General features: G+C 51.3%; 29 protein-coding genes (1 of these 29 running past the window's edge). 22 read left to right on the top strand and 7 right to left on the bottom strand.

Annotated features, from left to right (window positions below):
- Both JIN87_RS04230 and JIN87_RS28720 read left to right on the top strand, forming a co-directional pair.
- On the top strand, window positions 1-837 hold the 3' portion of the coding sequence (locus tag JIN87_RS04230; RefSeq protein ID WP_200354280.1) for a LacI family DNA-binding transcriptional regulator. The gene continues 243 nt to the left of window position 1, outside the view; 837 of the gene's 1080 nt are visible here — the last part of the coding sequence; the start codon falls outside the window, past its left edge; its stop codon occupies window positions 835-837.
- A gap of 213 nt (window positions 838-1050) precedes the next feature.
- On the top strand, window positions 1051-4878 hold the full coding sequence (locus tag JIN87_RS28720) for an ATP-binding protein (protein WP_200354279.1): 3828 nt from the start codon (window positions 1051-1053) through the stop codon (window positions 4876-4878).
- Between the two features lie 142 nt (window positions 4879-5020).
- Here JIN87_RS28720 and JIN87_RS04220 read toward each other — a convergent pair whose 3' ends face one another.
- Both JIN87_RS04220 and JIN87_RS04215 read right to left on the bottom strand, forming a co-directional pair.
- The gene (locus JIN87_RS04220) at window positions 5021-5866 is read right to left on the bottom strand and encodes an endonuclease/exonuclease/phosphatase family protein (RefSeq protein WP_200354278.1); all 846 of its coding nucleotides are present in this window, start codon (window positions 5864-5866) and stop codon (window positions 5021-5023) included.
- 159 nt (window positions 5867-6025) lie between these two features.
- Window positions 6026-9586, bottom strand: coding sequence for a TonB-dependent receptor plug domain-containing protein (locus JIN87_RS04215; RefSeq protein ID WP_200354277.1), 3561 nt, complete (start codon window positions 9584-9586; stop codon window positions 6026-6028).
- A 402-nt stretch (window positions 9587-9988) separates the two neighbouring features.
- Here JIN87_RS04215 and JIN87_RS04210 point away from each other — a divergent pair, with 402 nt between their 5' ends.
- Window positions 9989-13669 carry a hybrid sensor histidine kinase/response regulator gene (locus JIN87_RS04210; protein WP_200354276.1) on the top strand — a complete coding sequence of 1227 codons (3681 nt, stop codon included), beginning with the start codon at window positions 9989-9991 and terminating at the stop codon, window positions 13667-13669.
- 58 nt (window positions 13670-13727) lie between these two features.
- Here the strand turns inward: JIN87_RS04210 and JIN87_RS04205 are convergent, their stop codons facing one another.
- The 4 genes from JIN87_RS04205 to JIN87_RS04190 form a co-directional block, all read right to left on the bottom strand.
- Window positions 13728-15311, bottom strand: coding sequence for a sulfatase family protein (locus JIN87_RS04205; protein WP_200354275.1), 1584 nt, complete (start codon window positions 15309-15311; stop codon window positions 13728-13730).
- A gap of 16 nt (window positions 15312-15327) precedes the next feature.
- Entirely contained in the window at window positions 15328-16770 is a 1443-nt protein-coding gene (locus tag JIN87_RS04200; protein ID WP_200354274.1) for a sulfatase-like hydrolase/transferase, read from the bottom strand.
- Between the two features lie 316 nt (window positions 16771-17086).
- A complete protein-coding gene (locus JIN87_RS04195) occupies window positions 17087-18745 on the bottom strand; it encodes a LamG-like jellyroll fold domain-containing protein (protein ID WP_200354273.1) in 1659 nt (552 codons plus the stop codon).
- Window positions 18738-19271, bottom strand: a complete 534-nt coding sequence (locus JIN87_RS04190) for a sigma-70 family RNA polymerase sigma factor (RefSeq protein WP_200354272.1) — start codon at window positions 19269-19271, stop codon at window positions 18738-18740. The genes JIN87_RS04195 and JIN87_RS04190 overlap by 8 nt, the downstream gene beginning before the upstream one ends.
- 162 nt (window positions 19272-19433) lie before the next feature.
- Here JIN87_RS04190 and JIN87_RS04185 point away from each other — a divergent pair, with 162 nt between their 5' ends.
- The 15 genes from JIN87_RS04185 (at window position 19434) to JIN87_RS04115 (ending at window position 47006) form a co-directional block, all read left to right on the top strand.
- Window positions 19434-20996, top strand: coding sequence for an alpha-L-fucosidase (locus JIN87_RS04185; RefSeq protein ID WP_200354271.1), 1563 nt, complete (start codon window positions 19434-19436; stop codon window positions 20994-20996).
- Between the two features lie 27 nt (window positions 20997-21023).
- Window positions 21024-23291: a right-handed parallel beta-helix repeat-containing protein gene (locus JIN87_RS04180; protein WP_200354270.1), complete on the top strand. Its 2268-nt coding sequence runs from the start codon at window positions 21024-21026 to the stop codon at window positions 23289-23291.
- Window positions 23292-23304: 13 nt separating this feature from the next.
- A complete protein-coding gene (locus tag JIN87_RS04175; RefSeq protein WP_200354269.1) occupies window positions 23305-25011 on the top strand; it encodes a sulfatase family protein in 1707 nt (568 codons plus the stop codon).
- Between the two features lie 28 nt (window positions 25012-25039).
- Window positions 25040-27598 (top strand): right-handed parallel beta-helix repeat-containing protein, encoded by a 2559-nt coding sequence (locus JIN87_RS04170; protein ID WP_200354268.1) that lies wholly within the window; start codon window positions 25040-25042, stop codon window positions 27596-27598.
- A gap of 87 nt (window positions 27599-27685) precedes the next feature.
- Window positions 27686-29329 carry a sulfatase family protein gene (locus JIN87_RS04165; protein ID WP_200354267.1) on the top strand — a complete coding sequence of 548 codons (1644 nt, stop codon included), beginning with the start codon at window positions 27686-27688 and terminating at the stop codon, window positions 29327-29329.
- Window positions 29330-29370: 41 nt separating this feature from the next.
- Complete coding sequence (locus JIN87_RS04160; RefSeq protein ID WP_200354266.1) at window positions 29371-30639, top strand: glycoside hydrolase family 117 protein; 1269 nt, start codon at window positions 29371-29373, stop codon at window positions 30637-30639.
- A gap of 326 nt (window positions 30640-30965) precedes the next feature.
- Complete coding sequence (locus JIN87_RS04155; protein WP_200354265.1) at window positions 30966-34586, top strand: TonB-dependent receptor plug domain-containing protein; 3621 nt, start codon at window positions 30966-30968, stop codon at window positions 34584-34586.
- Window positions 34587-34785: 199 nt separating this feature from the next.
- Window positions 34786-36024, top strand: a complete 1239-nt coding sequence (locus JIN87_RS04150; protein ID WP_200354264.1) for a glycoside hydrolase family 117 protein — start codon at window positions 34786-34788, stop codon at window positions 36022-36024.
- A 12-nt stretch (window positions 36025-36036) separates the two neighbouring features.
- A complete protein-coding gene (locus JIN87_RS04145) occupies window positions 36037-37362 on the top strand; it encodes a glycoside hydrolase family 117 protein (protein ID WP_200354263.1) in 1326 nt (441 codons plus the stop codon).
- A gap of 92 nt (window positions 37363-37454) precedes the next feature.
- On the top strand, window positions 37455-39032 hold the full coding sequence (locus tag JIN87_RS04140; protein WP_200354262.1) for an alpha-L-fucosidase: 1578 nt from the start codon (window positions 37455-37457) through the stop codon (window positions 39030-39032).
- 40 nt (window positions 39033-39072) lie between these two features.
- Window positions 39073-40605, top strand: coding sequence for an alpha-L-fucosidase (locus JIN87_RS04135; RefSeq protein ID WP_200354261.1), 1533 nt, complete (start codon window positions 39073-39075; stop codon window positions 40603-40605).
- A gap of 33 nt (window positions 40606-40638) precedes the next feature.
- Window positions 40639-42120, top strand: coding sequence for an arylsulfatase (locus tag JIN87_RS04130; RefSeq protein ID WP_200354260.1), 1482 nt, complete (start codon window positions 40639-40641; stop codon window positions 42118-42120).
- A gap of 27 nt (window positions 42121-42147) precedes the next feature.
- The gene (locus tag JIN87_RS04125; protein ID WP_200354259.1) at window positions 42148-43638 is read left to right on the top strand and encodes a sulfatase family protein; all 1491 of its coding nucleotides are present in this window, start codon (window positions 42148-42150) and stop codon (window positions 43636-43638) included.
- 60 nt (window positions 43639-43698) lie between these two features.
- A complete protein-coding gene (locus tag JIN87_RS04120) occupies window positions 43699-45450 on the top strand; it encodes an arylsulfatase (protein ID WP_325176364.1) in 1752 nt (583 codons plus the stop codon).
- A 2-nt stretch (window positions 45451-45452) separates the two neighbouring features.
- Window positions 45453-47006 carry a sulfatase family protein gene (locus JIN87_RS04115; protein WP_200354257.1) on the top strand — a complete coding sequence of 518 codons (1554 nt, stop codon included), beginning with the start codon at window positions 45453-45455 and terminating at the stop codon, window positions 47004-47006.
- 37 nt (window positions 47007-47043) lie between these two features.
- Here the strand turns inward: JIN87_RS04115 and JIN87_RS04110 are convergent, their stop codons facing one another.
- Complete coding sequence (locus tag JIN87_RS04110; RefSeq protein WP_200354256.1) at window positions 47044-51030, bottom strand: hybrid sensor histidine kinase/response regulator transcription factor; 3987 nt, start codon at window positions 51028-51030, stop codon at window positions 47044-47046.
- Window positions 51031-51513: 483 nt separating this feature from the next.
- On the opposite strand from JIN87_RS04110, the gene JIN87_RS04105 reads away from it, so the two are divergent.
- From JIN87_RS04105 to JIN87_RS04090, 4 genes are all read left to right on the top strand, one after another.
- Entirely contained in the window at window positions 51514-51687 is a 174-nt protein-coding gene (locus JIN87_RS04105) for a hypothetical protein (RefSeq protein ID WP_200354255.1), read from the top strand.
- 97 nt (window positions 51688-51784) lie between these two features.
- Window positions 51785-54097: a right-handed parallel beta-helix repeat-containing protein gene (locus tag JIN87_RS04100; RefSeq protein WP_200354254.1), complete on the top strand. Its 2313-nt coding sequence runs from the start codon at window positions 51785-51787 to the stop codon at window positions 54095-54097.
- A 61-nt stretch (window positions 54098-54158) separates the two neighbouring features.
- Window positions 54159-55664 carry an alpha-L-fucosidase gene (locus tag JIN87_RS04095; protein ID WP_200354253.1) on the top strand — a complete coding sequence of 502 codons (1506 nt, stop codon included), beginning with the start codon at window positions 54159-54161 and terminating at the stop codon, window positions 55662-55664.
- 143 nt (window positions 55665-55807) lie between these two features.
- The gene (locus JIN87_RS04090; RefSeq protein ID WP_200354252.1) at window positions 55808-57598 is read left to right on the top strand and encodes an alpha-L-fucosidase; all 1791 of its coding nucleotides are present in this window, start codon (window positions 55808-55810) and stop codon (window positions 57596-57598) included.
- Window positions 57599-57671 lie beyond the last annotated feature (73 nt).

Genomic DNA, 57671 nt, shown 5'->3' with positions numbered 1-57671 from the left:
TTGTTTCCGGCTTCGATTTCTCCCTATCCGGATCAGCAATCGGGAAGCGTTCGAGCCTTGTTTCAAAGCATAAAGGAGGAAGCGAAGCGGTCAGGTTATGTAGTGGACCCGATCTACTTGGCAAAGGACGCGTTTTCGGCCTCTCGTCTTAAGCAAATTTTGCTGGCCCGAGGAATCAGGGGAGTGGTCCTTATGCCGCCTTCTGGTGATGACGAAACGATTTTCGCTCTTGATTACGCTGATTTGTCAGCGGTTGCCTTGGGCTACGATTTGCGCGAGCTCGAAGTGAATCGCGTTTGTCCAGACTACCTCAAGATGTTGGATGAACTCGTTGAGGGACTGTTAGCGAAGGGGTATCGAAGGATTGGCGTTTGCTTAGGAGGGGAGGCTGACTCCGCTTCCAATCGTCGGTTGATGCATGCTTTGGACTTGGTGCTTCGAGGCTCTCCTGCTGTCGAGCTTGTACCTTTTCTTCCTGCAAGTTCGGACCGGGAGGAGGACCTGAAGAGTTGGATGAGCGCTTACGCACCTGAGGTAGTCGTTGGCGGTTGCGAGGCTTTTGCCAGGTACGAGGCGATGCCTTCAGAAATCCTAGGGGACAGTATCTTTGTTTCAATGGATTCGTCTGAGGCTTCCGATTCTGTCGATCTCGGATTGAACCATCGCCACGATCTTGCGGGTGTTTATGCAGTCAAGGCGGTCGTTGCGGGAATCAATCAGCGTGAGTGTGGACTGCCGCAGCATCCCTTCATAACGATGGTTGATAGCTGCGTCGATGGTATCGACGAATTGGAGACTCTGTCGCGAGAAGGGGAAGCCTTAGCGGTAAATGTCTAGTTGCATTAAGGCGTCGATTTCAATGCTAATGCGGGTTGCTGTTTGGTGATGGATTGGCTTTAGTGATGCTGCGTGCGTGATTGTATACGAATAGAAAAGAGGTGGAGCATTGTTCCGCCGCGACTTTGCTTCTACTTGGTATTGTTTTCGTGGCTTTGCTGGGGGCCACGTGTAAGTGCGGTCGATTATTATGAGCCTAGTTTCGCGAATCCGGTGAGCGAATCGTGGGCTTGGGAATCAATCGAGGGCGCTGATGGGGCTCAGATGCAGTGTTTAGATATCGCAGCGGACGGCACGCTGTGGATTGGCTTGAGAGATGGAGTGGCTCGCTATGACGGGACACGCCTCGAGAAGATGTCTATTCCGGGTACAGCTGGAGACTCCGCGATCGTAATTTCGATCGTAGCTATCGATGAAAATCATGCCTATTCGATCCATCGAAGGGCGGTGTATTGGTTTGATGGGGAGAGGTGGTTAGAAGTTTACCAAGGGCTTGTTAACTCGGAAGTAATGAACGTCCATGCCAAGGGAGATGAGGGGGCTGTTTGGGTCTCAACCGCGGAGGGTGTACTTCATCTAAAAGATGGCCAAAGTTTCTTTCGGCCATTGCCGGAAGAGGGTTCTGCATTGTCTACCTTGTGTTTGGATCACATGGGGAATGTTTGGACTGTGGAAATGAATGGCGGGCGGGTATATCGCTGTCCGGTACGTGATGGCTTGCTTGCCCCGTCTGACGAGTGGGAGGTCATGCGACCAGCGTACTCGAAAGAAAGGACTCCACGCTATTCGATGCTCCAGACTCGCGATGGGCGTATCTGGGTTGCTAATACGGCGATCAATGATCTCACGCAATTCTATGACTATAGTAGTGGCGAGTGGGAGAGCGTAGATTTCGACGTGTTTGGTGGATACAATATGGTTCAGATGCTTGCTAAAACCCGGGATGGAATGCTGTGGGTGTGCGCGAATGGATATCTTCACGGATTAATGGATGGCGAGTGGCAGCTGACGGAACGCCTTTCTCGCAGACAATTGCGTTCAAGCCTACTGGAAGCTCATGATGGCTATCTTTGGCTGTTGCAGAATGGAATCAGTCTCTCTCGCATAGACTATCAGCAAAAGCGGTGGAGCACTTTAAACGATTTGCTCTTTCAGTGTGAAACGGAGGTAGGGGATCAATGGTTTCTTGACGAAGAAGGGAGTGTCATCCGACACCGAAAACGAGAGGGGGGAGTGTGGTGGATCTTTGATGTGGACGATGGAGTAATCGACACGCCTTACGTCATAAAGTGTGCCCGCGACGGAAAGATTTGGGTGGCGGGAGCGCATGAAGGTGTGGCGGCTGTTTCGGTGTTTGATGCGACTGGGTGGAGGCGAGTAGAGTATCCACAGTTTGGGGACGCTTTGCGGCATGAATCTCTGCTCGAGCTAGAGGATGGAAGGATCGTTGTCTTGAGGATGAACTATCAGGACTGGTTGTACCGAGGAACAGCCGGACTGGCCCTGTTGAGCAAGAACGGTGACTTGATTGAAGACTCTTTAAAGCCTTCGAGTGAAGTGAGCTTCGTGGTTCGAAATGCAGGGCTAAAGTCAGACGGCTCTATGTATTTGGCTCGTACCTTCAGGATGACGGAACTGCGTGATGGAATCGAATACGCGGTTGCTTATGATGATGGGATTGGCGGGTTCGAGATTGAGGACCTTGCGGTCGATAGTTCGGATGCGGCATGGCTTGCCAATTGGGGACAGGGGGTCTATCGACGTACGTTTGATGGCGCGTGGAGTCGGTTCGGATTGGAGGATGGCCTACCGAGCCTCTTGGTTAGCGATATTAAGATCTTGGAGGACGACTCGATATTTGCGGTGACGAGTGAAGGTGTAGCTCGGTTTGATGGAGATCGTTGGTTCCCGGTATTGAAGGAATACGCGAGCTCCAGCTTTAAGAGTCGATTGGGAGCGAGTCTTGTGAATGGGAAGCAGGGGGCTCTTTGGATCAATGAGCACAACGAGTTTTGGTTGATGCGAGGTACGTTAGAGAACGCTTACCGACAAGGAGAAGGTGGGCTCTTTAGGACGACACGTTATCTGCCTGAGCGGATCGCTCCTGATACGCAACTGTCGGTGATCCATGAACCGAATACGCGTGACCGCAGTTTGTATGTGAAACTACACGGAACTGAATCGGGAGGGGGAACCCAATCTTCCCGGCTATATTTTTCCTATCGTTTGGATGGAGGAGAGTGGTCGGAGTATTCTCAAGAGCGTAGCCGGATATTTCAGCAGCTTGACGATGGTGAACACATGCTCGAGGTTCGGGCTCGGGATTTGGACTTCAACGTCGATCCGAGTCCGGCAACCTATCGCTTTACTATCCCGCCACCGTTTTGGAAAACCGGATGGTTCTTTGCGTTGAATACGGTCGTGATTTGTACGATAGCTGGCTTGGTTTTTGCGATATTTCGTCAGCGTTATTTGCATCTGATCGAGTACGATGAGCAGCGTATCCATTTCTTCACTAACATTTCCCACGAGTTGCGGACGCCTTTGGCCTTGATCTTAACGCCCCTCGAAAAGTTCACTCGACTTAGAAAGGATGTGGGTGAAGAGGGAGATAAGGATGTCAATATGGCCCTCAAGAGCGCTCGTCGCTTGCATCAGCTGGTTGACGAACTTCTGGACTTTAGGCGTATCGAAGAGGGACGGGCGCAGTGGAGGAAGGTATCAGGGGATCTGGTTGCGGAGATGCGTGAACTTGTGAACAGTTTCAAGCCGTTAGCGGAGATGAAGAGTCAGCTCTTGGAGTTTCGTTGCCACGAGTCCCGATTGGTTTGCGAATTTGATTCGGATAAGTTGCAGAAAATATTGGGGAATCTCCTTTCAAACGCGATTAAGTACACTCCTAAGGGAGGCGGTATTCGCATGACGCTCGAAATTGAGAGGTGGGATCGTTCCAACAATGCGGTTCTTCGGGTTGAAGATAGTGGTCGAGGGATATCTAAAGAACGCCAGAAATATATCTTCGAGCCATTTTACCGTGGAAACTCGAAGGCAGCTCGTGAAGCGACGGGTACGGGACTCGGATTGAGCCTTGTGAAGCAACTCGTGGGCTTGGCTGAAGGTGAGATCTCTGTCAGCAGCCCGATACTGTCCAATAACGATGAATACGGTGGGACGGAGTTCAAAGTATCGATTCCCGTTGGAGAAGTAAGAGAGGATAGGGAGCTGCCAGGAGGAGAGCCACATTCAGAGTCTGACCTTCTCAAAGGGAAGGAGCTTAGTATCCTGCTAGTCGAGGATAGTGATGATTTGAGGCGATACCTTGCGGAGGATTTGTCGCAGGAGTTCGATGTGCTCTTGGCGCGTGATGGCGAGGAAGGCCTAAGAAAGGCGGGCGAGCAGATCCCCGACCTGATCATAACCGATGTTATGATGCCGAAGATGGATGGGATTGAGTTGTGCCGCGAACTGAAGTCCCGTCGTGATACAAATCACATTCCTGTCATTATGTTGACAGCACGTTCTTCGAGCGAGTTCGAGGAGCTGGGCTTGGAATCAGGGGCGGAGGAGTATTTGCCTAAACCGGTTTCTATGTTGAAACTCCAGTTGAGGATTCGGAACCTGCTTGAATCGAGAAGCAGGCTGCAAAGCCGTTTGAAGCATGAGTTTTTGATGCAACCTAACCTTCCGGAGCCTGAGAACAAGGAGGAGAGTTTTTTGAAATCGGTGGTGGATTATTTGGATGAGAATCTAACAAATTCAACATTTGGTGTCGACGAGCTCGCCGAGCGATTGGAGCTGAGCCGGAGTTCTTTCTACCGAAAGCTCAAGGCAGTTGCGAACATGACGCCGCAGGAATTTATCAAAAACTACAAGATGAAGCGAGCAGGTCAGCTTTTACTGGATACAGATTTGAGCGTGATCGAAATTGTGAATGAAGTAGGGTATTCGGAAACGAGATACTTTGGGAAACTCTTTAAAGGGCACTTTGGATGTTCGCCTTCAGAGTATCGTACACGAAATGCATCTGGTATGGAGAACTAGGCAGGCTTTTCTGGGTTCATCGGCAAACGCGGTGGAAGAGAGCCCAACCGTTGGAGTCCGGGCTTTAGGCGGCAACCGCTAAGCAGCGGAAACACCAACAGTTCGCCTAAATCAGAAATCCACTGAAATTGGTGATGAACCTTTAATCGAGAGGTGCGGTGAGTTCGACGACAATTGGGTAGTGATCAGATATTTCGCCTAGTTCATCTGAGGTCAGGATTGTTCCTGATCTCGAGAAATTGGCTAGGGAGTTGTCGGCGAAAACAAAGTCGATTCGTTGTCGTTTGGATTCGACCTCGGACATCGTTTTTGCCCACCGGGGCATGATTTTGGGCGAAGGGTGGGAGTACTTTGCATGTTTGTCATGTTTATGGACAAGATCGACAAAGCCTTTGGATTCGAAGGCCTTGACCACTTCATATATGGGTTCGACGCTATCCCTTCCTGCAAGGTATTCTGCATCTTTCTCCGAGTTCGTATTGAAATCACCCATCACGACTACGCTTTCTCCTTGGTTTAGGAGGGAACGAGCTTTTTTTAGGATGATGTCTGCTTCGTGATCTTTATGCGGCCAGAAGTGTACGACGAAGAAGTGGATACCGTTTGATTTGCAATGCAAGTAGCCATGGTGAAATCCTTCGACCCGTCGCTCGATCACTTCGATAGGCTTTTTTGAGGTGAGTCCGACAGGGAATCCCTTTTGCTTTAGAATCGCTGAGTAGTTGTGACCCCATTTCTTGGATATGCTTCGTAATGATTCTGAAGTGAGTCCGTTGAGTTCCTGAAGGCCAACGATGTCAGGTTCTTGAGTTGTCAGCCAATGTGCCCCTTGCTCGATCGATTCTCTGTGGTTGAAGCCATATTGGACATTCCAATTAACGACTTTCAGGCTTTTGTGGTCCTTTGCTTCGCTCAACGCTAGGTTCGCAAAAAGTGAGACTAGTAATGTAGATACCAAGATCGGAAAATGAGTGGTGGGGAGTTTCATATCTTTGGTGCTGGTTTCAAACAGACGTTGTGCCTGATTGTGGTGTTCATAGGCCTTTTGCTTTTTTGAGCCAATGAGATTTTGGATACGTTAAAGGGCAGCGGTTCCCCGCTGCCCTTGTTGCCTTTTTGCTACAACTTAGTTCTAGGTCTCAATTTTCTAGAACTTGAAAGAATTGGAGAGGAATACCTGGAACGGTGGATCGAAGCGAACACGTGCTGCGGAGCCGTCTGGCTGTACGCTAACTGTGGTTACTTCGTCGCTATCAAGATTTGTCAAGTTCTTGAAGTTAAGGGTCATGCTCCAATTAACCTTATCGTTGAAGAGCTTGCGCTTGTAACCCATATGAGCATCGAGCGAGAAGATCGCATCGCTGTAGTAGGGGTTGTCGATATCAAGCAAGACCGCTGGTGTGAGGCCCTCTCCCGTGTCGACTGGCGTTTCGATCAAGGGATACCCCAAGGCCGCTTCGTCTTGCCAGCGTGTCGCGGCCCCGATGGAGAATCCTTTTAGCTTACCATCGGTGAAGCTATAGTTGGTGACGAAGTTGAAACGCCATTCTCTGACTTCGTTGCGGGGTAGCCCTTCTTGTCCCTTCGTCGCGTAGTAATCCACCAGACGGTTGGTGACTCTGCCTTCTATTGAGTTGCCGGAAACTGTTTGGCCTTCTGAAGGAACAGGAGTAGGTCCTGCTGGGCCGACTAGGCTGAGAGAGCCGTGGTCCTCGAGAAACGGTAACCATTCTTCTTCTAGCATGGCGGTTAGGTTTGGCGCAATGTTGTCGAGGCGAGTCTCTTGTCTCGCGGCGCTGAAGATCATGCGCCAGTTTTTGGTGGGGTTGTAGGTGATCTTCGCTTCAAAGCCCTTTGCTCGGATATCTTGTGTATCGGTGATCCCTTGTAGCCAAAGATTGCTGACGGAACCATCAGGATTGACGGTCAAACGACCGGCTTCCTCTTTCGCTTGCCAGTACCCTGTTTGCAGTAGGTCGTACATGTCATCTCGGGCGTCTCCAGCGGCAGCGAAATTTGGATACAAGCGCTCGATCGCTTGTTCAATTGTTTCGTCTTCGCCGAGTTCGATCTCGTCGAGTATTGTCTGGTCGATCGCTCCATCCGAATCCGCGTCGAGGAAGAAAAGCTGCTCATTCGCCTCTGAATACACCTTGAACATGTTGGTGATGTTCTGATTGAACAGTGCGTTCAAACTGCTCGTTTCGCCAATCATAGCGGACTCGTACCAGTTAAAACGGGCATTGAGTTTACGATCGAAGAGGGAGAGCCTTACGCCGTAGTCTTTGCTGTACCCTTCGGGGGGTGCAATGGACGTGCCGTATTGGTCGGAGCGGCTGGTGTCTGGAACGAAATTATCCGACTGGTTGTAGTGGAAACTTACGTCAGAGTTTTCACCGAACGGGTTGAACCTGCTAGGAAGGTGTAGGACGACTCCGCCGCCAAATACTCCGTCATTTGAAGGGCTCTTCTCGATTTCAGTGAACATGCCGTTTTCAGGAATGAATGCTTCTGGTGATACATCCGGCAGTTCGTCAGGCCCAGACTTTGGTGGTGATGTGTTCAGCCAATTGTCGATGTAGTCTTCACGATAACCGAGGTTAAGAACGAGATGTTTGTCGAAAAAGAAAGACTGACTGTTTAGTGCGTATGAGCGTGCTTCGGTGCGTCGTACGAGTGAGCCGCCTCGCGGAGAGCCGGAGATGTATTTTGAAACGAGTGTCGCTTCCTGCCACGATTCGTCGCCTTCGGCCTTCGTTTTTGCTCCAACGTTCCAGTAGTTGATTGGCATGGAGAATCCGTCGGGAAGGTTTATCAGGGCGTTTGCTTGTTGAAACTCGAAGTCTCCGATCGAGAAGTCTGAGTTCGTATCCCAAGCTGCGGCAGGGATTGGATCGCCGAGGTAGATGATGCTAGGCAACATACGCTTGTTCGATCCAAGCGTTGGGGCTCCAAGGTGAAGTCCGGGATCGAAACCTTCGCCGAAACTGTTTCGGCTGAGCAAAAACTTGCTGGCTTCTTCCTGATAGTCGTCGACGAGGAAACTGACCGTGTGATTTCCGAGCCATTTGGTCCAGTTGTCGTTCTGTTCCAGGTCGATCTTTACGAAACTGGTGAGACGGATGGTATCCTTCTCGTTGTGTTCCGGCTTGCGACCTGTCTCGCCCTTAGAGACGAACATTGGACGCCCGAAATTTGGGTTAGGAGTCAATTGTGGGTTCCCGTCGTCGTTAAGTATGTATTCACCATTTGAATCCAGGTAGGGAATGTTGAGGGTCTCATTGATGTCGATGGTGACGAGACCGCTGTTTTCATTCATACCAGCGATATTGTCCTTGTCCATTGTCTGCTTGTCGTAAGCGAGTTCGAAACCGGCTCTCCCATCCCAGAGCAGTTTTTCGAAGGCGAAATTGTAGGCATCGAAGTCCCGGGTGTAGAAGTCACCTTCGCCGCCTAGGAGGTATTTGCTAAAGTCGAATGTATCCAGATTTGTGAAACCTTGATTCCTCCAGCCTTTGCGACCAAGCCGGGCGTTTTGATAGGTGAGCATAACGGGCGCGCCGTTGGTGGTGCCATCGGGATCCCAGAATGGATCTCCGGGTGTTTTGATCTGCCCGTTCTTTTTCTTTTTTGCCCGAAGGTAATAGCTCTTAACGATGTTTGGCTGATAGGCGAAGCTCGGCATGTTGCCGTTGACGCCGTCGTAGACAAAGGCGTAGCCATTGGCCGTGCCGGTCATGCCTATCTGATCGGAACCTGCGAGCACTCCTTTCTCGTTGCCGTACTCCTGCATGTTTTCGAGAACATTCATGGAGAGGCGGTTGTTAAGGAAAGTGTCGAGCGAGTGCTGCGGTAGGACGGTGTCAGGGGCGTTGCCTATTATTTCACCTGTTTCGAAGTTTGCTCTCAGAACCGTTTTGCTGTCTCCAAAAGGTTGGTACGTTATGGCCGCAAATAAACGATCATCGTCCTTGAAGGTTGGGCGTTGACGGTATTCGGTACGGTTGACAAGGCTGGCCACGCGGACTGCGAGCTTGTTTTCAAGGACGACTCGGTTGAAGTTTACGCTGGCGCGCCACGAAGGATTTTCGCCACCCGAACCTATGCGGAACTTGACTTCGTTGTCGTTGTTGAAGGTCGCACGTTTTGTAGTGCTATTTACAAGACCGGCTGGCGATCCTAGGCCAAAGAGGAAGGAGTTCGATCCACGATTAATATCGATACGACCCGTGATATAGGAATCGAAGGGAATATCTGTCTTGAAGTAATCCCGAGTACGATCTGCAGATCCGATACCGCGAATACGGCTGGTAGCGTCAGGGTTCCTACGAGCGGAGTCGGTGTTGAAACCGCCTTCGATATCTGACTCGGCACCTGTGAAATTTCCCAGAATACCACCCACTTCGGTGTTGGTCGTGTATTGGAGAAGTTCCTCGATGTCAGTGATTCCCAAGTCGTCCATGAACTCTTGGGTAACTGCTTCAACAGAGGAGCCTGTGTTCTTGAGTTCTTGGGATAAGCGTCCTCCTGCGAGTGAACTAGAGGAGTAGTATCCTTGGTCTTCGGAGCCATCTACCGTAAACGGAGAGAGCTCGAAAATTTCGTCTTCCTCGTCGCTTTGCGCTTGGGCAAGCGCAAAGGGTGAGGCCGAGAGGAAAGCGCAAAGCAGATGAGATGCCTTTCGGTCGATTCGTCGATGAATGTACATAGTCGGTATTTTTTGACCTGGGTTGTAGTCGTTCAGCTTTGACCGGTTAGCAGGAGTCCAAGCGAGTCCGACGGGACGGGGAATTGGGGGCTAGTTGCTTGTCTGGTCGAAGCGGGGTATTTGTAGGTGCTTTGTCCTCAAGGTTGGGTGTGTTTCAGGAAATCTGATGTTTAGTGGCTTTTTTTGAGGTACGTGCGTTCGAGTGTGTTTAGCGCCTGCTTGGGCGCTAACTTGTTTCAAGCTTTGTGCTGAGGAGAAGAGCTGATCGGATATGTATCCATTTAACGCTTAACATATTGGATCTTGCATTAGGCTGCCTGGTGGCCCGTTAGAGGTCTATTTTTACCTGGGGTTTGACCGAGTTAGTAGCTCGGTTAAAGTTGTGGGCGATTTGTGAGCTTAATGATCAAGTATCCCAGAGTCCTCATTGTAGTGCTGCTTTCCTTTTGGGGAAGTTCGCTCATGGCTCAGTTGACCTTCAATCATCTCGAAACCGATATCGGGATCGCGTTGATTCGCGACATGCATCGAGATCGTGATGGAAATCTCTGGATTGCGACGCGAGGTGGCGGTGCGATGAAATTTGATGGATACGCGATCAAGCAATATCAGAACGAAGAGGAGAATCCCGGTTCGCTGTCGGACAATTTCGTGACAGAGATTCATCGGGACCTCGAAGGCAATATTTGGATAGGAACCCGCAGGGGGGTGAACCGTTACGACGAAGAGACCGACTCGTTTGAGCATTACTACGTAGGCTCAAAAGAAGGAAGCTCAACGAGTGGTGAGTTCATAGTAAGGATTTCCGAAAATAAATCGGAAGGTCTCTTGGTCCTGACCCATCGTCAGTTGAGCTATTATGATTCTAACACTGATACGTTCCGATCTATCTCTCCCGAAGTTAATGAAAACGAATCCGTTTTTTTTACAGATTTCCAATATCGTGACACTTCCCGGCTTTGGTTGTTGACGAGTCAGAATGACATTTGGGAGGTAGATCTGAGGACTGACTCGGTAAAGAAGACGCCTCTTTTCGATCATCAGACGAGTTCGGAAAAAATCTTCTTTAAAGACAGTTTTGGGACCTTGTGGATCGCTAGTCAAAGGTATGGTCTTTATGAGTTCTTCCCTGATTCGTTGAGTGTCCGGTCTTTCCCTACAGCGCAGGATGGAACGGGACCGAATGGTACCAATATTGCGGATCTTCTCGAGTACCCTAGGGGGACTCTGATGGTTGCCGTCGATCAAGGGGGACTAAACCTCATGGATCTTGAGACTCGTCGCTTTAGTTACCAGTCGAAGGCTTTGAAAACAGGGAGAGGACTCTCTTCCGACGGAGTGCTTTCACTCTACGCCGATGAAGAAGGAATTCTCTGGCTGGGAACCTCGCGAAGCGGAGTAGACTTCTTCAACCCGAAGATGTCGCGTTTTCGGACGTATCGCAGTGATCCCTATCTCCCTATGAACTCCCTGGCGGACAACGTCGTTGGATGCGTGTACGAAGGTCTGTCTGGCCGAATATTTATAGGCACTGACGGCGGCGGAGTTAGTGTCTATGACCCTCGGAAAGACACTTTCCAGAATATAAAGGTCGATCCGGAGGATCGGAATTACTTACCGACCAAAACGATTCGGAAGATCGACCAGAAAACCGACGGAAGCATCTGGGTAGCTACTTGGGATAAGGGGATTTGTGCCCTGATCGAGGAAGAGGGAGAGTTTCTTGTGGATACTGCGCAAACTGAGAAACTCTCAAGGTTTCAGAATACCACGATCTGGGATATGGAAATCGATGAAAAGGACCGTATTTGGATAGCGGCTACATCGAACCATGTCTATCTCGTTGATCGGAATTTGGATCAGGTTCGATCTTTCTCTGAACCGAGGAAACAACAGCTTCCGCATTCTCCCATTGTCTATGAACTGTCAGGAGAGATCTTTATGACAGGGCTGTATGGGTTGTATAAGTACAATGAGGAAATAGAGGATTTTGAATTGTTCATTGAGCTGGAGCGACCAAGTACGGTCGTGCAAGACCCGAATTCGAAAGGCTATTTCGTCGGGTCCTTCTTTCACGGGGTAGGGAAGTATAATGAGGACGGAGAGCTTTTGAAGGAATATAAGACAGAAGCAGGTCTCCCTGATAACCTTGTGCGATCGATCCAGGTTACCGACGACGACGAATTATGGGTTGGGACGGAAGAGGGATTATGCCGTATCATGCTCGGCAGCGGAATTTCGTTCACTTACTATGAGAAGGATGGCTTGCAAGGTAACCAGTACTTTATTGATGCCTCTTGTAAGGCCCGGGATGGCACGCTCTATTTCGGCGGGACGAATGGATTGAGCGCCTTTGACCCGAAAGACCTTGTTCCCAATCCTGTGCTACCGAATGTTCGAATTGATCGAATTTCTCTTTCCGGTCAGGAGTTGAGGCATGTAGGGGAAAATCGGCTCATTTCCAAGCATCCGCAGGCTTTGGACCAATTGAATTTGGATTGGGAACAAAACTTTCTAAGTTTCGGTTTCACTGGAATCTCAATGACGTACCCGTTTCAGAACAAGTATGCCTATATGTTGGAGGGGTTCGATGATGTCTGGAACTATACTGATGCGTACCAAAGGAATGCAACCTACACTAATCTCGATCCAGGGACTTACATCTTCAGGGTGAAAGCTTCCAATAATGATGAGGTTTGGAATGAAAAGGAGGCTCGTATCAGGATTGAGATTACGCCGCCTTTTTGGATGCGTGTTTGGTTTTATGTTCTCGTAGTGGGACTACTTCTTGTCTGTATCTATGGTGTCTTCCGCTACCGTGAACGGCGCTTGAGACGTGATCGGGAGAAGCTTTCAGTGCTCGTGACAGAGAAAACGGCGGAGCTACAAGCATATCAAGATCACCTGGAAGATCTCGTTGAGAATCGTACGAGTGAGCTCTCTACTGCGAAAGACAGGGCGGAGGAATCGGACCGTTTGAAATCTCAATTTCTTGCGAACCTCTCGCATGAAATTCGAACGCCGCTCAACGCGGTGATTGGGTTTTCTAGCTTGTTGCAAGAAAAGGACCTAGATGAATCCTCAAGAGATGGATACATCGAGGTTATCGGAGAGAACTCGTTCCAATTGCTTCATCTGATAGAGGATATCTTGGATTTCTCTATCCTATCTGCGAATCAAATGAAGATCTCTTCGAGTGGCTTTTCGCTAAACGAGTTCTGTGATCAGCTTTATCGAACGCATCGGCTAAAGTTTGAGGCGAAATCGATTGCTTTTGACTATCGAAACTCATTGAAGTCCGAAAATGTGACGATTGTTTCAGACAGGACTCGCATCAAGCAGGTTGTCGACAACCTGTTGAGCAATGCCTGCAAGTTTACTGATCACGGGAAAGTTGAGCTTTCGATTGGTCGTAAAGAAGATATGCTGGTTTTTTCTGTAAAGGATAGTGGGCACGGCATACCAGCAGATGAGGTCGACATCATTTTCGAACGGTTTGTCAAATTGAAGGAAGACGAGAGCGCCGCACGTAGGGGCGTAGGTCTTGGTCTGGCCATTTCCAAGCAACTTGCTGAGCTGATGGGAGGTTTTCTTGAAGTGGAATCTGAATACGGCGTTGGGTCGGTTTTCTCTTTTTCGACCCCTTTGGAATACGACAGACCTGTAGGTACGTTCATGCCGGAGCCTGTAGATATCTTTAGCTCAAGGCAGGCTGATCTCGCAGGAACAGATATCCTCGTGATAGAGGACGAACGTAATAACTACCTCTATATCGAAGCAGCCCTGAAACGTATCGGCATACGGACTACGTGGGCGTCTAGTGGGGAAAAAGGAATTGAGATACTCGGTTCTGAAAACTCGTTTGGTCTGGTCTTGCTTGATATCAAAATGCCAGGGATGGATGGCTTTCAGGCATTGGAGATTATTCGGAAGCAGAATCCGGAAATCAATGTTGTCGCCCAAACGGCCTATGCGAGAGAGGATGATAAAAGGCGCATTCGCAACGCTGGCTTTGATGGCTATCTTTCAAAGCCGATCGACCAGAAAAAGCTCGTGGCTATGATTCAAGCGAGTATGGGCTGAGAGAGGGGGAGGTGAAGTTTTCCTGACTTTTCCGCCCGAAGGTTAGCAGCGAAGAGGTTTATTTGTCTTTGCCCTTTTTCTTCTTTTTCTTGGGAGCGGAGAGCTTTTTGTCAGCGGCTCGCCAATCAACGTACATTCTTCGTGTCCGGTCATCCATCGCTTCTAGCTTATCCTGCCAGCTAAGTGAGCGGTCGTAGATCTTTGCGAAGAGCGGGTAGTTGCCGGTTTCGACTGATTCTGCTTTCCATTTTTCTAGAGAGGAATCGTAGCGTTTCCGCATCTGGTCGAGGGCGTTCTTGAACTCGGGATTGTCTGCTTGATTTCGCATTTCTAGTCGATCCGTAGTCAAGTGGTACAGTTCCTCGTGCGATTCCATTCCTTCTGAAAACGGCCAGTTGATATATTTGTAGTTTTCTGTCACTACAGCCAGTGAGTGGGTGGGCGCATTGCCCCAGGCTTGGATTAAGAGAATGGAATCATGTACACTTCCATTGGGATCATCGAGCAAGGGGAGTAGGCTTTTGCCATCCATGTTCGAGGGGACGGGGAGTCCAGCGAGTTCAAAAATGGTGGGTGCCATGTCGATGTTTCCTGTCACGCTATTAACTCGGTGTCTTTGTCCAGCATTAGGGTGGCGGGGGTCGTAAATGAACATGGGCGAGCGGCTTGGCTCTTCGTAGGGCAGTACTTTTCCGCCCATGCCGTGAGCTCCTAGACTGTATCCATTGTCGGTTAGGAAGAGAACTACCGTTTCGCGTTCGATGCCTTGTCTCTCAAGCTCGTCCGCGATCATACCGACGGCATAGTCGATTCCATAGATGAGCTGATTGTACTTCCGCATTGTCTTCTGGTAGTTTTGAGGCTCGAAGTCATTTATATGCAGGTACTGGCGACCGCTTTTGGCTTGTTCGGGAATGTGGGCTGCTCCGTTCTTGTCGTAGTTGTCCGGTTGGGCCCAGACCGTGTCGGCATAGATTTCGTCGAACATGGGATCCGGCGACATCGGCCCATGAGGCGCTTTGAAGCTGACGGAAAGAAGAAATGGCTTATCCTTCTTTGCTGCGTTCTTGATGAAGTCTTGCGATACGGCCCCAACGGCGCGCGTGACATGTGGATACTTCTCTGCGTATTGGGCTACGAATTCGTTCTCGGCAGTTTCGTATTTCCCTTGGGCAGGCCAGCCGTACCATTCATCGAAGGAGTCAATAGGGAGGGCGTCGTTGTCGTGGTAGCTCGAGTTGCTTGCTTCCTCACGCACTGCGAATCCGAACTTGCCGACGAAACCGGTGTAGTATCCGTTTTTTCTGAGTACTACTGGATAGGATTTTTCCCACTTGTCGCGGGTGAGCGGGCCATGGCTGAAGTTACAACCTGTTTTGTACTCATACATTCCGGTCATGACCTGCGCTCGACTGGCCATGCAAATTGAAGTGGTAGTGTATCCACTTTCGAAGATGGTTCCCTTGTTTGCGAGCCGATCGATATTTGGCGTTTTGACCTGGGGATTGCCTGAATATCCGACGGAACGGAAGTTTTGGTCGTCGGTGAGAAGGAGGATAATGTTCGGGCGGTCATCCGAGTAGAGGGAGCTTGTGAAGGCGAAGGCGACCAAAAGGATGGCAAAAATAGGGGTATGCTTCATTGTATTAGAAATTAAATTACTTCTTTTTGTTTTTTTTGCTCTCTAGCCAATTGCCTAAAGGCGTGTAATTCGGGTCATCGTAGTCTCCTCCTTGAAAACTTGATTTTGCTGATCGCATGAAACGGCGTGCGTTGAGCTTGATGCTTTTGAGGAGTTCCGGGTTTTGAGCGGCGATATTGGTGGTTTCGAAACGATCGTTTCTTATGTTGTATAGCTCGTCGGATGCGTTGACCCTTTCGTCTTTCATCTGAGTGATGAGTTTGTACTCGTTGCCAATCCAAGCGAGCTTACCCTTGGAAAGAAAGGGGAATTCTGTAGGGCGTTTGCTCGTTTCCTGCTTAAGGATTGGAAGCAAACTCGCCCCGTCGAGTGGGCGTTGGTCGGGGCGTTCGATCGAAAGGTAATCGACCAGTGTCGGGAGGTAGTCGAGACTGGAGCAAGGCGTTTCAATCAGCGAATCAGGTTCGATGAGACCTGGCCAAACCATGAAGGCTGGAACGCATCCGCCACCTGAATACAGACTGCGCTTTCGGCCTCGGAGCCCTCCCGTCTCTCCGGGACCTTCTTTGTGCTCGGGGCCGTTGTCGGAGCTGAAGGCGATGATCGTGTTTTGGGAGATCCCGAGTTTGCCGAGTTCCTCAACGAGGCGGCCGATTTGGTCGTCAAACGCAGTGATGGTTCCGTAATAGTGTTTGGCTTTGCCCTCCGCCTCGGGATAGAGGGCTTGGTATTCAGTTCCGGCGACTACCTTTTCATGTGGCGTGTGTGGCCAGATTACGGCAAGGAAGGGCGTTTTCTGTTCGCTATTTTTTTGTATGAAGGGAATCGCTCGGTCCATTATGATGCGTGTATCGTCTCCCAGAAGATTTTCGGTGACACGCTTCCCGTTGTGGAAATAGGGATTGCCGGTGGTGGCGGCGTTACCGGCTTTGGGTCCATAGGGATCCCAGGTCGGGACGGAGTGGTGGGTGACGAAGTGCTCGTCATAGGAAAACCATTGAGGAAGGGCGAAGTGAGTGTCGGTACCATCTCCTCCACCTTTTCCTCTGTATTCAGGATTGGGTACACCGAGATGCCATTTCCCAAAATGCCCGGTGGCGTATCCTTTGGATTTGAGAGCTTCGGGTATCGTGTATTCTTGACGGGCAAGACGACCTACGTTCGCGCTCCAGATTCCGTGGCGATAGGGGCTGCGTCCGGTCATGAATGCTGAACGGGAAGGGGAGCAGACGGAGGCTCCTGAAAAGAAGTTCTCGAAACGAGCTCCTTTGGCGCAAAGGGCATCGAGATGAGGGGTGCGGATCGTAGTGTTGCCGTTGAAACCGACATCTCCCCATCCCATATCATCTACCATGATGAGGATAACGTTAGGAGTCTCTTGGTTTTGAGCGGCGTCAGCAACGGAAAGGCCGATAATGACTAGGACTGCGGATAGAAGACGTCTGAGCAGGGGGTGCATAAGGGGACTATTTGGGGTATGAGGCGTTTTCGGAACGGCCTCCTTGCACTCTGATCTTGTCGCTACTTAGGCAGTTGTTTCAGGCTTGGTGTCATTTTTGAGGAGACCAACTCTCTTCTTTAGATGTAGGGCTAGCGCCATGTCCGCCGTAGCTTGAAAAGCGAAGGCTGGGTTGTCGCTATGCCGCGTTGCAGGGGTGATGCGGCGTGCCGTGAACGGCAGCCCTACACTATCAAGGCAATGACGGTAATAAGGAATGGAATGACGACACTCGAGCGAAGCGAAGACACATAGCCCTCCTGGGAGGAGCGAAGCCCTAACGAAGCGCGAGGCGCTGGACTTCTTCTTCTTCGAGAGCGGCTCCGTAGACCATCAATTCGGCGATCTTGCCGTTTAGGTTTCTGATTTGGTGGATACTGTGGCCGGCGGGTTTACCCCAGTTTCCAATTGATGAAGGACCGAAGCTGTACGGAGTCGATCTTTGTAGAGTTGCTTTGCTGAGTACGCTGCCGTTTAGGTAGTGGACGACTTGTTCCGATTTTGGGTCGATGACAGTGCAAAGGTGTACCCATTGCCCAATACGCTTGAGGTTTACGAATGACTCGGAGAGGTGACCGCTGCGTTCGTTTTCGCTGTAGCGCAAGCCCACTGAGAGCATTCCGTTTTGGCGGAATTGCCAGTGTGGTTCTCCAACCTCCCAGTTGTCGGTCAAGAGAAGGGAGTTATGGCTACGGTCTAGGCCGTCCACCTTTACCCATGCGGCAAGAGTGACGGCGTCATAGTTGCCTGGAAGGTCAATGCGGACTTGGTCGCCCGGGCGTTTGAAGCTAAGGGCCTTCTTGCCAGGCCATGGGCCCTCGCTCCATGTGGCGCCGACGATCGCTCCGTCGAGTTCTTCTTTCTGGGCGGATTTGTTGGGGAGAATTCGATCTTCTTCGCTTTCGGGTTGGAAGTCGTAGTAGGCGATCATGCGATTATCTTGTTGGGCGGATGTGCTGATCGATTTCCATTTCTCGAACAAATTCACCGCCTTCTTAGTATACATGTTTTCAATACGAGTTAGGTCGTTGAATCCAGAGGTCTCGACGGGAATGCTGCGGTGTTGACCTCTTTGATTGAAGCTGAGGGCCAAGCCTGCGGTAATGAGGCGTTTTGAGGCTGGGCTTCGGTTTGCGTCGTAAGCTTCGACTTCCCCGTCAAAAACGTGCAGTTCGGTTTGGCCTGCGCCATCGACGCGTACGCCGAATTCGGTTCCAAGGTCGACGAGGTTGGATTCGGGCGTTTCGATGGTAAAGCCCTGAGCTACCTTTGGAACGCGGGCACGTAGCTTGCCTTCGTGACAGATAAGCCGCATGGAATCGACGAGTTCTAGTTTGGCGGGACCGGCGACCATGACCTGGGCTCCGCTGTAGAACTCGAGCGTGGCGTAACCGGACTCCAGGACGAGCTCGCCTGGCGAAACAGTGTCGCCACTGTCACGGATTGAGCTATTCTGGTTCAAGCTTCCCACGAGTTTGGATACGACCGCAATTCCTTGGTCGGTGGTGGCTTCCACTTTTGACAGAACGTCTTCGCGTATTTCTTCGGTAGGCGTCAGAGTGAAGACGAATTGTAGCAGCAGCGCAATGGCGGCTGCCATTGATGCGACCGCAATTGCCCATGGGAGGCGAGAGGGGTGATTAGAGCGATCCGTTTCGTCGCTTAGCTGTACAACTTTGCTTATGAAGTCATCGGCGCTCTCTTCTGCATCTACGGCGGCCTCGACTCGGTAGGAGAAGGTGCTGCTGGCCCGGGTTGGGTTCTCGTATTGGGAGATTCGCTCCGACATCTCGAGCTGCTCGCGTAGCTCTTTTGAGTAGTCTTGGTTTTCCTTAACCAGATTGGCGAGTTCGGAAATCTCAGTTGCGTCGATCTCGTCGTCCAGCAGGAGGCCTAGCAGCTCCTTGAAGCGTTTGTCTGTTTGCGGATCAGGCATTTTGAATTCTTTTTTGGATGCAGCCTTTGAGTTGGCGGCGTATGCGCATGAGCGTAAGTCGGACCGCGGTGGCGGTCATGTTGTATTGGTCTGCGAGAAAGGAGGAGTTCCATTCGTCCGCATAGCGGCCGGAGATGAGTAATCTGCTTTTTTCGGGGAGGCCCTCAAGGCAGTCTCTCAGGGCGCTGAAATCGACATCTTCGTATTGACCATCGCTGGCGTCGCACTCCGATTCGGCGAGCAGGTGTTCGGTCAAATCCTCGTGGAGGATGCGTTGTCGGCGTGCTGACTTGCGGATCTCGTTGCGAGTAAGGTTGCGGGCGATCCCCCGGAGCCATTTGCCGAAATCTTCGTCCTGGTTGAAGCGGTCGAGTTCCTTGAATGCTATGAGAAAGGTCTCTTGGGCGAGGTCGTCTACCGAGTCGGGGTGCACGCCAATGACCCTGAGGAAACTTCTCAGAGAGGCCTGATGTTCGGTGACAAATTTCGCGAATGCGGAGCGTTTCTTTTTGGGGTCTGTGCGCATTAACTCTTGATTGTCGCCAGTCTCCATGGTGTTTCGCTCTTTTTTTTGGAAAAATTAGAACGCTTCTTTTGGGGGCGATGAAGGAGAGGACGCTGCTCAACTAATTGATGCAAATAGTGAAACGCTTTGTGGCCTGGTGGCAAGGTGTTGTGAACGATCACTATGAGTCAGATATCCCGTGCCCCAAACGTTGACTGTGCGTTTCCACAGATCGCATTTCGCCTAATCACTGTTGTCGCAGTTGTTTGTCTTTTAGCTGGTGAGTTGCTAGCAAACGGGGCGTTTAAGGCTGATTGGAGTTCGCTCCGCAAGGCTGAGCCGCCACAGTGGTGGGATGAGGGGAAGTTCGGGATCTTCATTCATTGGGGACCGTACAGTGTCGCTGGCTACAAGCACCGGAACCGCGGCTATGCCGAAGCGATCACTTCCGACCTCTACAAGAAGCCGGAGAACTACGTCGAGTTTATGACAGACAAGTTTGGCGCGGCTCCGCCTGAGTTTGGATACAAGGATATGGTGCCTTTGTTTAGGGCGGAGAAGTGGGATCCAGAGGAGTGGGCTGCTTTGTTTAAGGAGTCGGGCGCCAAGTATGTCATTCCAACGGGAGAGCACCACGATGGCTATGTCTTGTGGGATTCCGATTTAACGCCCTGGGCTGCTACGAAGAAGGGACCGATGCGTGACTTGATTGGCGATTTGGCGGAAGCGGTTCGTGCCGAGGGCTTGCGCTTTGGGATCTCCTACCATCGTGAGCGTCATCCTAATCGCTTTACTCCGGAGCCGGTTGTGCACGCGAAACCGCACGATCAGATCGCGGAGGAAATCTCGCGTATGCCGGAGGCTGCATCGCTGTACGGGCCGTTTGAATACGATGATGCTTTTATCGAGGACTACGTCGCTCGCTGGAAAGAAGCGGAACGGAAGTATCAGCCGGATTTCATGTGGATCGACGATGTGCCGATTTTGCGTGATACTTCCGGTAGTCCGCAGGTCAAGAAGTTCGAGGATGCGTTTAAGGGAATGATTGCCGACTACTTGAACGCTGCAAAAACGTGGGGAAAGGACGTTTACTTCAACAACAAAGGAAAGACCGAGAACTGGCCGTTGGGAGTTGGCTGTCGTGAGGCGGACAATCTGCAAATGGAAACAATTGGCCCTCGATGGCAAAACCCAGCGACTCTTGGAACTTCCTATGCCTATATGGCGGCTGAAGAAGAGCAGGAACTTTACAAGACTTCTACTGAGCTCGTTCGACTTCTTTGCGATGTTGTCAGCAAAAACGGCAACTTGCTGCTGAACATCGGTCCACGTGCGGATGGCACGATTCCCGAGGGGATGCAACGTCGATTAAGGGACATGGGACGTTGGCTAGATGTTAATGGAGAGGCGATCTACGCGTCTCGCCCGTGGGGTGTTTACGGTGAGTCGCAGGGCGAGCTCATCGAAGAAGAAGGGGTGCACTATTCCAAGCATAGCATGCGCGTTCGCGAGAAAGAGTTTCGTTATACAGCCAAAGAAGATGCAGTCTATGCGATCGCCTTTCATGAGGAAGAAAAACGCTATGTGCTGAAGTCCTTTTCTGGGTACGAGGAGAAAATCAAATCTGTATCACTCCTTGGGAGCGATAAGCAGGTAAACTGGGCTCTTACCCAGAAGGGGCTAAGAATTTCAGTGCCAGGAGGTTTCGATTTCGAGCACGCTGCTGTATTCAAAATTTCAAGATAGCATTTTCCAATTATTTTTAGTTTCGATATGAAGACAATTATTAGTTCACTCAGGGTCGCCGCTGCGTTTGCGCTTTGTGCAAGCGTGCATGCGGAGAAAATCTACTATGTTTCGCCTAGTGGCTCCGATAGTGGAAGCGGCGCGATTGACTCTCCGTTCGCTAGTTTGACGCAAGCGAGGGATCAGATCCGTTCTTTGTCGGCTGTTGAGAGACGTCAGAATATCCGTGTGGTTCTACGCGGAGGTCGTCATTCCTTGAGGGAAACCTTTGTCCTAGAGGTGCAGGACGGCGCGCCGTTGGGGTTGAATGTTTCTTACGAAGCCTTTCCGGGGGAGGTCCCTGTTTTGGATTCAGGCGTGGAGATCACCGGCTGGAAAAAGGCGAAAGTCTATCCCGAGGGCACTCCTGACGTAGCGAAAGGCAATTTGTATGTCGCGGATATTCCTGAAGGCGTAGAGCGCTTCTATTCTCTCTGGGACGAGGAAGACATCATCGATCGTGCCCGTGCGAAGTTCCGAACGGATCCGAAACTGCCTATGGCGCGAGGTGGCGTCAGAACACGTTGGGAAGAACGTGACCTTCTGCGGATTAAGGAAGGCCCCTTTAGAAACTGGGAGAATATCGGAGATATCGAAATCTACAAGATGCCAACCCGTAACTGGGTGGCGAACTTCCTCCAGCTCGAGTCTGTAGACCTTGAAAGTAAGCTGGCTAGAACAAGCGTGGAGGGGACTTACAAGCTCAGCGATAATCCCCCCCGCAAACGTGCTAACCACGATGTGGAGAAGGAAATGGTTGAGGGGATCGGCGATCTTTGCAATGTCCCGGAAGGCCTCACTCGCCCTGGTACTTGGATCGCGAATACGGTAGAGGGAAAAGTCTATCTTTGGCCCGAGAGCAAAACTCAATTGGAGCAACGAATCGTAGCTCCTACCTTGGCCGAGTACATTCGTATCGATGGAGAAAACGATGAGTGGGGCGACAATGACGTTCCGGTTCGTGGAGTGACAATTAAGGGGCTGACCTTTAAGCACGGTAAACGTCTCGTATTGCGAAAGGATAGCCGTGGCATCCAGCATGATTGGGAAATGTTCGATGAAGGGAACGCGTTCGTGCGTTTACGTGGAGCGGAAAATTGTGAGGTTACGGATTGCTCCTTCTTGAATAGTGCGGGTACCGGAATCCGTCTCGATCTCTATGCTCAGAATAACCGTATTGAAGGAAATCTGTTGGATAACCTTGGATACACCGGAATCTTGCTCTGCGGATACGGTCCGGGCACTAAGGATGTTAATCATCACAACATCGTTACGAACAACGAGATTTCTCGGGTAGGGCGTTTGTGGTTCCACGCCCTCTCGATCTTCGTTTTCCAGAGTGGTCACAATACCATTAGCCATAACTACATTCACGATACGATGTACGATGCGATTGTAGTGTCTGGGGTTCGTCCAAGGTTCTTTGGATACCGGTTCAAGGATTTTCCTGATTTCCCGACTGCGTATCCAAACCTTCGTGAGATCATGCGTATCATGCGTTGGGACGAAATCGGCGGAAAGCCAGCCACTTTCAAAGGCTGCCTCGATTACGCTCACAGTCGTGGAAACATCATCGAGTACAATGAAGTGGAAGCGGTCATGGGCGAAGGCGGCGACGGAAACGCTCTCTATCTCTCGGGAACGATGGGTAACACCTTCCGTTACAATTTGGTCCATTCAACCGCTGCGGGGCCTGGTATCTTCCGGAATGACGACGAGCAGTATGAGTCTCAGTTTTATGGAAATATTCTTATTGGTATGCAAGGTGGCCCGTACGCAGGCGTGAACTTGAAACATGAGAATTCGTTCGAGAACAATATGGTTCTTAATTGGGGTTCTAGCGCTGTGGGGAAGGTTACTTCTTTGGATCCGGAACACGAGAAAGGCAGTCGCGGAACGAGTTTGAACCGAAACATCTTCATGCACCCTGACGACAATACTCTCTTTATTGGAAAAATCGATGTGCACTACGGCGATGGAAATGTGTATTACGCTGCTGGAGACGAGGAGGGGACAGCGAAATGGCTGAAGCGGCGTCAGGAGACTGGAAATGATGAAGCCAGTCTTGCTGCAGACCCGATGTTCGTTGATCTCGAGAATTTCAACTTTCGCCTCAAGAAAGGTTCTCCTGCCTTGCGAAACGGTTTCGAGCAAATCCCGTTCGAGTCGATTGGTCTCTTAAGCAAGCCCGCAGTGGAGCGTTTGCGCGAGGAAGGTAAAACGTTTAGCGATCTGCTTGGGCGAAATGACTCCTAGGAGGAAGTTTTGTATGAAGTTTAGAAATACGGTCCTAGCTTTCGTATGCTTGGGAATTGGGTTTGCGAACGCCTTTTCAAAGCAGCAGAAGCCGAACATCTTGTTCGTCATGTCGGATGACCACACGGCTCAGGCGATTGGAGCTTATGGGAGCCGCTTGGCAGGGCTGAACCCAACTCCCAACATCGACCGCCTGGCACGCGAAGGCATGGTCTTTGAAAACGCGTTTTGCAACAACTCGATTTGCACGCCGAGCCGGGCCAGTATCATGACCGGCCAGTATTCTCATACCAATGGGATCACTTCGCTCAACCAGCCTTTGTCCAAGGAACGTCAATACTTGGCCTTAGAAATGAAGAAGGCAGGGTACCAAACGGCGGTGATTGGAAAATGGCACCTTGTCGCGCGCCCGGACGCTTTCGATTACTACAAGGTACTGCAAGGGCAGGGCGATTATTTCGATCCCGTATTCTACGAGACGGGCGCGAAGGAAACGGTAAAGAAAGAGTATTCTCGGAACGGTCGTAGCTTTACGAAAAGCTATAAGGGTGCCGTGCAGATGAGTGGCCATTCCACGGATTGCGTGGCGGACTCTGCATTGGAGTGGTTTAAGGAGAAGCGCGACCCGAACCAGCCATTCTTTCTAAAGCTACATTTCAAAGCTCCGCATGATGATTTCGAATTCGCTCCTCGCTACGCCGACTACTTGGAGGATATCACGATCCCTGAGCCGGACAACTTGCGCGAGCGTGGGGATGGTTCCTTGGCCACTCGTGGAATCGATGGCGAGCTCGAACGCTATATTGGGAGCTCTGTTGCAGACCGTCACCCGCATCGTGGTTGGCTGATGTTTCTCGAAGAGGAAGACGTTACGGATGATCTATTGGGTGTTGCCTACCAGGAGTACTTGAAGCGCTATCTGCGCTGCGTAAAGGGCGTGGATGATAATCTCGGGCGCGTCCTCGCCTACATGGAGCAGGAAGGCTTGATGGATAACACGATCATCATCTACACGGGAGACCAAGGGTTCTTCCTGGGAGAGCATGACTACATCGACAAGCGTTGGGCTTACGAGGAGTCGATGCGTATGCCTCTGATCGTGCGGTATCCGGAGACCATCGATCCCGGTACGAACGACGCCCTGGTTCAAAATATCGATTTTCCGGTGACCATGCTGGATTACGCAGGATTGGAAGAGCCCGATTACATGGAGGGCAAATCCTTCCGCGAGATTCTTGAAACCGGTGAAGAGCCGGAGGACTGGCGAGAAGCCGTTTACTACCAATACTGGATGCACATGTCAGCGCACTTCAATCCAGGTCATATAGCCATGCGCACGAAACGTTTTAAGCTGATTCTTTTCCATGGAGTGGACCAAGTTGAGAATGGAAAAAAGGAATGGTCGCGTATTCAAACTCCTGCCGCGTGGGAGCTTTACGATCTAAAGAACGATCCCGAAGAGATGAATAATCTGTACGATAACCCTGAATACGAATATGTACTTGCTGGTTTGAAGCGTCAATTTCTCAAACTACGCCAAGAAATTGGGGTGACGAACTCGGAGGTTGCGGCGATTGTAAACAGGACCGTTAACGAATACTGGGATTACGACGAAGAAGATCGGGCGCGAGCCGAAACGGTCGCGAAGGAAACAGCGGATCGCTACCGTACTTTGAAGTCGAATCGAGCCAATGCCGTTGGTGTCGGTAGCATGAAATAGGGAACCTTTTTGGGGGGCTAGTCGAAACATGGAAATCGCCATTGCTTTAAAGTGGGGAGATATGCGCCGAATCGGAGTACTTTGTGCCAGCCTGATGGCTGGTTTCGCATGGGGTGCAGAATACTACCTTAGCCCAAACGGCATCGACGAGAATGAAGGGACTTCGCTTGAGACTCCACTCGCGACTTTTCGGGAAGCGTTCGGACGTATGGATCCAGGGGATACATTGTATCTTCTAGAAGGAACCTATGAGGAAGAGTTTCAGCTGAGCAACTTTGGCGGTTCGAGTGATCCTGAGACTACGATTCAGGCCTATGAAGGAGCAGAGGTCGTATTCAGTGGATTCGAAGAGCTGGACGAGCTTAAGGCTGAGGGAGCTAGCTGGATCTCTCATGAGGGTAACATCTTTAAGATCCAGTTGGCTGAACCTATTTTGCAATTGTTTGTAGATGGTGAGCAAATGATTCCAGCACGCTGGCCAAACGCCCGTTGGGACGATGGAAGCTGGTGGAAGCGTGACGAAACGATGGCTCATGGAGGAGTTCAGAGCGTGAATGGCAGCCAGTATGATCTTCCGATGAATGGCAACAGCCTCGCTTCCTTGGACTTCGATCTCGCTGGCGCGACCGCAGTCATGAATGTCGGGAGTTGGAAAACGTATGCCCGTACGATTGAGAGCCATACTGCCGGTCAGGAATTTTTCACGTATCCGAAAATAAACAACACCTACAAAACGAAAACGAAAACGCATCGTTATTGGGTTGAGGGTGTTCTCCGGCTTTTAGATTCGGAGCTCGAGTGGTTTCTAGATACTGATGAGAACACGCTCTACCTATGGGGGCCGAATGGTGAGATCCCAGGAGGACGGATTTATGGGAAAACGCGCACTTATGCGTTAGATCTCAGTAATGCGAAGAACCTGCGTATCCAAGGAATTCGATTTGAAGGCGTGACGCTTCGGGGGAGTAACTGTGACGGCTTGGTTTTGGAAGATTGCTCGTTTTGGTATCCGACCTTCAACCGTCGGATGCTTGGCGATATGGGGAGTATTCCAATAACAGAGTTTAGCGGGACGGATGATGCCTCGATCATCAACTGCCGTTTTGAGCATGTGGAAGGCAGCGCCCTGGATTTGGCTGGTAACAGAAACCTGATCGATAACTGCTATTTCTACGATATCGACTGGAGTTGTGCGAATATTCCGGGGCTGGGCGTTACCTTGAGGCTCAGCGGTAGCAACAACACAATACGGTATACGACTATTCGCAAAACGAGTGCATCTAGCACCATCGATCTTTCTAACGCCTCTGTCGTTGAATACTGTGATATCTCTGAAACCGGCTTTCTCCAGAATGACGGTACTACGGTACAGGTCACTAAACTCGCCCAGGCGGACGCTGTTATTCGCTATAACTGGGACCACGATACGATTAAAAAAGGTATCCGATTTGATACTACGAACAATGGGACGTTCGGTTACGACGGTGATGTTTATCGGAATGTAGCTTTTCGTACAGGTGCTCAAGGCATCCATCTCAAGGGGGATCGGCATCGGATGGTCAACAACACGTCCTTCGGAAACCTCTCCAACGACATTGTGATGAACTACGATTTCGCTGATGAAAACATAAATAGCGAGACGCTAAACAATGCTGGAGATCAGGTCAGTGGAGATCGTAACAATCCGAAGGCTCTTCCTGGTAGAGTGGAGGGGAATTGGTCTGGCGAGGAAGAGGAAGCGAATCTGACTGGTCAGTTTCGGGATTTCTCAAACTATGATTTTAGGCCAAAGCAGGGATCCGGTCTGATTGATGCAGGTGTAGAAGTGCCCGGGATCACGGATGGCTACTTCGGTGATGCTCCAGATGCGGGAGCCTATGAATTTGGGGATCCGCATTATTGGATTCCTGGATACAAAGAGAGAAAAGCTTCTTTTCCGATTCCGGCCAATAAGGCGACGGAAGTATATCTAGGTTCAGCTTTGATTTGGAAAGAAGCTTACAAGGCGATACGTCATCGCTTGTACCTTGGAAACGATGTGCAGAATCTGAAGCTAATCGGGGAGTATGAAACTGGCAACATCTTCGAACCGGGGGGACTCGATGCGGGGCAGGCGTACTTTTGGCGCGTGGACGCCGTGCTGAATGACGGTTCGCTTGTCGAAGGCGATGTTTGGACTTTCACTACTAAGGACTCGGAGGGTGAACCACTGGCCGAAGCGTATCGCGCTTGGCTGTTAGAGCACTTCTCCGAGAGTGAGATCGCATTGGAATCGGTGGCGGAGAGGGGGAGCGATCCGGATTTAGATAGCATGAATAATTACGAGGAGTTTTTGGCAGGTACCTCTCCGGTAAACGAAGATTCCCGATTGAGAGTCTCCATTGATGCAAGATTTCATGAAGGGAAAGCACGTCTGTTGTTTTCTCCTATCCTTATGAAAAGAGAGTATGCCCTGTCCCACAGTTCCGACTTGATTGTTTGGGAAGGAAGGAGGCTTCTCGAATCTGAGAAGACGAGTGGTTATGTGGATACGGAATGGGATGCCCACAATGCCTCACGCTTCTATCAGCTCATCGTTTCGCCTTAAGAATAGGAAAAAAGAGCTCTATCCCCGTTTTTCATGAACCTGACCTCAATTGCATCTCAATAATCCCAATAAACAATGATCCCTCCCATGTCTCTAGGCGCAGCAGTTCGATCGATCGTTTCCCTCGTCGGTCTCTACTTCGTAGTTGCGAATCCATTGCTCGCGGCGAAGAAGCGTCCGAACATTCTCTTTATCATGTCGGACGACCATACTTGGCAGGCGGTTGGTAGTTATGGGAGCCGTTTGAAGGAGTATGCTCCGACCCGGAACATCGATCGCCTCGCAAATGAAGGCATGCTTTTCAAAAACGTCTTTTGCACGAACTCGATTTGTACGCCGAGTCGGGCCTCTATCTTGAGCGGTCAGTACAGCCACAAGAACGGTTTGATGACTCTCGTGGATACATGGAACCGAGACCACCAGCCCAATATGGCGGTGGAGTTTCAGAATGCGGGTTACCAGACCGCGATCATCGGTAAGTGGCATCTTCATTCGGAGCCGATCGGCTTCGACTACTACAAGGTGTTGCCAGGGCAAGGCCTGTATTTCGATCCGCTTTTGAAAGAAAAGGGGAAGCCTTGGCAGGACCATAACGATGGTGGTGAGCCGTTTAAAGGGCACTCCAGCGATGTCATTGCTGATGAAACGCTGAAGTGGCTAGATTCGCAGCGAGACGTTGAAAAGCCCTTCTTCTTGATGTGTCATTTCAAAGCCCCGCATGGTCTATGGGAGTATGCTCCACGTTTTGCTGATATGTACGAAGGGGTTCATATCCCAGAGCCGCACAGCTTGTTCGAAGACAAGAGCGACCGTTCGGATGGTTCGCGAGACTTTGGTAGTACGGTTTCGCCTACTAATAAGGTTCGCAATCGGGTGGAACGCATGCAGGGCGAATTTTGGCCTAATGGTTCCCTGGATATCCGAGGCATGGATACGATCGAGCAGACGAAGGCAGCGTACCAACGTTACCTAAAGGACTATCTACGGTGCGTAGCCGGAGTGGATGAGAACGTGGGGAGAGTTTTGGATTATCTGAAAGAGGAAGGTTTGTACGATGATACGCTGATCGTTTATACCGGAGACCAGGGAATGATGCTCGGAGAGCATGACCATGTCGACAAGCGCTGGGCGTTCGAGGAATCCTTGAGAATGCCGTTCATTGTTCGTTACCCGGGGATGGTGGAAGCGAATAGCATCAACAAGGACATCATCAACAACGTGGATTTCGCTCCCACCCTTTTGGATTTTGCGGGCGTTGAGATTCCTGGCGAAATGCAAGGGCGCTCTTTCTTGAAGGGCCTGAAAGGGAAGACGCCTAAAGGCTGGCGTCAGTCGACCTACTATCGCTACTGGATGCATCGGGCCCATCATGATATTCCAGCCCATTACGCGATTCGCACCGAGCGCTTTAAGCTTATTTTCTACTACGGATTAGCTCTGCATCCAAGAATGGATGAGATCTGGGCTCATGGGCCTGGCGAAGAAATCAATGAGCAGAACCTCCATCAGGTCTCCTCCTGGGGCGCGACTCGCCCAGAGGCGACACCCGCTCGATTAGAGCTCTTCGATTTGGAGAAAGATCCGTACGAACAAAACAATGTGTATGGAGACCCCGCCTACGAAAAGGTTGTCGAAGAGTTGAAAGCCCAGTTGTTGGAACTGAAGGTGCATGTAGGAGACCTGGACGAGGCTTATCCAGAATTGCTAGAGCGAAGAAACTCAGTATGGTGATTCTTTAGAGACGAAATTTTGATTGTGGAGATTAGATGCTCATGAAGTTTTTTCATTTCGTATTTTCCGTTCTTTGCGCCTGCTCGTTGGCGAACGCAAAAGCTGAATCAGCTTTTCCCGCCCGTTTGCCAGAGGAGAAACCGCAGGATAGGGCCCTAAGCTCCGCTATGCATCGTTTTTACGATGAATGGGAGGGAAAGGAGGACTACAGCAAAGAGCTGTATACGGCTTTCAAATACACCAAGCTCGAAGGCTTCGAGGACATACCGAACTTTTCCCGACGCGATCCGACGAAAGTAATCCGAATCGACGGGGTCTACCATGTCTGGTACACGGGGCGAAAGACTGAACACGCTCCTGTTGGAGCGAAGGCGACTGATACGATTCCCGCTACTGATTGGGATTTGGCTGACATCTGGCACGCTACGAGCAAGGACGGGTATGTGTGGGAAGAGCAGGGGGTTGCGGTGAGTCGCCCACCAGAGGGGGTCTACGGACACCGGACAATTTGCACTCCGGACATACTCATTTGGGAAGGGAGGTACTACTTGTACTTTCAAGCGTACAAGGACTTCTCGTACCCTTGGGGGCAGATCTATTGTCCAGTGAGCGTTGCTCACTCGGATTCTCCCTATGGCCCTTGGACCTTTGTGGAAGAACCTGTCGTCTGGCCGGGGGAGAAAGAGGACTGGGATAACGTAAAGATCAACGACCCGTATCCAATTGTTTACCAAGACAAGATCTACCTCTACTACAAAGGGGCACCCGTTGAACGAGGTCACGAATTCATCAAACGTATGCAAGGAGTGGTTACGGCGGAGAGCCCCCTCGGGCCTTTTTTGAAATCGCCGCTAAATCCCATATTCAATTCCGGGCATGAAACGGCTCTCTTTCCTTATCGTGAGGGAGTGGCGGCTATTGTCAGTTTGGATGGTCCCGAGAAAAATACGATCCAGTGGTCGCCCGATGGTGAGAATTTCAAGATTGTCTCGCATGTCATGACGCCCCCCATTGCTCCAGGGGCCTTTGTGCCAGACGCCTTTGTGGGAAATGGAGATGGGCGTGGGATTACATGGGGCCTGTGTCATATCAATCCTGATGGAGGAGGGGCGACCAGTGAATCAATTCTAGCCCGATTTGATTGCGATCTGAGTCTAGACGCGGATCGGGAATACTTCAAACGGAGCAATCTTCGCTTTGGTGAAGATACTTACTTCAACAATCCGTTTGTGGTCGGAGCGAAGCTAAAAAAGCAAATCGCTCGGGATCAGAAGAAAGTCGATACCGATACTCTGGAAAGATCGCAGTAGGAACACTTTGTCTTTCTTTTTGGTTGGGGATTGGGGCTAAGTTAACCCTTTAGCAACGAAGGCAGTCACGATTTCTACGAATTGTGCTATTTTTTTGAAACACTTTGGCATTTCGCGACAAGTCGTTTTTGAGGATCTGGTATTGGGTCGGTTCACATTGAGAGTTAGGTGTGAAATTTGACCCGTTGCCACATCTCTTTTACTTGTATCCCTATACCCCTTGCTGCTTCGCCCGCTGTCCCGCCGATTTTCCCTATGTACCCATATTGAACACCCGTAGCTCTCGAACGAGCTTTGAAGTGCTCAAACCCGTTACCTCAACCTATATGAAAAAAGATAAACTACCTACCCTTGCAAGAGGGGGTGCAACGCTGATGCTATGCGGAGCTTTCCCTCTTTTCTGCTCGCCGTTTCTATCTGCTCAGGACGCGGACGAAGATGAAGAAATTTTCGAACTTTCACCTTTCACCATCGATGGTTCAGAGGATGAGGGGTATCGAGCGACCAGCACTTTGGCCGGTTCGCGACTTCGTACGGATTTGAAGGATGTTGGTTCCGCAATTTCTGTCGTCACCAAGGAACTGCTGGAAGACCTCGGAGCAGTGGACAATGAAACTCTTTTGTCCTATACCACCAGCACTGAGGTCGGAGGAGCCGAGAGCATTTTTACCGGAACTGGCAACGGTACAGCCATTAATGAACGAGGCAACTTCACGAGCCCGAACAGCAATACTCGTGTTCGTGGTCTCGCGAGGGCGGACAATACTCGCGATTACTTCCTGACTGATGTCTCTTGGGACAATTATGTCGTTGATCGCGTTGATATGCAGCGTGGTCCCAATGCGATCCTGTTCGGTCTCGGAAGCCCCGCAGGTATTGTAAATGCAACTACGCACGAAGCCACGTTTACCGATAGCAACAAAGCGGAGCTTCGATTCGGAAGTTACGGTAGTGCCCGTATGATGTTGCGAAGTAATCGTGTGATTTTGGAAGACGAATTGGCGATCAAGTTCGCTTTATTGGGGGACCGTCAGAAGTTTCGCCAAAATCCCGCATTCGATAACGACGAGCGCTTTTTCTTGGCTGCTAAGTACGTGCCGAGTTTCTTGAAAGGAGATTCCACTGATTTTTCCATCAAGGCGAACTTTGAGCGCGGCAGTATTGAGAGCAATCGCCCACGTACCCTCACGCCCCAGGATAACATCACGCCTTTCTTCCGCAGTGTGAAGGACTCCGATGGAGAATTCAACCAGCTTGGGGGAATAGGCGGACGGCTTTTCGATCCCTTCGATGTGCGCAATGCCAACAAGGGGGTAGGATATGGCCAAACTCAGCCGGTTATAACCGTAGACGGTGATGAAGTGCCCAATCCTGACTATATCCCTGGCTTGGGGAATTTCAGCGGAGCTCAAGGGCCTGCGTGGATTTGGGACTCTGCAGGCGCGACATCTCCTTATGCGGTCCGAACCCTGGGCGTAAACCGTCGCGGAGGGATAGGCCCTGACGGTACCCTCGATGGAGGGCTCGGGATCGATTTCGGTAACTATGTGACTATCGAGGATTATGATGACTATGCAGTTTCGGCTGAACTGCCCGCGTCCGAGCTCGGTCAATATAAGCGCCGCCATTTGCAGGACCGAACGGTATTTGATTTCTTCAACAATCTAATCGACGGTCCGAACAAGCAGGAATGGTCCGATTGGGATGTGTTCAACGCCCGTATTTCTCATACGTTCCTCAATGGTAGCCTTGGCTACGAGTTGTCGTTCTTCGACCAAGAGTACAGCGCCGGACGGACCGGAATTCTGGGTTGGAACGATTCGATCTATGTCGACCTGAATTCCACTCTCATGGACGGCAGCCCGAATCCGAACGCAGGGCGTCCTTATGTCGGTGACGTTATGATTGGCGCAAACAACATCACAACCCGGGATCGTGATGCGGCTCGTGCGACAGCCTATTTTAAGCACGACTTCCTGGCTAACAATGAAGGTTGGGTTTCGCGCTTGTTGGGTAAGCATATCTTTACTGGTCTCGCATCGGAGAGTAGCCAAGAGGTTGATAACCGTACCTTCCACCGCTACCGTATGGATCCTACATGGGTTGACTATCAGACGAAGGGAAAAGGTGTTGCGGACCTCGATCTGCAAAACTCACATAACCTCGTATCCACGATCCACTACATTGGAGATTCTCTTGTAGGGAAGAGCTCTGCCTCCGGTTTGAATCTCTCAGCGATTCAAGCAGTGCAGTTGCCGTCGACTGCTCCGATTTACACCTTCGACTCTCAATGGAACGCTCCTGGTATTGATCCAGCGGCTGATTGGATTGACCCACGTACCGGCAATACTTCAACGCAATCTGAGAACCCGGCCAACTATGTTGGCTGGACCTTCCGCGATCACGTGCTCACGGACTCGCTAAACGATCCGATCGCGATGGCGAACAATACCTCCAATGGGAATCTCTCCCGCAACGAGATCACATCCGAAGCTTTGATCTGGCAGGGGTATTTCTGGGATGGGGCGATTGTTGGCACCTATGGCTGGCGCGAGGACGAATTGAAAACCTGGAACAAGACGGCTCCGACCAATAAGTTCGCTCCTGAGTCGAATCCAAATTTGAATACGAAGATCGCGAATGTTGATCCGGATATCTATAATCTCGATTTCGATCCGAACGAAGAAGGCGGGCAATCGCATTCATACAGCGTGGCCGGTCACTTGAACGAGTTGCTCGGTTCTCCAGACTGGATGCCGTTGAATGTAAGCCTGTATTACAACGAGTCGGAAAACTTCCAGCCAGGCGCGGGACGCAATGACATGTTCGGTCTTCCGATCGCAGCGCCTTCCGGAAGCACGCGTGATAAGAGCATCCTCGTTTCGACAAAGGACAATAATTACTCCCTTAAAGTAACCAGGTACAAGACAACGGTGAATGACGCTAGTTCGGCCTATTTGGCCAATACTTGGATCATGGGTAACATTGTCGCTCTTGGCGAAACATGGTCCAATGTTTTCAACTACAACTTAAAGCGTAATCATTGGAACAAAAGCGACGTGGTCACCAATGGGGCACATCCTTGGTACTACAACATGAAGAACCCTGACGGTGTCTTCGACCAAGAGTATGAGGATTTGGTAGTGGCAGACTGGCGGGCTTTCCGTGATGAGTTGATCACTACTTTCCCAACCTTCGCTGATGCTTGGAATCTCACAGGACTCGGTCAAGGTGGCGAGAACATCAGGTTCACCCAGAAGAATCCTACTGGCTTGAACTTCACAGAGGACGCGACTTCCATCGGAACGGAGTACGAGTTTACGGCTCGTCCGACCGAATCGCTTCGTTTGACAATGAACGCTTCAAAGATCGAAGCCTTCCGAAACAACGTGGGAGGCCAGCAGGTGATCCAATTCGTAGAGATGGTGGACCACTGGTTAGCTACATCTGAAATTGGTAATCTTCGTCTCTACGGTGGGGGTGGTAAGAACAATATCCGGAAGCAGTGGAACAAGTTCCGCGCTCCTTATTCGCTCACCAAATTGCTTGAAGGTACAGCGTCTCCTGAGCTGCGTACTTGGCACTTCAACGCTGTGGGTCGCTACGAGTTCAAGGACGGTCGCTTCAAGGGCCTTGCCCTCGGTGGCGGGGTACGATGGGCGGACGACGTTATCCTTGGTTACGACCTGACCGAGGACGAAAACGGTGATCCTGTTTACCACTTGGCAAACCCACATGTCGGTCCTGACGACACGAAGGTCGATTTCATGGCCAGCTACAGCACCAAGATTGGTAACGGCGTTAAGTGGCGTATCCAACTGAATGTGCGAGACCTTCTTGCGGATAAGGATCTGATTCCGCTCTCCACGCAGCCAGACGGTTCTTATGCAGCCGTACGTATCCCAGGATCCACTACTTGGCAGCTAACCAATTCATTCGATTTCTAGTATAGGTTGAACTGTAACGGTACAGCCCTTTCAGGGCGAACAATGGAGGAGCTGCCGCGGAGACGTGGCAGCTCTTTGTGTTGGAAATTAAATTTGAACCATACCGAATGGGGAAACAGCAGAACGAAGCGCAACAACGTATAGAATCGGAAAGGATGAACGTAGGTCTATGGGAAAAATAGTGAATGTGATAGTGGTCATGATTCTTACCTTTTCTGGGGTAAGTACGCTGGCAAATGAAGCTTCTGTATTTCCGGGGGTGATGCCCGAGGAGAAACCTACTGGGTTTCCGATTAGCGCGGCGGTGGAACGCCTCTACGATCAGTGGAATCCGCATGAGGATCGCGGCAACGAGTTGTACAGTAATTTCAAATACTCGAAGTTGGAGGGCTTCGTGGACAAGGGCAGCACCTCGCGACGTGACCCGACTAAGGTATTGAAGATCGACGGAACCTATTACGTCTGGTACACGCGTCGTCAGACCGAATTGCCTCCTGCTGGACCGCAGTTGGCCACGGATACGCGCCCCTCCTTCGATTGGGATTTGGCGGAAATCTGGTACGCGACCAGTAAGGACGGTTTTACTTGGGAAGAGCAGGGTGTTGCGATAGAGCGTCCCGCGAAACCGGGCTATGGTTGGCGCTCTGTATCCACTCCAGACGTACTTGTATGGGAAGGGAAGTACTACCTCTACTACCAAGGCTTCAATGAGATCCCTGGGTTGCAGGGGGATCGTGCGGCAGCCACGGTTGCTGAAGCGGATTCACCTCATGGCCCTTGGAAGGCGCTGGGCAAGGTTGTCGTTGATTTTGGCAAGCCGGGCGAATGGGACAGCAACGCGATCCACGACCCGTACCCATTGGTATTCAATGGAAAGATCCACCTCTACTACAAAGGTTCCCCTGGGAAGGGGGGAGCGGACGGGACGCTGGTGCGAGCCCAGGGGGTGGCTATCGCTGAGCATCCGTTAGGACCATTTGTGAAGTCGCCGCTGAATCCGGTGCTGAACTCCGGGCACGAGACCTGTCTCTTTCCTTGGAAGGACGGGATCGCGGCTCTGGTGAGTCTTGACGGGCCAGAGAAGAATACGGTCCAATTCGCTCCGGATGGAGTGAACTTCGAGATGATGTCGATTGTGCAAGTGCCGCCGCTCGCTCCCGGACCTTTTGTATCAGACGCCTTCGCGGACAATGGCGACGGACAAGGCATTACTTGGGGGCTTTGCCACATGAGCCCCCATGGGACGGGCGCGACCAACGAGAACAAGCTCGCTCGCTTCGATTGCGATCTGAGTCGCAAAGTCGATCGCCCCGAGTTCAAGCGCAACAACCTGCGATTTTCCGAAGAGACCTATTTTCAGAAGGGAATCGGGCTGACTAAGGGACAGAGAGCGAGAATTCTGAAAGAACAAGCCAATCTCGATTCTCATACACAATAGGAGTGTCTTAGTATGAAGAGCAAACTTCGTTCAAACGGTAATTCTTGGATACTGCCAGGCAGCTCGCTCCCATTTGTTAGTACTAGAATCGCTGCAAGGCTGAGGGGAGCCCTACTACTGTTGGGAGGTCTCATGCTTGCGATTGGAAACGTTAAAGGTGAACCCGAAACGAAGAGAAGCTCAGCGATGGAGCGATTCGAGGTCGATGATAGCCAGAACGAGTTTTATACATTGTTCCGCTATACTCCCGTTGAGGGGCTTGCATATGAGGAAGGGGTAGGGCGTCGTGATCCGAGTAACATTATCAAGGTCGGCGAGTTTTACTATGTTTGGTACACGAGGATTTCTGGTTCGAAACCGACGCAGAAGTGGCGGGATGCCCCCGAAACCTCGAGGGCGTACCGCTGGGATTTAGCTGAGATTTGGTATGCTAAGTCGCAAGATGGATTCGTTTGGGAAGAAAAGGGATTGGCTGTTGGTCGTGGCGTTAGAGGGGCCTTCGACGATCGAAGTGTATTCACTTGCAACATACTGATAGCGGAAGGCCGGTATTACTTATGTTATCAGGCTCAGTGCTTTCCCTTTCCTGAGTCGGATCAGCCAAATGTCATCGGCATGGCGAGAGCCGATTCTCCGGATGGTCCGTGGGAGAAACTGTCCGAACCTATTTTGAGGCCAAGCCCTCCACATCCTGAGCGCAAGGCGGGGGAGAAATGGCACGACGGACCCCTCGGGGCTTGGGATAGCTGGAAGGTGCACGATCCGGGGATTACTGTCTACAAAGGTAAGTATTGGTTGTATTACAAAGGGCAGCAATCTGGGCGCTGGCCCTTTGATTCCAAACTCGGTGTTGCGATAGCGGACAAGCCAGAGGGACCCTATATCAAGCATCCGTTGAACCCGTTGACCAATAGCGGGCACGAGGTTTGGGCTTGGCCGTATAGGGAGGGGATAGCGTTGATGTGTGATTGGGCGGGGCCTGAAAAGAACACCATCCAGTATGCTTCAGATGGGCTGAACTTCGAAGTGGTCGCCTCGGTAGAGGACATTCCCCCAGCAGGCGGATCCTACATCGAGGACAAGTTTTGGGATACAGGTGATGGTAAGGGGTTCACTTGGGGGCTCGCCTATGTGCGGGACGATTGGGATTGGTTGGTTCGCTACGACTGCGATCTGCACCGAGAAAAAGCGAAAACGGCCTTGGTGCCGTATCGCTATCGACACTACGGTCAGGTGAGGGCTGTCCTCGACGATCCGGCGAAGTTTAAAGATTCTCGGAGGAGAAAGAAAGCAATCGAAGGGGCGAAACAGTCATTTCAGGTGGAGAATAAGCAATAGAGATGTGGTTTGGTCGCTGATTGATTCGAGGGATCTGAATCCCTGATTTAGTCCGGATTCCGAAACACTTTGAGACAAGGGGACAAGGACAGATGACAAAGATAATTGTGAACCGAGTTTTGGCGACAGTCCTAACGCTTGCTGCTTCGACCCCAATGGCAGCGAGCTACGAAGAGAATTGGGAGTCGTTAGCGGCTCACAACGAATCTCCTGAGTGGTTTCGCGACGCGAAGTTTGGCATCTATTTCCATTGGGGGCCTTACTCGGTGCCTGCTTTCGGAAACGAGCACTACCCGCGGACCATGTATGGTACGGTCAACGGTAAGCGCCCTGTGGAAAACAAGCAGAAGCGCAACTACAACCTAGGCGTTGGCTTTCAGACCTTTCGCGAGCACTATTTCCACCTGGAGAAGTACGGTGAACCGAAGGACGTAGAGTACCATGATCTGTTCCCTGAGTTTCGGGCGGAGAATTTCAACGCGGAAGAATGGGCGGATCTTTTCTACTTGGCGGGCGCTCAATTCGCGGGACCTGTGGCTGAGCATCACGATGGTTACTCGATGTGGGATTCCGCACTAACGCCGTGGGATACGGTCGATACGGGACCTAAGCGCGATATCGTGGGCGAAATATCCAAAGCTATCCGCAAGCGCGGTATGAAGCTCGTCACGACCTTTCACCATGCCAAGATGGGGCAGGCAGCGGAAGGTAGTTCCGTGAAAGACCAAAGGCGCTGGCACTACTACGGCCGCCAGAAGTATTTCGAGCGTGTAGCTCCTGGGCACGTTGATGATCCGGAAGTCAGCAAGCTCTACGGCACGATGCCGTGGGAGGATTTTTTGGTGATGTGGAATGGCAAGCTCGAGGAAGTGATCGATGCGTACCAGCCGGACATCATCTGGTTCGATTCGTGGCTGGATCGGATTCCGGCGGAAAATCGTCAGAAGTTCGCGGCCTATTACCTCAATGCTGCTGATGATTGGGGCAAGGAAGTGGTCATCACCTACAAGCAAGAGGACATGCCGCAGAATCTCGGGGTGGTCGATTTCGAGAAGGGGCGCATGGACGACCTGACCGACTATACTTGGCTAACCGATGATACGATCAGCGCCGGCACGTGGACGACCACTGGTAGCTGGTCCTACACGGAGGAACTGATCATCAAGTCGAGCTCGGAGCTCGTTCATACTTTGATCGATATCGTGAGCAAAAACGGGAACTTGTTGCTCAACATCTCGCCTCGAGCGGATGGCACGATTCCCGAGGCTCAAAAGGAGTCGCTGCTCGGTGTCGGCAAATGGCTGCGAGCGAACGGCGAAGCGATATACGGAACGCGTCCCTTCAAAGTCTACGGCGAAGGCCCAAAGCGCATGGCTAGCAGCGGCCACTTCGTGCAGATGACCGGATCCTACAATGAGGAGAACATCCGCTTCACGACCAAGGATGATGCTATCTACGCCATCCAGATGGGCTGGGCGGGAAGCAAGAAGGAAGTGCTCATCAAATCGGTTATTCCGGAAAACCTCGAGGGTCGAACCGTGGCCAATGTCTCGGTGGTAGACTCGCCGGAAACCATTTCATGGGAGCAGGCGGATGAAGGCCTTCTGGTCACGACTCCATTTAAAGCGTCGAACAAGATCGCGATCTGTTTCAAAATAGAGACGGAGTAGGATCCGATTGTTTACAAAATTTCTGATACCCCAACAACAAATGAAAAAACTCGTTTCAATCACACTCTCCTCATTGCTATTATCGGCGAGCCTGTATGCAGGCGATCGATACGAACCGACTTGGGAATCTTTGGATTCGCGAGAAACGCCAGAGTGGTTTCGCGACGCGAAGTTTGGTATTTTCATTCACTGGGGCCTGTACTCCGTTCCGGCTTGGGCTCCGCGAGGAACCTATTCTGAATGGTATTGGCATGCCAAGGACGGGGACCAAACCGGCAAGCACCAGGCCGCGGTGGGCCGTGCTGCAGCGATCAACGAGTTTCACGATCGTGTGTACGGGCCGGACTTTGAGTACTCGGACTTTCGCCCGATGTTTAACTGCGAGATGTTCGAGCCGGAAGAGTGGGCCAAGGTCTTCAAGCAAAGCCACGCGAAGTATGTGGTTCTGACGGCGAAGCACCACGACGGCTACTGCCTATGGCCAAGTGAAGAAGCCTCCGAGAGTTTTGGCATGGCTTGGAATTCGGTGGACTCAGGGCCAAAGCGCGACTTGGTCGGCGATTTGACCCAAGCGGTTCGCGACGAGGATATAAAAATGGGCCTCTACTATTCGATTTGGGATTGGTTCAATCCGTATTGGCCAGAGGAAGACCAACCGACTACTAAGCAGAAACGTCCCGGCAACGATGTAACCCGCAAGAAGTACATCCACGAGGTCATGTATCCACAGTTCAAGGAAATCGTGGACGACTATCAACCAGCAGTTATCTTTTCAGACGGAGACTGGTGGATGGATGATGAGAAGTGGGAGACGAAACCGCTCTTGGCTTGGCTGTTCAATAACGCGCCTAACAAGGACGAGGTGGTGATCAACGACCGTTGGGGAAAAGTTCGCGGAGAGCATGGCGGGTATTTTACTACTGAATACGGTTCTGGATTTGAAGACCCAAGTATCCTCTGGGAAGAGAACCGTGGTATCGGGAAGTCCTTTGGATACAATCGTGAAGAAACCTACGATGATTACAATTCCGAGCAGCTCTTGATATTCATGCTGGTGGATATCGTTTCCAGAGGAGGGAATTTCTTGCTCGATATCGGTCCCACTGCGGACGGACGTATTCCCGTAATCATGGAAACCCGTTTACGCGAGATGGGTGCATGGCTGGATGTGAATGCGGAAGCGATTTTCGAAACGCGTCGCTGGAAGCGCGACTGCCAATGGAGCGAAGGAGAAATGAAAGAATACACCAAGCACGACCACCACCATGGAAACCCGATCTTCGAAATGACGATAAACCCGGCTCCTGGTCAGGCGGTCAAGCAAGTCTATTTCACAAGTAAGGAAGACTCTGTTTACGCGATTACCCCGGGCTGGCCTGAAGGAGACGAGTTGATTCTCCGGGACTTGAAAGTGGGATCAGCGAGCGAAGTTACGCTGCTCGGATCGGAAAAAGAAGTGTCCTGGTCTGCGGATGACGATGACCTACGAATTTCGTTGAAGGACTTTAGCATAAACGACCTCCCGCAAGTGGGGCAGATGTATGTGTTCAAGATTACTAAGGTGGAAGGCTAGACTGCGTTCTTTCTCTCGTTCGACTGTCTCCCAATGAAAATCTGGATACCCCTTGTTCTCGTCTGCTTGGCACCCGTTTTCACTGCGGCTTCCTCTCTAAAGGGAAGCCGCCCAAACATCATCTTAGTGATGACGGATGACCAGGGCATGGGGGATCTCTCCTGTCTTGGAAACCCGCTTCTGGAAACGCCAAACATCGACCGTTTTTACGAGCAGTCGACCCGCTTTCGGGAAATGCATGTCAGTCCCACCTGCGCCCCGACACGGGCGGCTATGATGAGCGGCCGTCATGAGTTTCGTAATGGAGTGACGCATACGATCAAGGAGCGTGATCTGATGGCGCTTTCGACCACGACCTTCCCGCAGCTCTTGCTTGAAGCCGGATATGAAACCGGAATCTTCGGAAAGTGGCATCTCGGAGATGAGGACGAGTACCAACCTTACAACCGAGGCTTTTCGGAGGTATTCATCCATGGAGCGGGTGGCATTGGTCAGAACTTTGAGGGAAGTTGTGCGGATTTTCCGCCCAACAGTCAGAAGTTGCCGGGTTGCTATTTCGATAACGTGATTTTGCATAACGACACTATCGTTCAAACGAAGGGATTTTGTACGGATGTCTTTTTTGAGGCAGCCCTTGGCTGGATGAAGCAGCAGTATGAGGCTGATCAGCCTTTCTTTGCCTACATCTCGCCCAATGCTCCGCACGGTCCCATGTATGCTCCCGATGAGTACAAAAAGAAGTGGCTCGATGCTGGTTGGGAAGAGAAAATCGCCGGTCGCTACGGGATGATCGAGAACATCGATTACAATTTTGGGCTCATGGCAGCAAAGCTCGACGAGTGGGATGCCTGGGATAATACATTGGTCATCTTCATGACTGACAATGGTCAGGCTGCGTCCGGCGGAAAACGAAACGGCAAACGCGAGAAAATGTACCGCGCCGGTTTTAAAACAGGAAAGGGGACTCCTTTCGAAGGTGGTACGCATGTCCCTTGCTTTTGGCGTTGGGATGGCGTTCTGGGCGCAGGAGAGGATGTCGGCGCCTTGGTCGCTCACATCGATTTCTTCAAGACCTTTTGTGATCTGGCGGGAGTCCAGATTCCCGACGGTATTCAGGAAATGGATGGTCGCACGATGTTGCCGCTTCTGGAAGATCCGAACGCGGCTTGGGAAGATCGCCACCTTTTCATCCACAAAGGGCGTTGGGAGAAGGGGGCGAATCCTGAGGGTAGCAAATTTTCCGATTGCGCTGTTCGGACTCAGCGTTGGCGTTTCGTCAACAATAGCTTGCTCTACGATATTGCGAACGATCCTTATGAAGATCATGATGTGGCCGCTCAGTATCCCGAAGTTGTGGAGCAACTACGCAAGGCTTACGATCAATGGTGGTCTGAGACCGTTCCCTTGATGGTGAATGAGGACAGGCCTTACGCGAAGGAACAACCGCAGGTCGTCCGCTACAACAAGCAGAAGGAAGAACGCGGGATCCCCGATTGGGTACCCCCGGAGCTTTAGTAGCTATTTTTCAAACCACAGTATCCTATGATTTCCCATTTTCGTTTATTTTGCATTATCGGCGTAGCTGCGTGTCAGGCCCTCGCGTTTGCGGTGGTAGATGAGAAGAAGCCGAACATCATCTTCATCATATCCGATGATCAGACCTATGAGTCGGTGAACGCGCATGGCTTTAAAGAATTGAAAACGCCTAGCCTAGATCGACTAGCTACAAACGGAGTTACCTTTACCCAAGCTTACAACATGGGGGCTTGGCAGGGGGCGGTTTGCGTCTCGTCCCGTACGATGCTGCAAACGGGGCAGTTTCTTTGGAAGACAAAGCAGGCTGATAAAAATCTGCAGACGATTGCTCAGAAGGAGCAACGTCTTTGGCCGCAGCTCTTAAAGCAAGCGGGCTACGAAACTTATATGACAGGCAAATGGCATGTGCACGTGCCAGTAGAGGATGTTTTCAACCACGTGGTGAATCTCCGACCGGGAATGCCAAAGCAAACACCCGAAGGATACAATCGTCCAATCGAGGGCGAGCTCGACGAGTGGTCCCCTTATGCGACGCAATTCGGTGGCAACTGGGCCGGTGGAAAGCACTGGAGTGAGGTCCTCGCCGATGATGCGGAGAACTACATCAATCAAGCCAGCAAGAAGGATAAGCCCTTCTTTATGTACCTAGCCTTCAGTGCTCCGCACGATCCGAGACAGGCACCTAAACGTTTCGTGGACATGTATCCACTGGAAGACGTACAAGTACCAGCGAGTTTCTTGCCCGAGTACCCATACAAACAGGAGATCGATTGTTACGAGATCCCATTGATGAAGAAAGGTAAAGTCGTGGGAACAAAGCTCGCTCGTGACGAGAGTCTAGCCCCTTGGCCACGTACCGAGTTTGCCGTCAGAACGCATCGCCAAGAGTATTACGCAATGATTACTCACATGGATGAGCAGATTGGCCGCATCCTCGATGCTCTCGAAAATTCAGGAGAAGCTGACAATACGTATGTTATCTTTACTTCTGACCATGGATTGGCGTGTGGTGAACATGGTCTCCTCGGCAAGCAGAACATGTACGAGCACAGCATGCGGGTGCCTTTCATCGTGACAGGACCGGAGGTACCTGCAGGGGAGCAACGTGACGCTCCAATCTATTTGCAGGACGCGGTGACTACTACCCTTGAGCTAGCGGGAGCGGAGATTCCAGATGAAGTAGACTTCAAGAGTCTTGTGCCAGCGATCCGTGACGCATCCGCTGACGCTCCCTACGATCGCATTTACGGCGCGTTCAAAGAAGACAAGCAGCGCATGATCCGCATTGGGGACTATAAGTTGATCCTGTATCCAGAAGCTGGTGTTGTTCGTCTCTTTAATTTAAAGGATGATCCTGATGAGATTCGCGACCTTGCAGGTGATCCTAGCCAATGGGCCCGCATTCGCGAGATGTTCATCTCTTTGCAGGAGCTGCAGGTTGAATACGGAGACAAACTCGATTTGTCGAAGAGCTATCCTGATTTGACTCTACGATAGGGCGGAGCTGAGCGTGGGGGCTCACTGAAACAGCGTTCAGTCTCGCGACAAGGTTTCTGAGTGAAATCGCCCCTTACCCTGATTTTTTTAGCATTTATCGTACTGCTTAGTCCCGCCCTGGCGAAACGGCCGAATGTTATCGTTATCATGACGGATGATCAGGGTAACAATATTGGCTATCAAGGTAATCCCTATGTGAATACGCCGCATATCGACAAGCTAGCGTCGGAAGGGGTGAGCCTGAGCAACTTTCATCAGATGCCGATGTGTACCGCTTCGCGGGCGGGGCTGATGTCTGGGCAATACGCAGAGCACACGGGCGCATGGCGTACTAGCTTGGGGCGCACTATGATGCGTGGCGATGTTTACACCATTGCGGAAGCCTTCCGTGACAACGGCTACGCAACCGGACACTACGGTAAGTGGCACTTAGGCGACAATTGGCCGATGGCACCGCAGGACCAAGGCTTCGAGGATGTGGTGGGGCTGCGTTGCGGAGCGGCGGGACAGATTGCGGACTATTGGGGGAACGACTATTTCGACGATACCTACTATCGTAACGGAAAGCCGGAACAGTTCGAAGGCTACTGCACGGATATCTTCTTCAACGAAACCATGCGTTTTATCCGCGAGAAGAAGGACGAGCCGTTTTTTATCTACCTGGCCCCGAACATCACTCATCTGCCGTTGAACGTCGCCGAAAAATACTCGCAGCGACATATCGACAACGGCGTTAACGAGAAGCTCGCGATCCTCTACGGCATGATCGACAACCTCGACGAAAACATGGGGCGTCTGATGGATTGTCTCAAGGAAACGGGAGTCGATGAGAATACGATCATACTCATGACTACGGATGATGGCGTGCAGGGGGCGGCGGTTTCACAGACGCCAGATTATTGGAACATGGGTTTGCGTGGAAGAAAAGGTTCGCAGGAGGAAGGCGGGCATCGGGTCTTTTCTTATTTGCGTTGGCCGGGCGGAAAGATCGGGAAAGCGGGATCGAAAAACGACACGCTTATCTCAGTGCAGGACGTCTACCCGACACTGCTGGATCTCTGCGGTTTGCCAGCGCCCAAAGAGGTCTCCTTTTCCGGCCGCTCGTTCAAACCTTATCTAGCAAAACCGCTCGACCCTGAGGACGACGAACGCGCCATCTTTTTCTATTATTTCAACCCCAAGAATCTGGATCAGCGAGAGAATCAGACCTGCGTGATCTGGAAGAACTGGCGTTTGATTGCAAGTGAGCAACTTTACGACATATCCAAAGATTGGGGACAGAGACACGATGTCGCCGCGGAGTTTCCGGAGATTGTGGAGCATCTGCAGGAAAAGTTCGATGCTTATCACGCAGTAGGAAGGCGACTCGTACAGGAACCAGTGCGATTTGTCCTTGGTGACGATCGAGCGCCGATAGTGGATTTGACCAGTCAGGACGTCTATTGGCTTAAGGATGTATCCGGAGCTCAGGCTTTCGGTCAGAAGGATGCGGAGAGACTCAAACAGGCATATGGACCCTACAAGGTGAGAATTGCTCGCGATGGGAAATATACCTTCAAACTTTCACGCTATCCACTCTATACCGGCAAAACGCTCGGAGAGGGGCATCGGTCAGTGGGTAGCTTCGCCATCGAGAAAATTCGCCTATCCATAGCTGGGCAGACTGTTGAAAAGGTAGTGACCGCTGAGCATACCCATGCGAGCTTTACGTTGGAGCTGAAAGCGGGGGATGCGGACTTGGAAACGGCATTGATTGGGGAAGGCAAAGATGGTGTGGCCTACTTTGTGAGAGTGGAGTTCGAAGATTTGTGATTATGTGGAAATTTATTGTTCTACTAGCAGCGACGGTAAGTACGGCCTTTGCCTTTGGGAGTGAGAAACCCAATATCGTCTACATCTTAGCTGATGATATGGGACCGGGCGATGTGGTAGCCTATAATCAGGACTGCAAATTTCCGACTCCCAACTTGGATCGGCTCGCTATGGAGGGTATGAAGTTTATGGATGCGCATACCAATTCAAGCGTTTGCACGCCGACCCGCTATGGCATTCTCACAGGACGCTATGCTTGGCGGACGTATTTGAAAAGTGGGGTCGAACATGGCCATAGCATGCATATGATAGACCCAGAACGGGAAACCGTTGCTTCGCTGCTGAAGAAACACGGTTATGCCACCGCTTGTGTTGGCAAGTGGCATCTAGGTATGGATTGGACCAGTACGGACGGTAAGAGTATACGGGAGACTGCTCCATTAAATGTCGACTTCTCGGCTCCTTTGACAAATGGCCCCTTGGATCTTGGTTTCGACTATTTCTTTGGCATCTCCGCCTCCTTAAACATGGACCCGCATGCTTATATCGAAGGACGTGAGATACTGGGGACGCTTGAGTTTCTTAAGGATAAGGCCGAGGTGAAGAAGCGCGGCTTTACGGGAGCGAAACCTGGTTGGGCAGCCAAGGAGTTTGTGCAGAGCCAGGTGTTACCGGACTTTACAAGGAAGACTTGCGAATGGATCAAAGAGAAGGCTTCGGCGGAACAGCCGTTTTTTGTTTATATGCCGCTCAACTCCCCGCATTCGCCGATCGTGCCGAGCAGCGCGTTTGCAGGGAAGAGTGGGCTAAGTCCGCACGGAGATTTCTGCATGGAGACGGATTGGGCGGTTGGTGAAGTGCTTCGCACTCTTGAGGAAGCGGGCGTGGCTGAAAACACGATCGTGATCTTTACTGCCGACAATGGGACCTCCCCGGCGGCGAAGCTCGCCCCAATGCAGGAACGGGGGCATTTCTCCAGCTGGATTTATCGCGGCCTTAAGGGAACGACTTGGGAAGGTGGACATCGGGTGCCGTTTCTGGTCCGTTGGCCAAAGGGGATTGCGAAAGGGAGCGTATCGAAAGATTTGATTTGCACCACTGATTTGATCGCAACCTGTGCCGATCTGTTGGATACGAATCTTGCAGATAATGTAGGCGAAGACAGCGTGAGCTTTCTGCCCGCGTTGCAGGGTAAACGGATTCCAAATGTGGAAACCCGTGGCGTTGTGCATCACTCCGATAGTGGAGCGTTTGCGATACGACGAGGGAAGTGGAAACTGTTGCTCGACAATCGGGGTGGTTCCCGACGTGCGAACCCGAAGGATAAGCCTGTAGTTAACGCGGCGGATTTGCTGCTCTTCGACTTGGATGATGACCCGGGTGAAACGAGAAACGTGTCCCGAGAATATCCAGAAATCGTCGAAAGCTTAAAGAAGTTACTAGCTGAATACATCAACAGAGGGCGCAGCACCCCAGGGGCTCCTCAGAAGAACGATCCTTTGCCGAGAAACAAGGAGTGGAGGCAGGTCGACATTTTAGAGGAGTATCTCGATTAGCGTTGGATGGATGGGGTGTGGAAGCGAGGATCAGTGATCAAAGATCCTTCAGGAATTGTGATGGGGACTTTTGGTACTGTTTTTTGAAGCAAGAGCCGAAGTAGCTTAGGTCGTCCCAGCCGACTTGGTGCATGACTTCGGTGACGTTGAATTTTCCTGTACGTAGGAGCGTTGCCGCTTTCCGCATCTGTATCGATTTTATGAATTCGGTAGGGGTTTGGCCGGTGAGGGCTTTGATCTTCCGGTAGAGCGTCATGCGGCTCATGTTCAAGGAATCGGCTAGATCCTCGATAACCACCTTTTGTACGAGGGAAATTTCTTCAATCAGATCGACGACTTGTTTTATGAAACGATCGGTAGCGGATTCTTCGACCTTCTCTTCGATTTCAGTGGGAGCGGTGTGGTCGAGGTTGGATATCTTTTGCTGGAGTTTCTCTTGGAGGAGTCGGCGATTTTCCAGGATGGAGCTGAGGTATTGTTTGAGGATCGGGATGCGTACGGGCTTGTTGAGGAAGTGCTGGGCTCCGGATTGAAGGCCTTTCAGCTCGTGGTGGTCGGACTCGAGAGCGGTGAGGAATACGAAGGGGATGTGGCTGGTGGTAACGTCGTTTCGCACGAGGCGGCAGAAATCCCAGCCGTTTGTGTCGGGCATCAATACGTCGGATACGATGACGTCGGGGACGTGTTCGCGGGCTTTCTCGTAGCCTTGCGCTCCGTCGCTGGCTTCGATGACCGAGAAGATTTCTCCAAGTTCTCTTGAGATGAAATTCCGGATGTCGGAGTCGTCTTCGACGAGGAGAATTAGGTCACGCTTGTCGTCGTTTTGTTGCTGTACTGGTAATGGTGCAGCTTGGACTTGTGCTCGTTTGGGCGGCCTTTCTTGTAGGGGAAGTGTGACTACGAAACGGGTGCCTTTTCGTTTTGTGTTTTCGTCTCCGTCTGCGTTCGAGACTTCGATGGTGCCATGCATGGCATCGATTAGCGTTTTGGTGAGGGCTAGCCCGAGTCCACTGCCTGGAGTCTTCTCGCTGAAGTTACGGGCTCGGTAGAAAGGTTCGAAAATGAGAGCTTGTTGGTGGGGCGGAATACCGTATCCATTATCCTGGACGATGAGTTCAACCTTGGTGGTTTCGGTGCTCTTGAGGGAGACGACGATGGAGCCGTGATCGGGGGTGTACTTGATCGCGTTGACAAGAAGATTGTCTAGGACGGTTTCGAGTTTGCTGGTATCGATCCAGGCTTCGAGTGATTGGGCTTCGCCTTTGAATTCGAGAGACTGCTGTTTGTCGTTAGCCGAAGGGCGGTTCATTTCGATTTCAGAGTGAACAAAGGAGACCAAGTCGGTGTGGGCCCAGGCTTCCTGATGCTTGCCGAGTTCCGATTTTCTGAGGTCGAGTATCTGATTCACGAGGCGAAGGATCTTGCCTGCGTTTCGCTTTACGACCTTCAAGTCTTCTTGTTCGGAAGAGTCATCGGTTTTTCCGAGCAATCGATCGACGTGACCAAAGATGACGGTGAGTGGATTGCGTAGCTCGTGGGTGATGTTAGCGAAGAGCTCGACTCGGTAGTCTTCCAGCTCGATGAGGTGGCGAATGCGTTGGCGGACCAAAGTGAAGCCAAAGGTGATCAAGAGAAGAGCAACAAGAACGCAGGAGGCGATGAACCATGGAGTCTGCCAGATCGGGGGGATTACGTTAATTATGGCGACTGCTGGAGTGGGATCGATGTTTCCATCGATGTCGCGGGCCCTCACTTCTATGTGATGCTCACCGGTATTCAGATTACGGATAAGGGCGTTTGATTGTTTTTGGAATGGAGTCCAGTCGTCTGAGTCAATTCGGTAGGAGAATTCTAAATCGGATTGTTGAGTGATGGAGAACGGGTCGAAGCCTTCCCAGCCGACGAAAGAGTCAGATCCCTTTAGGATACGTTCTTGATGCTGTACGAGCCTGGTCTCTGGGGGCGTGGAGTTGGGAGTGTAACGTCGAGTGATAAAGTCGTAGCGGCTACTAGTGTCGTAGCTCAAGTCACCGGTGCTGCGGTAGAACCAGTTGCGCGGAAGATTATTGATCCAGACATCTCCCTGTTTGCTTACCTTTATGGTGCCGGCTTCCCGCTCGATCGAGAAGCTGTCGGGCAGTGCTCGGTTCGTCCAACTTCGTCCATCGTAGCGGGAGATTCCGCTGTTGGTCGCGGTCCAGAGCGTGTTTCTGGTTGAGTCGTGGGCGAGGCTCGAGATGTAGTTGTTGAGTAAGCCGTTCTCGCGGCTGTGAAGGATTTGTTTGTCTCCTTGGAGTTGGTAGAGACCGTGTCCCCAGAATGCTACCCATAGCTCTCGGGCGGGATTTGTAGCGATGGAGGAGGGAGTTGGGTTTCGCCGCCCTGGAAGTTCGGGGTAAAGGTATTGGGCGTTGGTTTGCTGGTTGGTTGAGAGATCGAATTCGACGAGTCCGCGTCCTCCGATGACAATTTTTCCCGAATCGGCTTCCGCGATTCTTCGAGTCAGAAAACGAAGGTCGTCTTGCGGTGGAATGTGTCGAGCTGAGTAGCTCCCGGCTTTTTTTCTGAATACGATGAGACCGCCTTCCCATTGCTCTTGTCCCAGCTCAGCGAAGGCGCCGTTGCCGAATACTATGTTGCCGTTTTCGAGTTCGAGAGACGCCTCGTGGGAAATGAAACGGCTGAATTTCGGAAAGGTCTCGCGAGTCCATTTTCCATTGGCGAGATAGCTGACCGCGGCGATTCGCTGGTGGCTGCCGGAAGCCCATATCGTTCCGTCGGAGGAACAGAAGATGGCGTTTGGCATGTCGATTACCTCTCCAACGTGTTTGGCCCATTGTTGGGTTTGAGGGGCGAAGGTGACGATCTCGCTGTCGACCGATATGAACCACTGCTTGCCGTTGTTGTCCTCGCACTGGAAACTGAGCCCGTAGTGACTTTGCCAGGTGTCGTCGGAAGCGTCGATTTCTATCAAGGGGCCGGTTTCGCTGCCTGTTATAATTCGGTCTGGCCCGCGTCGGAACGCGAATTGGAAGGTGAGTGGTATGGGGAACTCAGGAGCCTTCAGGACATCCCAATTGCCCTTATGGCGTACGGCGAGAGAGAAGCCAGACTGGATGAGCAGGCTCCCGTCTGCGGTGTCGGACATCCAGAACTGTTGGTTGCTGCCGTTGATTGGCGTAAGATCGAGCTCCGCCCAACTGTCGGATTCTGGAATGTAACGTCTTGCGGGATCCCGGTTTTTGGTCATCGCCCAGATCTCGCCCTGAAGCGTTTTGTGTAGGACCGTGCGGTTGTTTGGGTCGTCAGAGAGTTGGTAGTGGCCCCATTGCGACTTTGGGGCGATTCCGTCTTCGGTAATGGGGCAACGATAGATCTTCCCGGTGAGATGTTCGGCGAACCAAAGCTGATTGTTGTCATCGGTTGCGACACTCATGATGAAGCCATTCGCTCCTTCGACAGGCCGGATTTGCTCGTTTTCGATTTGGTAAAGACCAATTGGGGTGCCGACGAGGATAGTGCCTGATTTCGTTTGGGCGAAGGCGTTTGATTTGGCGAATGCGAGCCCTTCGTAGGGCAGGATCTCTGTGAATGTACCTTCTTTTAATGTGCGAAGTCCTTGGATCGTGGATACGTAGAGGACATCGTTCGCTGCGAACATTGAAAGCGGGAAGGCGGGGCCAAGTTCTTGAGGGTAGTGGTACTCAATCGGTTCGCCCCCGTCGTAGAAGTAGACTCGATCGACTCCAGCAAACCAGAGGGAACCGTTTTCTCCGTTGCATCCCGTTAGAATTACTTTGCCTTCGAACGGTTCGAGCGATCGCCACCTCCAGTTTTCTGTGATCGGAGATACTGTTTTCGGCTCGAACTCGACAGTTTGTTCAGCCGCGGTCGATTCGAATCCTGCTACGACCGCGAATAGGAAGCCGAATAGGGATGTGAGGCCGCGAACCGTCCGGAGTTTGAGAAGTCGCGGTGAACGGGACGGTGAACTGGAGTTCGTTTTTTGAGGGGTGTTCTTCAATGGGGAGTGTCGCTTTTTTAAAGGGAGCGGAATCGCTCGAGCGTCCGGCTAAATATTATGGCATGCGGGGGCTCATCTTCAAACGGGATTGGCAAAATGAACTACCCAATGTGTGTGCGAAAGAGGGCAGAGCGTTTGAGTTTTCCTCATCAGAGCGGTCCGTTTTGGGGGCGTCAATCCGCCAATTCGCTGTTGTGAGAGGTGTGTAACAATTTGTTGCGAACCTAGTAACAGCCTCTCTTTTAAGGTTGAATTCAACTTATTTGGAAGCGGGGAGTGATCCTCTTTGTGAGGGGTGTAAGTGTCTTATGGACAAGGGGAAAGGATGTGGGAGAGTTTTAATATCTTAATGTTACAGGGTTCCTATCGCCTGAAAGGGAATCCGAGGTATAAGTTTTCCCATCGATTGCTGCTAGTCAGATCCGTTCCCCAAATCTAACCCCCATAAGACACATTCGACTGCGTCGCGACAATTCTACTGTGATGAACCTGATTGATAAGCTTGTCGACGGACTGCTGATGCGAGGCTCCGGCCGTCGCGAGGTGGATAAGCTGAACAAGCGGCTGAAGGTCTTCTCAGGGCTACATGTGGCGCTTACGAGCCTCGTGCTCGCGGGGGTGGTTCTTGTGGGGATCCTTGTCTGGAAGGCCGCTTGATGTGGATGGCTTGGTGTATGCCAAATTACGATACGAAAAATTTACGACAGAATACGAATTTATGAAAACGATCCCCAAAACGTTATTACTCCTGGCTATGAGCTCGACCCTAGCCCACGGCATGGAGCTTTATGTTTCTCCGTCGGCGGATGCTCCGGGTGATGGAAGCAAACGGAACCCTTACTCAAGTGTTGCCGAGGCGCGTGATCATATTCGTGACCTGGATAGCGAAGAGCGTTTGCAGGATATCACGGTGTTCCTGAGAGGCGGTACTTACGCATTGGATGAGACGATCGTTTTCGATCTCCGTGATAGCGCTCCGGATGGGTATCAGTACTCTTATGTTGCGTATCGAAAGGAAGTACCTGTTTTTTCTTCGGGTGTCGCGGTAGAGGATTGGACAGTTGCTAAAGAGTTCCCAGAGAATTTTCCCGACGAGGCGAAGGGTAAAGTCTATGTGGCGGATTTCCCAGAGTCAGTGGATGCGTTTTATACTTTGTTCAAGGGGTATGAGCGGATAGCTCGTTCGAAGAAGGAGGGCTTTGAGATTCGCCCTTTAAAGCCGCTGCACCCGGTAAAGGATGCTGGTAAGAAGCTGGACCGTTCGCAGGAGTATATCGCTGCTCGCAGCATGAACGTTTACCACAACGAGGACCGTGGGCAATTGACGAAGTTCTATTTCGACGACCCGGACGGGATCTTGAAGGAGTGGGAGAGAATACAAGGGATCGAGATCGGCTTTGCCCCTGTGCCTTGGGGGATGAATATTGTGCCGCTTGAGTCGGTTGATCGCTCGGGGAACGTGGCTTATCTGGAAATCGAGGCGAACGCTCCTCCAGGCGCTAAACTCTCGCACACTAAGCCTTGGGTGGAGAATGCGATCGATTACATTTCCGAAGGGACCTTTGTAACGCTCAACGCAGAGCGGAAAATCTATTATTGGCCGAAGGATGGTAAGCGCCCGGAAGGTGTTGTCGCTCCGCAGTTGCTGGAGCTCGTGAAGGTCGAAGGCGATATCAACTACAACCGGCCGACGGACGTGCCGGTGAAGAACTTGGTTTTCAAGGGAATCACCTTTATGCACGCAGACCGTTATGCGTGGGATGGTGACCACAAGGGCTGGGGCATCCAGCACGACTGGGACAAGTTTGACGAAGCCAATGCGATGCTGCGCTTCCGCGGTGCGGAAGACTGCGAGGTGATCGAGTGTCGCTTTACTAATTCTGGCAATTCCGCAATCCGACTCGACCTGCACTGTCAAGGCATCCGGATAGAGAAGAACCTCATCGACTACGTTGGGCACATGGGGATCTTGCTCTGTGGATACGGTCCGGGTACCAAGGATGTGAACAAGAGGAATGTGATCACCAATAACCTGATACACCGCGTAGGACGCGTCATCAAACACGGTGCAGGAGTATTCGTATGGCAGAGTGGCGAGAACGTGATTTCCCATAACTTGATTCACAACGTGCCACGCAAGGGCATTGGCCTCTGCGGTGTACGTCTGCCGATTTTGACTAAGGACTGGTGCGACTTTGACGAGGCTTCGAAGACAATCCGCTGGGATGAGATCCGTGAGGATTTGGCGAAACGCTTTGATAGCCCTCCAGCATCCTTTGACGAGGAGTGGAAGCGTAAGACGCCTTACTTGCACGCGAGAAAGAATATCGTGGAGTACAACGAAGTGTACCGTGCTCTGGAGGAACTTGGCGATGGCTCGGTGTTGAACGTGTCAGGAGCTGGGGACTACAACGTGGTTCGCAACAACTATGTTCATCGTATCGCCAGCCATGCATCTGGAGTATTGCGTACCGATGACTGGCAACAGCATACGACGTTTACGGGCAATATCATCTACAAGGCGAACATATCCGGCATCGTTCACAAGGGCTACAACCATATCGAGAACAACAAGATCATTGACTGTAGTGTCATGGAGTTCATTCGCTTCGCGTCGTATCCGGATGAAGCTAACAACACTGGTTCTCGAATCAGGAACAACATTTTCTACGAGTCGGGCGACAAGGTTAACCTGTACCGTGAGTCCTATCGCGCTTCAGAGGGAATCTCGCTTCCTCATAACTGCGATACCGACTATAACCTGATGTGGTGTGCGGGGAAGCCTGAAGTCGTGGAAGACCATCTTAAGGTTTGGAGACGCAAGGGGGTTGAGAAAAACAGCCTCGCTGAAGATCCTCTGTTCGTTGGAATGGAGGATGAGGGGTTCCGTTTAGACAAGGCGTCACCAGCATTCGATCTCGGGTTCGAGGAAATCGATTTCGAGCGTATTGGTTTAACGGATGCGTATCCGAAGCGGTACTTGGAATTGGATGTGCCTGATGATGGCAGCGACGAAGATTTTCACCGTAATCGGGGGAAAAAGGTAAGCATCTACGATTTTTGGTGAGTCGAGTGCGAGCGATAAAAGCTAACTAGGATTTGGAAGCATTGTTTAATTAAGGATTTATATGAAGATTAGAAAAATGATAGGTTTCTCTGCGGCATTCGCTTTTACGCTCATGAGCGTTGAAAGCCTGCAGGCGAAAAAGAAGAAGCACTTTGAAGCGAGTGTCGAATCGTTGCAGTCCTATGAGTGTCCGGATTGGTTTAGGGATGCGAAGTTTGGCATTTACTTGCATTGGGGCGCGTACTCCGTTGCGGAGCAAGGGGAGTGGTATGCGAGGAATCTCTACATCGAAGGTCGACCTGAGTATGACCATCATGTGAAGACCTACGGTCACCCATCGGAATTTGGATACAAGGATTTCATTCCGATGTGGAAGGCGGAGAACTTCGATCCCGATGCCTTGCTCGCTCTCTTCAAGGAAGCCGGCGCCAAGTACTTCACACCTTGTGCGGTGCATCACGATAACTTCGATCTATGGGACTCCAAGTATCAGGAATGGAATTCGGTGAACATGGGGCCTAAGAAGGACCTGATCGGGATGTGGAAGGAAGCCACTCATAAAGCGGGACTTCGCTTTGGAGTGACGACTCACCTTTCCCGTTCTTACAGCTGGCTCAATACCGCGAATCAGGCCGATACGAAAGGACCAAAGAAGGGAGTTCCTTACGATGGCGCAAAAGGCGAGGGGAAGGGCCTGTATCCATCCAACGATGGACAGAGCACGCACCCAAGGGCTCCATTCGATGCTCCCCAGGAATGGCGGGACCTTTGGGTTAAGCGAGTGCAACAGCTCGTCGAAGACTATGAACCGGATCACCTTTACTTTGACTGCGCGGTTCCTTTTCGTGGCAGTGATGCGGGCCAGGCGGGCATGGAAGTCATTTCCCATTTCTACAACAACCGACCGGAAGGAGTCATGTGTATCAAGGAGCGCCCATGGCAGGGACTTTACGCGGACGGCATCGCGACGCTCGACTACGAGCGCGGCAAGGCCAGTTCTATTCTCGATGCACCCTGGCAAACGGATGACTCCATTGGATCTTGGGGCTACAGGGCAGGCTCGCCTTACATGACTCCAGACTTGGTCGTGGATAAGCTCATCGATATCGTATCCAAAAATGGGAACATGCTGCTTAACATTCCTATCAAAGCGGATGGAACCTTGGACGCGGAGGCAACTGCTTTGCTTAAAAACGTCGGCAAGTGGTTTGCAGTTAATGGCGAAGCCATCTATGGAACGCGACCTTGGTACATGTTTGGCGAAGGGCATAACCAGATTGGGCACAAGGATCTCGTTTCTCCGATGACTTCGAAGGATATCAGGTATACGACGAAGGGAGACACGCTGTATGCTCTCGTACTTGATTGGCCAAAGGGGAAGAAGCCGGTCGTTTTGCCGAACTTGGTTGAGATGAATACACGTATCAAAGATATCGTCAGTGTCGAACTGCTCGGCCACGAAGGTGATCTCGAGTGGGAAAAGCATGCTGACGGTTTGACGGTTCACTTCCCAGCCGAGAAACCATGTGATTACGCCTACGCGCTTAAGGTCGAATTTGCCGATTAGCGGGCGGTGTTTCGCTTCCCTAAGGTTTGAGGTGCAAGATGATTTGCTTTTAGCCGCTCCCTAGTGAGGGCTTTTTAGACACAGTCAGGGAAGAAGCGATAAGTTAGGGTATCCGCAGAAGGTTTATCTCTTGGAATTATCTTATGAAACGAATCACTGTATTTGCATTGTTGCTCGGAGCTCTATTGCAAAGTTCCTTGGTGGCAGGGGAATCTCGCTCGAAGGCGCTTGAGGAATGGAGCGCGATGAAGTTCGGGCTGTTCATCCATTGGGGGATTTATTCGATCCCGGCAGGCGTTTGGGATGGCAAGCAGATCGAGAAGTTGGGTGAGCAGATTCAGCGTCATGCGAAGATCCCGCACGACGAGTACGCTGCGCTAGCGGCTCAGTTTAACCCGGTCAATTTTGATGCCGATGAGATCGTGGCATTGGCTAAGAAGGCAGGAATGCGCTACGTCGTCCTTACTGCCAAGCACCATGACGGCTTCTGCATGTTCGAGTCGGAGCATACGGATTTCGACATCATGGATGCCACACCGTACAAGAAAGACATCCTCAAGCAGCTGGCGGATGCCTGTCGGAAGCATGGGTTGAAGCTCGGAGTCTATTATTCCACACCTGATTGGCGTTTTACGGGACCGTATCCAGAAATCAATCCGCATGACGGAAAGATTTCCGTTTTTGGGAAGGTCTCGAAAGCCAATGAGGATTTTCAGGTGGCGCAGCTAAAGGAACTCATGAGCAACTATGGCGACATTGTAGAATTGTTTTTTGATATGGGTGAGCCTACTCCAGAGCAGAGTAAGCGCTTTGCGGATACGGTTCGGGATCTGCAGCCAAGCTGCATGATCAATGGCCGGGTGATGAACAATCAGGGGGACTTCATAACGATGCCTGACAATCATATGCCGGACGTGCCGCTTACTGAGATTCCTTGGGAGTCGCCAGGAACCTTTTACCACACCTGGGGCTACAAATCTTGGGTGAAAGGCGATCCGTTAGAAAAGCAGGTGCCGGCACAGATCCAAAAACTGGTTACTATTGCTGCTCGTGGTGGAAACTTCCTGCTCAATATTGGACCCATGTCCGATGGCTCGGTTGTGCCTTATGAACGGGACGTTCTGAATGGAATTGCGGAATGGACCGCGAAGTATGGCGAGTCGGTCTTTGGTACCGGTGTGACGCCCTTTGCCAAGTCGCCTTGGGGTGAATGTACCACAGGAGAGGGCAAGCTTTACTTGCATGTATTCGATTGGCCGGAAGGTGGAAAAATCGAAGTGCCAGGTCTTCAAAATCCTGTTACCGCGGTTTATGCTCTATCAAATCCCGATAGGAATCTCCGTTACTCGAAAGGAGTTATCTCGCTGAAAGAAGTTGAGCGGGATCCTAGCGATACGGTGATCGTTGTGGAGTATGAGGAGCCGTTAAGTGTGGAACGGATTCGTTCAGAGCCGAAAGTGAACGGGACCTTGGTGCTGAAGGGCGAGGAGGCTATCCATCATGGCAAGTATGGCCGTGAAAGCTATCGTTCGATTTTGGCGGACTACTATCGGACTTGGGATGTCGGTTCGCTCGCGGCGGGAACGTATGACGTATCGCTTGTGTACAAACTGAAGGCGAAGGAAAAGGATTTTATGCTCGAAGTTGCTGGCGGAGAGCTAAGCTTTTCTCTCAAGGGAAAGGCCGACAAGGTGGAATCGTTCATCATGGACGGGAATGAGGAGATTTCCGAACTCGCCGACGACGCAAGCGGCAAGTGGCAACGAGCGACTATCGGAACGATCAATGTTCTGGAATCCGGAAACGCGACCGTGACGCTTCGCCAAGGCCAAGAGTTCGAGTTCAAAGCGACGCTCGACGAGTTCAAGAAACAGGATACGACTTATCGGTCTATGAAGCTCGACGTCAAAGCCCTCGTTTTCAGTAAAAAGTAGTCGAAGTTTTTGAGTTAGAGGCTGTCCAACTAAGCGAGAATTCCTGAATTGAAATAAGTGGGAGCGTGCTTGT

The organism is Pelagicoccus mobilis (genome assembly GCF_016595505.1).
Classification (GTDB): Bacteria; Verrucomicrobiota; Verrucomicrobiia; order Opitutales; family Opitutaceae; genus Pelagicoccus; species Pelagicoccus mobilis.
This window is presented reverse-complemented; position numbering and strand designations above follow the sequence as displayed.

Bases quoted from the DNA above. Each gene is read 5' to 3' on its own strand.
- JIN87_RS04185 (WP_200354271.1), top strand. From the start codon at position 19,434: ATGAGTCAGATATCCCGTGCCCCAAACGTTGACTGTGCGTTTCCACAG.
- JIN87_RS04135 (WP_200354261.1), top strand. From the start codon at position 39,073: ATGAAAAAACTCGTTTCAATCACACTCTCCTCATTGCTATTATCGGCG.
- JIN87_RS04095 (WP_200354253.1), top strand. From the start codon at position 54,159: ATGAAGATTAGAAAAATGATAGGTTTCTCTGCGGCATTCGCTTTTACG.
- JIN87_RS04115 (WP_200354257.1), top strand. From the start codon at position 45,453: ATGTGGAAATTTATTGTTCTACTAGCAGCGACGGTAAGTACGGCCTTT.
- JIN87_RS04090 (WP_200354252.1), top strand. From the start codon at position 55,808: ATGAAACGAATCACTGTATTTGCATTGTTGCTCGGAGCTCTATTGCAA.
- JIN87_RS04155 (WP_200354265.1), top strand. From the start codon at position 30,966: ATGAAAAAAGATAAACTACCTACCCTTGCAAGAGGGGGTGCAACGCTG.
- JIN87_RS04160 (WP_200354266.1), top strand. From the start codon at position 29,371: ATGAAGTTTTTTCATTTCGTATTTTCCGTTCTTTGCGCCTGCTCGTTG.
- JIN87_RS04150 (WP_200354264.1), top strand. From the start codon at position 34,786: ATGATTCTTACCTTTTCTGGGGTAAGTACGCTGGCAAATGAAGCTTCT.
- JIN87_RS04190 (WP_200354272.1), bottom strand. From the start codon at position 19,271: ATGCGCACAGACCCCAAAAAGAAACGCTCCGCATTCGCGAAATTTGTC.
- JIN87_RS04130 (WP_200354260.1), top strand. From the start codon at position 40,639: ATGAAAATCTGGATACCCCTTGTTCTCGTCTGCTTGGCACCCGTTTTC.
- JIN87_RS04175 (WP_200354269.1), top strand. From the start codon at position 23,305: ATGAAGTTTAGAAATACGGTCCTAGCTTTCGTATGCTTGGGAATTGGG.
- JIN87_RS04215 (WP_200354277.1), bottom strand. From the start codon at position 9,586: ATGTACATTCATCGACGAATCGACCGAAAGGCATCTCATCTGCTTTGC.
- JIN87_RS04200 (WP_200354274.1), bottom strand. From the start codon at position 16,770: ATGCACCCCCTGCTCAGACGTCTTCTATCCGCAGTCCTAGTCATTATC.
- JIN87_RS04125 (WP_200354259.1), top strand. From the start codon at position 42,148: ATGATTTCCCATTTTCGTTTATTTTGCATTATCGGCGTAGCTGCGTGT.
- JIN87_RS04145 (WP_200354263.1), top strand. From the start codon at position 36,037: ATGAAGAGCAAACTTCGTTCAAACGGTAATTCTTGGATACTGCCAGGC.
- JIN87_RS04165 (WP_200354267.1), top strand. From the start codon at position 27,686: ATGTCTCTAGGCGCAGCAGTTCGATCGATCGTTTCCCTCGTCGGTCTC.
- JIN87_RS04210 (WP_200354276.1), top strand. From the start codon at position 9,989: ATGATCAAGTATCCCAGAGTCCTCATTGTAGTGCTGCTTTCCTTTTGG.
- JIN87_RS04170 (WP_200354268.1), top strand. From the start codon at position 25,040: ATGGAAATCGCCATTGCTTTAAAGTGGGGAGATATGCGCCGAATCGGA.
- JIN87_RS04100 (WP_200354254.1), top strand. From the start codon at position 51,785: ATGAGCTCGACCCTAGCCCACGGCATGGAGCTTTATGTTTCTCCGTCG.
- JIN87_RS04220 (WP_200354278.1), bottom strand. From the start codon at position 5,866: ATGAAACTCCCCACCACTCATTTTCCGATCTTGGTATCTACATTACTA.
- JIN87_RS04195 (WP_200354273.1), bottom strand. From the start codon at position 18,745: ATGCCTGATCCGCAAACAGACAAACGCTTCAAGGAGCTGCTAGGCCTC.
- JIN87_RS04205 (WP_200354275.1), bottom strand. From the start codon at position 15,311: ATGAAGCATACCCCTATTTTTGCCATCCTTTTGGTCGCCTTCGCCTTC.
- JIN87_RS04180 (WP_200354270.1), top strand. From the start codon at position 21,024: ATGAAGACAATTATTAGTTCACTCAGGGTCGCCGCTGCGTTTGCGCTT.
- JIN87_RS04105 (WP_200354255.1), top strand. From the start codon at position 51,514: ATGAACCTGATTGATAAGCTTGTCGACGGACTGCTGATGCGAGGCTCC.
- JIN87_RS04140 (WP_200354262.1), top strand. From the start codon at position 37,455: ATGACAAAGATAATTGTGAACCGAGTTTTGGCGACAGTCCTAACGCTT.